Genomic DNA, 57,671 nt, shown 5'->3' on the forward strand with positions numbered 1-57,671 from the left:
TCGTTTCGAAGTTTCTTGCCGAGGGAAAAGATTCCGGCGATGAGGTGACCGCTGCTTGTTTCGGCGTGCCTGGTCCGGTGCAGGATGGGCGCCTGCGGCTCACCAACCTTCCCTGGGATCTCGATAGCAGGGAACTCGCACGATCGCTGAAGATCGAGCATATCTTTCTGATCAACGACCTTGAAGCGAACGGCTATGGAATCCCGGAGCTGAGTTCCGAGCAGATTTCCGTGTTGAGCGGAGGCGATCCCACGGCTAGGGGCCATCGCGGTCTGGTTTCTGCAGGAACCGGATTAGGCGAGGCTGTCCTGGTCTGGACTGGCGGCCACCACTTGCCACTGGCTTCAGAAGGCGGCCACACGGATTTCGCCCCGCGCAACGAGGTCGAGATTGAATTGCTCCGCTATCTCTGGAAGCGTCTCGGCGGCAGAGTGAGCTACGAACGCGTGGTCTCCGGCATCGGGTTGAAAAATGTCTACGCCTTCCTGCGCGACGAACGAGGTTTGGAAGAGCCGGCATGGTTGAAGGAGCGGATGGCGACTGAGGATCCGAATGCAGTAATCGGGGAGGTCGGAGAACAGGGCGGAAACGAATTGTGTACGCAGACCCTCGAGATCTTTACTTCAGCATACGGAGCAGAGGCCGGCAATCTCGCCCTGAAGATCCTTGCCAACGGAGGCATCTATCTGGGCGGCGGGATCGCGCCGAAGATCCTCAAGACTATGCAGAGCGGGGTCTTCATGAAGGCTTTTACCGATAAGGGACGCATGCGGCATCTGCTCGAGAAGATGCCGGTGCGGATCATTCTGGAGAGCCGGGCTGCGTTGATGGGAGCGGCTGCCTATGCCGAAGAGCGTGCCGCGGAGATCAGCGGTCGATCGGTACGGGCGGCGTCGGTGCAGTTTTCTTAAGTCCTTTATGCTTCGAGCACTGTCTAATTCTCTATGAAGCTACCGCATAGAAGTTCCTTGTTTCAGGATGTGCTCCGGGCCTGCGTTATGACTGCGATAGCGGTCACCCTCATCACCATCCCTCGTGTCGCTTCAGCACATGCGGTGTTGATGCGCTCTTTGCCGGCAGCAAATTCAACTGTCCATGGCCCCGATGTGCCGGTGACGATCCAATTTAATTCCCGGGTCGATAGCGCGAGGTCGACGCTGCTTTTGAGTATGCCCGGTGGCGAAGCGAAGCCGCTTGTTCTGGAGAAGCAGACTGCGCCGGACACTTTGACAACGCATGCTACGCAGCTGACCCCGGGCAAGTATGCGATTCGCTGGCAGGTACTGGCCACGGATGGCCACATTACACGCGGGCAAATTTCTTTTGCTGTGCAATAGCATCTGTTTTCCTATCGCTCACTACTCTCCAAAACAGCTTCAGCGTCGTCTTCGGACCGAAGAAAAACCGCGCCGCAGGGAGTCGCCGGGCAAGGCCCCCATTGCGAATGACCTTTCGTTCATTTGTCCAGTATGCTTCCAGACTGAGGGACCTCATTGATTTGGCTTTTGCGCGACTTTGATCTGCTGTCAGTGCTGATCCGGGGTGTGGCGCTTTCTTTCGAAGTGCTGACGTTGGGCGGGATCGCTTTTCTGTTGATCGCGGGTTTGCGCGCAAATGCGAGCGAGCCGGTGCGACGGGGCTGCTGGCGCGGAATCCGCTGGGCTGCAACTGGGCTATTCCTGGCAGAAATTGCCTCGGTTGGAATTGACACTGCCATCCTGATGGGCGGTTCTGCGCTCCACTTTGCTGACGTTGTGGCGGCACCGTACTTCATCGCTGGCACAATTGCGGCCTTGGCCACTCTCGCTGTTGTAACCTGTGCGGCATTTAGAGGCCGTATCGCCACTTTGCTATTAGGGCCCTTGGCGATTCTGATTTTGCTGGCCGCGGTTGCGGGCAGTCACGCGGTTTCGCGCATGGATCATCGAGTCGCCTTAGTAGCATTGACTGCTGCTCATCACGTGGGCGCTGCCATATGGATTGGGGCGATTCCGTTTCTGTTGATTGGCATGCGACGGTCTGAAGACGTGGGCGAAGCCAAGCGTCTGCTGGTGAAGTTCTCTCCGATGGCGATTGCGGGAGCGGGGATGCTGCTGCTGGGCGGTATCGGTATGGGCTGGGTCTATTTGGGTGTTTCGGCCGACAAGTCGCTGAGTGGCCTGTATGGAACGGCCTACGGCGTGATGCTGCTGGCCAAGATCTACTTGTTGGTGCTGATTGTGACGCTGGGCGCGGGGAACTTCTTCCTTGTCCGAAGGATTGAAACTGCGCCGGAGAGTCTCCTGCGGCGGCTTCGGCGTTTCGGTGAAGCAGAGATCGGGTTGGCGTTCACCGCCATCCTGGCAGCGGCTTCGATGACTTCACAGCCGCCGGCCGTCGACTTACCCGCCGACCGGGCGACGCTTGCAGAGATTGGAGCGAGGTTTCGGCCGGAATGGCCGCGATTGACCAGCCCCTCATTCGCCGAACTGGCGCCATCGACGCCAATCCAAATTGCGGTGAAGGAGATGCAATTCAATGGAGCTTCAGCTCCGAGCGATAGCAACGACGAGGCGTGGTCGGAGTACAACCATCACTGGGCTGGCTTGATCGTCCTGGCGGCAGGAATCTTCGCGTTGCTAAGCCGGCTTCCCAGGACAAGATGGGCGCGAAACTGGCCGCTGGTGTTTGCCGGGTTGGCGGTATTTATCGTGCTCCGCGCCGATCCTGACTGCTGGCCTCTGGGTCCACGCTCATTCTGGGCGAGCTTTTACGCGCCAGACGTATTGCAACACCGCTTGTACGCATTGTTGATCTTGGCGTTCGCCGCATTTGAGTGGGGAGTACAGACGGAAAGGCTCCATTCCAAAAGTGCCACCATGGTGTTTCCGGTGCTTTGTGCGGTTGCTGGCGCGTTGCTGCTTACCCATAACCACTCGATCGGCAACGTGAAAGAGGAGTTGCTCGCCGAGATGAGCCACACGCCGATTGCCTTGCTGGGAGCCACGGCGGGCTGGAGTCGCTGGCTGGAGCTGCGATTGCCGGGTCAGAAGGAGTCGAGGCTCGCGTCCTTTGTTTGGCCGGCATCCCTAATATTGGTGGGCCTGGTGCTGCTGAATTACCGCGAGTCTTGAGCGCAAAACTGTCTCGAAGCGAAGACCGCTGACTGAGCGAGCAGGTGTCCAGTTTACTCCAGTCCTTTGACGTATTTCTGAAGAGAATTAGCCTGGCCCAAAGCATTGCGGAGCCTGCCTCCGTCGTGAGTTCAAGGAAGGGCACTGACGGCACCCGCAGGGTGCGCGATTCTATGTTTCCGGCTCCGGAAAAGAATGGACATGTGGCTCCACTTCGTCCCGCATTCTTGTTATATTTAGAGACTCACCAAGTTTTCATATTCAACACCCAACTGGGGCCCTGGTTTAGTCGATTTCGGCTTCTTCGAGAGCGCGGCAGCAGCCTCAGGGGAGTAGATCAGTCTCTCCAGCAATTCGCTACCGGTGTAGACCACAGGCGACGGTCGCCTGGCCATTTCCCTGAAGAAAGGCCAGCAAGGTCTTTTCCGGGAGTCACAGGTATTGCGAAGATGCTCAGCTGCACTCTCGCAAAGCACGGCAGAAGGACACGATGCAGAATTCATCTCAATCTCCAGGTCTCCCTCCGGCGCAGGGATTGTACGATCCGCGCAATGAGCACGACAACTGTGGCATGGGCTTTGTCGCGAACATGCGCGGCGAGAAGAGCCACCAGATGATCGAGATGGGTATTGAGGTGCTCATTCGCCTGACCCACCGCGGCGCATCGGGATGCGATCCGGAGACCGGAGATGGCGCCGGGATCCTGATTCAGATCCCGCATGAATTCTTTGCCGCCGAATGTCAAAGCTGCGGGTTTACGCTGCCCGAACCCGGAGCCTACGCGGTCGGCATGGTTTTCTTGCCGGTCGGCAAGCACCAGCGGTTGCAGTGTGAGGGGATTGTTGAGCGGATTATCCGCGAAGAGGGGCTGACCGTGCTGGGTTGGCGTGATATTCCGTGTGATGGCGATGCCATTGGACGTGAGGCGAGGTCGACGCAGCCGTATATTCAACAGGTTTTTCTAGGGCGTCCGGAAGATTGGGATGAGGGTCATTTCGAGCGCAAGTTGTATGTCACTCGCAAGCGTATCGAGCACGAGATCGCCAGCTCTGAAATAGAAGATCGGCACTTCTTTTACATTCCTTCGTTTTCTTCGCGAACCATCGTCTACAAGGGATTGTTGCTGGCGCCGCAGATTGCGAATTTCTACGGCGAACTAGCGGATCCGCGGGTAAAGAGCGCGTTGTGCGTGGTCCACCAGCGATTCTCCACCAACACCTTTCCAAGTTGGCCTTTGGCACACCCGTATCGCTACATAGCGCACAACGGGGAGATCAACACGCTGCGCGGCAACGTGAACTGGATGAAGGCGCGCGAGTCCCTGCTGGCGTCGCCGCTCTTCGGCGAGGATATGCAGAAGCTCTTCCCGATTGTCACGGAAGGGGGGAGCGATTCGGCCGCCTTTGATAGCGCGGTTGAACTGCTTTTTCAATCCGGGCGTTCCTTGCCCCATGTGATGGCCATGTTGATTCCTGAGGCGTGGTCGGGCAATCCGCATATGGACGCCGACCGGCAGGCGTTCTATGAATACCACGCCTCACTGATGGAGCCGTGGGATGGCCCGGCGGCGATGGCCTTTACTGATGGCCGGCTGGTCGGCGCCATGCTCGATCGGAATGGCCTGAGGCCCGGCCGCTATGTAGTGACGAACGACGATATCGTAGTGCTGGCTTCGGAAGCGGGGGTGGTCGATATTCCTGCAGAGAAGGTTCGCCAGAAGGGAAGATTGCAACCGGGCAAGATGTTCCTGGTTGACACTGTGGCCGGCCGGATCATTCCGGACGAGGAGCTCAAGGAAAAGCTGACCTCGCGTCAGCCCTACGCAGAGTGGATCAGGGAAAATCAGATTACGCTCGAGCAGATGGCCGAGCCGGGCCGCGTCCATGCGCTCGAACCGGGGACCCTGCAATCGCGGCAGCGCGCCTTTGGCTATACCGAAGAAGACCTGAAGATGATCCTGGCGCCGATGGCGGCGAAGGGCGAAGAGCCGGTCGGCTCCATGGGGACGGATACTCCGCTTGCCTGCCTTTCCGACCGGCCGCAGCTGCTCTTCAACTACTTCAAGCAATTGTTTGCGCAAGTAACGAATCCGCCCATCGACCCGATCCGCGAAGAGATGGTGATGTCGCTGATCAGCTATATCGGCACCGAACGGAACATTCTCGAAGAGACCCCGCGGAACTGCCATACGCTCAAAATGCCGCAGCCGGTACTGACGAACCGTGAGCTGGAACAACTGCGCCGGGTCTCGACTGGCGATCTGCTGGCGACAACGCTGGTCGGCTTGTTCCGTTCCCAGGATGGGGAAGCGGGGCTTAAGCGGGGTCTCGAAGAGCTCTGCCAGCGCGCCTCCCTGATGGTCCGCAACGGCTATACGCTTTTGATCATCAGCGATCGCGGCGTCGATAAGCAGTCCGCGCCCATCCCGAGCTTGTTGGCTTTGGCAGCGGTCCACAACCTGCTGGTTCGTGAAGGTACCCGGACTCAAGTGGCACTGATTATCGAGTCGGGAGAGCCTCGCGAGGTCATGCATTTTGCTCTGCTGATCGGGTACGGCGCGAGTGCAGTGAATCCTTATCTGGCCATTGAATCGATCGAGAGCCTGGCGAACCAGGGACGCCTTCCAGGGACCACTCCGGCTAAGGCGGTCGCCAACTTTATTAAGGGCATTAATAAAGGGCTGCTGAAGACTTTTTCAAAGATGGGCGTGTCGACGCTTCAGAGTTATCGCGGCGCTCAGATCTTCGAAGCGATCGGCTTGAGCCGGGAGTTGATCGATAGCTATTTCGCCGGGACGGTGTCGCGGATAGAAGGCGTGGGACTGGGTGTGCTGGCGCAGGAAGCGCGGATGCGCCACGAGTACGCGTTTCAACCGGTTTCGAAATCGGAGACCGAGCTTTCCGTTGGCGGGGCGTATCAATTCCGCGTCGATGGCGAATATCACTCGTTAAATCCGCTGACTATCAGCAAGCTGCAGCATGCCGTCCGGGCCTCCAATCCTCAGACCTTTAAGGAGTACACCGACCTCATCGACGAGCAGAACAAGACGCTCTGCACGCTGCGCGGACTGATGAAGATCAAGCTGGCGAAGACGCCGCTTCCACTGGAGGAGATCGAGCCGGCTACGGAGATCGTCAAGCGCTTCATGACCGGCGCGATGTCGTTTGGCTCGATCAGCAAGGAAGCGCATGAGACGCTGGCCATTGCCATGAACCGCATCGGCGGAAAATCGAACACTGGCGAGGGCGGAGAAGACGAAGAGCGCTTCACTCCGGACGCCAACGGCGATTTGCGGCGCAGCGCGGTCAAACAGATCGCCTCCGGACGGTTTGGTGTCACCACGAACTATCTGGTGCATGCCGATGAGTTGCAGATCAAGATGGCGCAGGGTGCAAAGCCGGGAGAGGGTGGTCAGCTGCCCGGGCACAAGGTCGATGAGGTGATCGCCCGGCTGCGGCATTCGACGCCGGGAGTGACGTTGATCTCGCCTCCGCCGCATCACGATATTTATTCGATCGAAGATCTCTCGCAGTTGATCTTCGACTTGAAAAACGTGAACCCGTCTGCACGCATCGCGGTCAAGCTGGTTGCCGAGGTGGGTGTGGGGACCGTAGCCGCGGGCGTTTCGAAGGCCCATGCTGACGTCGTGCTGGTCAGCGGCGATACCGGCGGGACGGGCGCGGCGCCGCTCAGCTCGCTCAAGCATGCCGGTATTCCGTGGGAGCTAGGGCTGGCTGAGACGCAGCAGGTGCTGCTGTTGAATGACCTTCGCAGCCGGATTCGGGTCCAGACCGACGGCAAGCTTCAGACCGGCCGGGACGTGGTGATCGCGACGTTGCTCGGGGCCGAGGAATTCGGCTTCGCAACAGCTCCGCTGATCGCGATGGGTTGCATCATGATGCGCAAATGCCACTTGAACACCTGTCCTGTCGGCATTGCGACTCAGGACCCGGTGCTGCGGCAACACTTCGCGGGGCAGCCGGAACATGTCATTAATTTCTTCTTCTATATCGCCGAGCAGGTCAGGGAACTGATGGCGCAGATCGGCTTTCGCACTATGGACGAGATGGTTGGCCGTGTGGACCGGTTAGAGACCCGGCCCGCGATTGCCCACTGGAAGGCCAGCGGTCTCGATCTCTCGCAAATCCTGTACAACCCACCTCTACCCGAGCGGGTGAAGCGCCACTGCGTACACAAGCAAGACCATGGTCTCGATTCGGTACTCGATCTGCAGCTGATTGAGATGGCCAAGGACGCGCTTGAGAACGGAGCGCCGGTTGAGGCCAAGCTGACAATTCGGAATGTTCATCGTTCAGTAGGGGCAATGTTAGGCGGCGAGATCGCGCGCAGGTATGGGTCAGAGGGTCTGCCAGACGAGACGGTTCGCTTCTGGTTCCGTGGCTCGGCGGGACAGAGTTTCGCAGCCTTCCTGCCACGGGGTGTCACGCTGACGCTCGAAGGCGAGGCCAACGATTATGTTGGCAAGGGGCTGTCCGGCGGCCGGGTGGTCATCTATCCGCCAAAGAATTCGGGCTTCCTGCCGGAAGAGAGCATTCTGGCCGGGAACGTGGTGCTCTACGGGGCTACCAGCGGCGAAGTCTTCTTGAACGGGGTTGCTGGCGAGCGTTTTGCAGTCCGTAACTCCGGGGCATCGGCGGTGGTGGAGGGTGTTGGCGATCACGGCTGTGAGTACATGACCAACGGGCTGGTGGTGGTGCTCGGCGCCTGCGGACGAAACTTTGCCGCTGGGATGAGCGGCGGGGTGGCCTATGTGCTGGATGAGTCGGGCGAGTTCGCCCGTACGCAGTGCAATCAGGCCTCAGTCGATTTGGAAGCAATCACCGAAGCGGATGATATCGGGACGCTCAGAAATTGGATCGAGCGGCACCTGGGACTCACCGGGAGCCCGCGAGCTGCGTGGATTCTGGATAATTGGAGTTCCACCCTGCCTAAGTTTGTCAAGGTCTTCCCTCATGAACTAAGGCGGGTGTTGAGCGCTGCCCGCGAAAAACAGTCCTCAACCCTCGAGCCGCAACATGCCGGAGTGCTGGTCGCATCCGCAGCCGGAACAGAGCAGGTGCAGCATGGCTAATCCCACTGGATTCATGGAATTTCCGCGCGAGTTGCCAGAGCGCCGTCCCATCGCCGAGCGGATCAATGACTGGTTCGAGATCTACCGCGACCTGCCAGATGAGAAGTTGCAGCAGCAGGGTGAGCGTTGTATGGATTGCGGCGTGCCCTTCTGTCACACCGGTTGTCCACTCAACAACCTGATTCCAGACTGGAATGAGCTCGTCTCCGAGGACCGTTGGGAGGAGGCGATTCGCCAACTTCACGCGACCAATAACTTCCCCGAGGTTACGGGGCGTGTCTGCCCGGCGCCGTGTGAATCGGCCTGTGTGCTGGGAATTAACCAGCCTCCGGTGACCATCAAGCAGATAGAGAAGGCCATCAGCGATCGCGCCTTTGACGAAGGTTGGATCACCCCGGAGCCTCCCGCATTTGAGACGGGCAAGCGAGTCGCCATTGTCGGTTCTGGTCCGGCGGGCCTTGCGGCGGCCCAGCAGCTGCGCCGCGCCGGTCATTCGGTAACGGTTTACGAGAAGGCTGATCGTATAGGAGGTTTGCTCATCTATGGCATTCCCCATTTCAAGATGGAGAAGGACCTCTTCGAGCGCCGTTTGGATCAGTTGCGCACGGAAGGAGTGCTATTCGTGACCGGAGTTCACGTCGGCGGAGAGGGCGTGGACGCCATTTCGGTTGAAGAGCTGCGAAGGAATGCGGATGCCGTGCTGCTGGCATGTGGGGCGGAACAGCCCAGAGCCTTGCGACTGCCGGGCAGCGATCTTCGCGGGATCCATTTTGCAATGGACTACCTTATTCAGGCAAACCGCCGCCGTCTGGGCGATCAACTGGATCCGGACCTCGATATTCTTGCCAATGGTAAGCACGTCATCATTATCGGAGGCGGAGATACGGGCGCTGATTGTCTGGGTACCAGCCACCGTCAGGGTGCGAAGAGCGTCCGCCAGTTTCAGATTCATGCGATGCCACCGGAGACCCGTGCGGAGAGCACTCCATGGCCGTTGTGGCCGTTGCAGCTGCGCATTGAAGGCGCGCATGAGGAAGGGGGCATCCGCGAGTGGAGTGTGCGCACGACGGGTTTCTCGGGAGACTCCGAAGGAAACGTTCGGAAGCTTCATGGTGTGCGGCTGGGGCCCGGACCCGATTTCACCGCAATAGAAGGCGGAGAGTTCACGCTGGATGCCGATTTGGTGTTAATCGCGATCGGCTTCGCGGGCCCGGTGCATGCTGGGCCGATCGAGCAACTCTCTTTGGTGCTGGATCAGCGCGGGATTGTGGCTACCGATGACAGCTACATGACCTCGGCGGACGGTGTTTTTGCCGCAGGAGATATGCGGCGCGGGCAGTCGCTGGTAGTCTGGGCGATTGCTGAAGGCCGGAAAGCGGCCGCTGCTATCGACTCCTACCTGGCACATACAGGAGCTATGGAGCGGGTGGCTGGCATGGTCGCGGCTATGTAGGTCCAAGGAGGCTCGCCGCATCTGTGCTGCGGGCAAGGACACCCGGGCCGTCGTGCTAAACTGTGACAACTGAATACGGAGAGATGGCCGAGTGGCTGAAGGCGGCGGTTTGCTAAACCGTTGTAGGGTCAAAAGCTCTACCGGGGGTTCGAATCCCCCTCTCTCCGCCACTTCCTCTCGATCAAGCTTTCTTAGGGTGGACTTCCCTGGGATGGGTTGGACGAGGCCTTCTTCACCGTACCCGCCTGAACTCCCAGATCAATGGCCGCGTGCCGACACTAACTCCGTCCATTGGGACCGGCCTGTCCGGAATGCGCCAGCCTCGATTGCACATGCAACGAAAAATAGGCAGCCGGGTGAGCTGCCTATCCTCCATCTCAGGCAATTTTTATTTCAAGATTACTGTGTTGGTAGTTTTTGAGTGTTTGGACGAACCATTCGTGACCCCGATCGCTTCGTCCGCAACGGAGGTAGTTGCTTTCTGAGCGTCGTCCTGCTTCCCGCGGTCCTCGCCGGGAAGTTTACCGTTGATGTCATCGACCGATAAACCCTTCCCGCCGTTCAACTCGGAATCGACTGGATGCAGCCCGAACGAGGTGTTCCACGGGCCACGCATATCTGTTTCCCCTTCACTTCCATCCCCGGTTGATGCATTGAAGTATTCGTCAACAATTCCGGGCGTCGGCTTAAGGAATCCGACGGAAAAGGGCTTCTTTTCGATACTGTCAAGGGCTCCCTGGAAAGCCTTCATATGAGTAATTTCACGAGTCATCAGGAACTGGAGGGTGTCAATCGTCCCTGGATCCTGAGTGTGGTCGATCAGACGCTCATAGACGATTTTAGCTCTGGCTTCCGCCGCAATGTTGCTTCGGAGATCTACATCAAGTTCCCCGGTAATCTTCAGATATGTTGACGTCCAGGCATTGCCCATGGAGTCGAAAAGACCTACGCCGCCGCCGCCGGCTATGGTAACCAAGGGATCTGCCTCAGCTGCCTCTCGCTCTGTCTTCAACGGTTTCAAATGCATGCGGATAAGAGCTCCAACCACCTCAAGGTGACTGAGTTCCTCAGTTCCGATATCGAGCAACAGGTCACGGCGCCCAAGATCATCCACACAATTCCAGCCTTGAATGGTGTATTGCATTGCAGCAGCTAACTCGCCGTTGGCGCCACCGAACTGTTCTAACAGCATATTTCCGAACTTAACGTCTGGTGTGCCAATATTTACGGTGTACATCAGCTTCTTCACGTGGTGGTACATCAATCACCTCATCAATAATATATGCGTACCTTTCTTTCGATGCCGATTACGAATGTGAGGGCAAGATCGACATTCGCATTCTCAGATCGACATTCGCATTCTCAAAAGGCTGCAAGCAGACCCCCAGGGAAGGGCTAATAACTCAATCCTTCTGACATACAAGTGATGCTTTCTCCTACCCACTGGCCGTTATTCTTCGCTTGAGCATCAAACGTTTTTGGAGGTAAAGAGTTCATGGTGGAAGAGAAGGCTGAACAGCCTAATGAAAGTTCTAAGTACGCTCCTGAAGACAGAAGCGCAGAAGCGGGAGAGATGTCGAAGGACAATATTGAATCCGGGGCGTTTAGCGATGCGGATAAACTCAAGAAGGGTCAATCGCGCGAGAACAAATAACGGCTTTACGACTCCGGATGACAGTGCAGGCAAGCAGCGGCCGATAGCCCTAGATATGTCTACCATGCTTATTGATGAATCCAGCGTACCTATCGAACTAGCCTCTGATCCTCCCGACGGGATGAATCTCAAGCAACGCATCGAAGAACTCGGCCCCTGGTTTCACAATATCCGGATCAACGGCATTGAAACTGCTCCATCTCACTTTCTCGGCAACTATCCAGAGGTAAAATATCGACACTTCAAGGATGCTTTGCCAAGAGACCTGAGCGGATGGTCAGTGCTGGATATAGGTTGCAGTTCCGGCTTCTATTCGCTGGAGATGAAGAAGCGGGGCGCCGCTCAAGTCATTGCCATCGATACGAACGAGCGATATTTAGATCAAGCTCAATTCGCTGCTCAGGTTGCGGGGCTCGAGATTGACTTTCGACACATGGCGATATGGGAGATAGCGAAGCTGGGTCAGAAGTTCGACTTAGTAATCTTTATGGGCGTGCTCTATCATCTACGCCACCCGCTTTTAGCCCTCGACCTCATTCATGAGCACGCGGCAAAGAATCTGCTGCTTTTTCAAACGATGCAGCGCGGCAGTAGGGTCATCGAGGCCGTCGCCGAAGATTACGACTTTACCGATGGAAGGGCTCCCTTCGACAAGCCGGGCTTCCCCAAGATTCACTTCGTGGAGCAACGATATTCCGGCGATCCAACCAACTGGTGGATACCGAATCGGGCATGCTCCGAGGCCATGCTTCGTTCTTCTGGATTCCGAATTGAGTCTCAACCTGAGGAGGAGGTCTATCTCTGTCGCTGGCAGTCGCTGGCTCTTCCTCCCGACGGTTCCCATTGCGTTTACCCGAGCCAGGATACTCCTGAAAAGGGCTAAGGAATGAATGAATCAACGAGTCGACATAGACGCGCTGAGCTGCTTTCATGAAGCCGAGGAGTGTCTTGCTGAACGATCATTAGTAAAGGCAGTACGCGGCTTCAACCAGGCCGAGCAAATGGGAGCAGACCCCGATGAATGCGCCGGCAAGCGCTGGCTTTGCTCAATGCTGATGGGCGAATTTGATTTGGCATGGATGGAAAGTGATGCAATTCGAACGCGCGGACATGCCGATCCTCACCACTTCTGGAACGGCGAAGAACTCAAAGACAAAACAGTGGTGGTGCGCTGCCTGCACGGTTTAGGCGATGCCATTCAGTTCTTGAGGTATTCGAAGCTGCTCGGAAAGATGGTAGGCAAACTGATCGTTGAAGTTCCTCCCGCGCTCTATCCACTTGCTCCCTTTGTCGCCGATTTAGGAGAACCTCCGACCCAACTTATTACCTGGGGGCCAAATGCACCTTCAGTGCAGCCCAAGTGGGATGTGCAGCTCGAAGTAACGGAACTGCCATACGTCTTCCGGACACTGCTAGGAGACCTGCCTCTATCGACCAGCTACCTTGTGTTACCGGATAAGATGGTCAAACATGTCGCTCAAGTTATGGGTCAGTCAGAGCGGCGACGTGTGGGCGTTGTATGGGCGGCCGGTCAATGGAACCAAAGTCGATCTGTCCAACTTACCATGCTTTCGTCTTTGCTTGATAACTGCAGAGTTGATTGGTGGAGTTTACAAGGCGGAACCGCGGCGCAAGAGTGGGGGCGATATCGCACCACTCATAGAAGGTACGATGCCTCATCTTGTGGCGAAGGATTGTTACCGCTGGCGGCCGCTATCGCAAATCTTGACCTGGTGATAACCGTCGATACGCTAGCCGCCCACCTTGCCGGATCCATGGGTAAGCCGGCATGGGTGATGCTGCAATATGCAGCCGACTGGCGATGGATGATTGATCGCGCCGACTCTCCCTGGTATCCAAGTCTCAGGTTGTTTCGCCAGCCGTCTCCCGGTGACTGGTCGTCGGTAGTCGAGTGTTTAAGGCAAGAGCTGGACTGCTTTGACGCTAATCGTAAGTGAGCGACATAAGGTTGTTGCCGAATGCAAGCGCTGCCGTTAATACTAGATCACGATCATTAATGACACTATAAGTCCCGACATGCGCCAGGCTGTCATCGGCAAGCCGAGACAATGCTCTCGAACTCTAATGCGCGGTGGGTTGAAGTATGCTCGGATAGAACGCGATCGCGCGCGCGCCTACCGATAGCCCTATATTCCCTCTCAGGCATATCGCGTAGGATCGATGCAGTCTCGGCAGAGTCGCCCGGCAGGAGGATTTCTTCGCCTGGGGTCAAGAGTTCGCCAAGACCTGCCCACGAATCGGAGATGATCGGTACACCGCAGGCAGATGCCTCGAAAAGTCTCACTGATGGCGAATAGCCAGCAGTGACCATATCGCTGCGAGTCAGATTGAGCGTGAAGCGGGAGGAAGAGTAGAAGGATGGATGTTCGGATGGAGGCACATGGTGAATGCGACGCACGTTAGCATGCCAAGATATATCTTCAGGGTATTGGGGACCCGCGACGACAAATTGCTGCTTGGGCAGATCGGCGGCAGTCTTATCAAGCATCGCCATCAACTTCGACTGACGGTCCGACGCGTAGGTTCCGAGGTAGCTCAAATCGCACTGATAAACAGGATCAGTGCTCGTCTCACGATAGATATCCTCATCGACGGAGCAGAAGAACGGCACAGCCTTAGGTGATCCAAAATTCTGCTCAAGTTCGCGCAGAGTCGGGCCGCCGGTGAAGCTTAGATATGCGCTGTATTCGGGGATGAGCGCTGCCGTCAGGTACTCCGCGCATCCGGTCTGGCGGAGGCGAGCTAATGTTATTGGAGTATCAATGTCATAGAAGAGCAAAGGAGATTCCGAGGCATCAAGCAATGCCTTTGTCGCCGCGATGGCGTCTGGATAGTAGGACCCTACTACGACCACATCCGCGTCCTTGCACAGGTTCAGCAAAGACGGAGCACATTCCAGCCAGCTCTCGTAGAGTATGACGTCGCAGTAGGCTGGATTGGCGAGATCGCGGTTGTTTCTATACCACTCAACGTCTTTCTCGACAAAGTGAATATGGTGTCCTCGACGAGCGAGCGCTTTACACAGCGAGCGGTAGGTCGTCGCATGGCCATTTCCCCAAGAGGATGTGATGGTTAATCCGAAAAACACAATCTTCATGAGTGCGCCAGTGTTGGGGAACGTGCCGCAATGCATTCCTGAAATGCGATCTCCGCCTGTGCCGCTCGCTGCGCATAAGTGTGATCGCGAAGGGCACGCCTCTGAAAGGCCGCGCCGATCTTTCGGCGGCCAGCGTCGTCGTACTTGGTAAGCGCTGCTATCACATCCTCTGCTGTTTTCACAACCAGAAGCTCCTCGTCTGGTTCAAAGCAGTCTGCGATGCCAGGCCAGTCATCGCAGAGGAGACAACTGCCGGTGCCTGCAACCTCAAAGATCCGAGTGGGCGGCGAGAAACCAGAGTCGGCCATGGAAGCGCGATTTATATTCATGACCATACCCGCGGAGCAGTTAACGCGGTTATGATCGCCAGTGGGTACATGGCCAATCCACCGAACGTTTGAAGGTAGGCGCTTATCGGCCCAACCTTCCCCTCCTAGAAGGAATGTGCCTTCTGGGTATAACTCGGCGGCCCGCAAAAAAAGCTCGTCGACCCTAGCCTCCCGGTCGGGTAGGCGATTCCCAAGAAAAGCTACATCGCAAGCGAGGGAAGGGTCCGGCGGGACACGGTAGTGAGTGTCTGGGTCAAGCCCGTTATACATCGTGTAATAGGCTTTTGCCCCTAAGCGCAAATACTGCTCCTTTACCCAAGGGCCTCCGCCGTAGGTGAATACAGCATCGTAGTGTGGCAACACCGAACGGAAGAGATCGTGGGGATTCAAATGCATGCGGGCTATAGTTGCTGGTGCGTCAACATCCCAAAATACGATCGCTGACCCGGCAGCCAATTCAAGCACGCGACGCTCAAGTGCCTCGTCGTCTACACCCAGACCGCTATGCTTTATAACTACATCAGCAGAGGATGCTTGCTCCAGCATGCTGTCCAAACCTTCACCCGGCTGATACACCAGTGATTCGACATATGAAAAATCTTCTGAATCGCGATGCTGTTGCCGTCCGTAGGCGTCCGGCTCCGCAAAGATGATTTCATGCCCGAGCCGTGCTAGGTACTTGTAACAGCCGCGGTAGTAGGTTGCGGCTCCATTCCAGTAGGAAGAGACGATGCTCGAGCCGAACGAAAATATCCTCATGCGAGTACCTCTTCACAGATTTCAGTCAGCTGACTAGCTCGGTGTCGACATGTGTGACGCTCTAATACGGTCTTCAGGCCGCGTTCGGCCATTAGCCGCCGGCTCTCGGGATCATGGAGCATAGCATTTAGAGCATCGGTCATCTCATCACCATTTTTGACTGAGCAGAAGTCATGAGATCGAAAAAGGCCCTCCGTGTCATCCCAAGGAGCTGAAATAAGAGGAATGCCGCAAGCGAGCGCTTCAAAAACGCGGATCGTCGGGATACCCGTCATTGCTTTCACATAGTGCTGCCTGGGAATGTGGACCGTGAGCAACGACCTTGCATAGACAAGCGGGGCAGAGAGATTTGGAAGATATCCAGAATATTCCACGTGTGCATTCTGTAAAGCTCTTAGACCTGACTCGGGATAGCGGACTCCATAAACGCGAAACCGCTTTGAGCCAAGCCTAGATGCGGGTTGTAGAAGAAACTCAGAGATTTCAGTGGAACGCTCTCCGTCGCCCCAATTACCGACCCATACAACATCCAGACACTTATCAGGCATAGCATGCGGATAGAAAACTCTTGTGTCTGCAGCTTCGTGAAGTGTCCACACGCGCGAGAGTCCGAAGGCCTGCATATAGATAGAACGCAGAGCCTCGCCGAACGCAATGACCCCGTCGAAACGGTCAATTTGGAACAGCTTTACTTGCTCAGGCGAGGAGGAGGCGCGATGATGAGTGTCGTGGAAGAGAAGACGGAAGCCGAGCCTGTCTCTGAGTTCAAGCAGAGAATGCGCCAGGGCAGGAGGGTTCCATTCATGAAGAACAACTATGTCGCAAGCACTGAGAGTAGTCTCCCGTGTAGCATCGCTTGTCCCAGATGGATATGTGCAAATGTTGAGCTCGGGGTAGGTCAAGGCGAAGTGAGTCAGTGATTCGGCGCCTAGCTGCTCGAGGGCCAGGTTGTCGATTGACCATTCATGCTCCGGCTCGAACACCGTGATTTCGTGTCCTAGCGAGCTCATCTCACGAAGTAGTCCTCGCAAAAAATGAGCATTACCATTGTTCCAATCTGAACGCAAAGAATGAGCAAAGTATGCGATGCGGAGCTTAGGCAACACAGAGGTCCCCTTCGGCGATCCGGCTAATCGAAGATGCTGAGGAACCACGTGCAAGGAGGCTTCGGTAAATGCTCATGTACCCCGATGTCATTCGCTGAGCAGTCCAATGTTGAGCGCGGCGAAGGGATTGCTTTTGGCACCGGCGCAGTTCTTCTGGGTTCGAAATGAGCTCTTCTAACAAGAAGCTGAGAGTAGGTGCATCCGCAAAATAGCGTGCTGCATCGCCCCAGACCTCTCGCAGCGAGGGAATGTCATTCGCCAAGACGGCGCAGCCACAGAGCGCAGCCTCCAGAGGCGCCAGGCCAAATGGCTCATAGATGGACGTGCAAAGATAGATTGAACTGGATCGAAATAGGGATAAGACTGCCTCCTCGGAGAGGGGACCGAGTGATGTGAACGTTTCGACCAGGCCTGGAATGCCAGCTTCTCCGTAGCGCTGTTCGCCGGCGACAAAGATAGGCACCGAGGCCGGCAAGCTGGAAAGCAAGGAGAGGTTCTTTGCGGGGTCCCAGAGTCGGCCGACTGATACCGCCTGCATAGAACGAGCGGTGCTTCGCCGCCTTGACGAGATGGTGCGGCCATTCCCGACCACAAGGATGCGGCGTGGAACTTGGAAAGTCGAGGTCAGAGCGTCAAGCATCCAGCGAGTCGGAGCTACTAAGGTGTCAGCTGCAAGTAGCCCCTCTTGAACTAGTGTCTTATAGGTGGTTATCCATCGGCCGGGCTCAAGGGCTTCCGAGGTGCACGCCTTCGACCAACTGATCACATCACTGTGAGCGGTGACTAGCCTCGGTATACCGTGGGGAAATCTCCCAAAACAATATTGGTTGCTGTGTAGAAGGTCAGCCCGAAACTCCCTGGCGACGCGCTGTAGTAAGGGGACGCCTAGCTCGTAAACGCATTCATTGTCCGACATCCACTCGAGAGGAGTGTCTGAAAAATGGTATTCAAACAAAGCTGGGTGGCGGCCCGCAACGGTGTGGCACCATGCGAGCTGATCTTCAGAGGGCAGCCTGCCGAAGCTCACCAGCGCGACCGCAACCGATGCACGCAGCAGTCCCTCGGTTAGCTCCCGAGTGTAGGTCCATACCCCACCGATGGTGTCAGTGGTTAGCAGGACACGCATTCAAGCTCCCTAAGAGGCTTAGGCTGTTGTTCCTGTATGTCACTAAAGGACCTGTTGAAGAGGTTGAGGTAGTAGTCATGTGCTCGCTCCCACGCCTGATCGTCGGGTTGAGCACCGAAAGTGGATACATACTCCGGGCTTCCGGGGAAAGGAAACATGGGAACTGGTTCACTCACCCAGACGCCTTCGGCTTTGAGCCGGGCCTGCCACGTGGCCACCGTCGTTGGATCGTCCTCAGGTGTTTTGATAAGGTTCGCCTGTACCCATGGAATTCGTTGCCGCGCATAAATCAACAATTCTCCAATTCGATCGGTAGAGAGGCGGCAATTCTTATTCATGGCATCACGGCCGGCTTCGGTGAGAGATTCCACTCCGCACTCAAAGGAGACGCAGTGTGCTTTAGCAAGGAGATCGAGTGACTGCTCATCCCATAGATCGACCCGCGATTGAAAGCCGATGGAGACCGGACGTTGGGAGATCTCTTCCAGTAGTGTCCTCACTTGTTTTCCTACACCGAATATCTCATCAATAAAGTAGATGTAATCGACTCCTCGACCGATAAGTTGATCTATCTCGGAGAGAACGGAACTCAGGCTGCGTTCGCGGTACTTATTGCGAAATAGGGTCTTGTTACAGAAAGTACAGGAGTATGGACAGCCCCGGGCGAACTCCACCTCGGCACCACGTGTGAGATGATCAGCCCCATTTCCCGGGAAAATATGGTGTTTGTGGAGGTGTCTCTCAACTGGATAATCCGAGTAGTCAAGCGTTTGTAAGGCACTCATATCCACAGTACCTAAACCCGGAGAGATGCGAAAAGAGCCGCTGGGATCTCGCCAGCAGCAGCCCGGAATGAGCTCCCACGGCATGTTCGCCAGTTGTGGCAGAGTCTCATCCGGTTCGCCGCGCAGGACGATGTCGCAACCGGTCTTGTCCATGGTGGCACGGGGTGTGACAGAGCCGTGTGGACCGATAACAACTGTTTGTGACGGTCGATCTAGTCCTAAGATCCATTCGCGGACCAGTCTTAGTTCTGGCTGCGGACAACGCCAGAAGAGATAGGAAGGCGCCGAGGGTATCACAAGAAAGTCTTCTTGAAATGCATCTAGAGCGGCTTTACACTCCTCGATAGAGATCTCTAACATCCATGCATCTAGTAGTAAGACCTCGTGTCCGGCTTTGCGTAGAAAGTTTCTCGCGGACAGTAGCTCAAGAGGGAAGTGAGGTTCACGGCAACCAAAGTAAGTCGAACCTTCGAAGCTCCAAAGAGGATTGATAAGGGCATACTTCATGCGACTTCCTCATGCAGTAATGAGACCTGTTCAGTGCTGAAACGATGAGACTCCAGCATGGGGCGGTTATCTAACCAAAAGTTGTGGAGCGACTCGACTGTCCTTTCAAGCGAGTACCTTGCACTCCAGCCAGTGTGGAGAGACAGCTTGCCCGTATCGGAGATATAAAGTGGTTGATCCCCAGGACGGACATTGGAATAGCGAACCTGGGGAGTCATACCGGTTTGCTTCTCTATCAATTGCAGAAGCTCCAGTATAGATGTCGAACGACCTGGTCCGCCGCCGAGGTTATAAACCCCACCTGCAACGCGCTCGCGGCAGGCATGGACAGATAACATTGCATCGACAAGATCGTAGACGTGGAGGACATCCCGAACCTGTCGTCCATCACCATAGATAGTTATAGCTCTTCCCTCTAAGGCAGAGTAGAGAAAGTGGGCCACCCAGCCCTGGTCCTCGGTCCCGAATTGACGTGGTCCAGCGATGCACGACATTCTAAATACCACTGTCGGGATCTGATAGATCCGCGCGTAGTCGCGCACATATTGATCGGCCGCACCTTTCGAGCAGCCGTAGGGAGAGTGGAAATCGAGGAGTTCGGTTTCTTGAACTCCAGCAAACGCAGGATCCGCGGCGTGATAGCGCAGAGCTGAGGCCGCTACCGGAACTCCCTCAAGCGAACCATAGACTTTATTTGTAGAAGTGAAGAGAACGAACGGGCGCCGACCCGACTGCCGAGCTGCCTCAAGGACATTGAAGGTGCCAATGGCATTTACTTCGAAGTCTTCCCGTGGTGCGGCTACGGATGTAGTTACTGCGACCTGGGCGGCAAAGTGGTAGATTTCATCGGCATGCTGGGCCGCCTCCCAGACTGCCCGGGCATCTCGCACGTCATTCTCAATGAACTCAAGTTGTTTATTACCTGGCAAAGAGTAGAGCCAGCGAAGATTATCGTGTGCCCCTTGTCGCGACAAGTTGTCATAGACACATACTTGCGTATCGGCCCGTTGAAGTAGGCGCTCCACTAGATTGGAGCCGATGAAACCTGCGCCGCCGATGACGAGTATCTTCCGGCCGTTGGTTGTGCTCATTGCTAGTTGTCCTTTCCAGTCAACCCGGCGGTCACCTGGCTCCTTAGGCCGTGAGTCCGTATGCACTCAGCTCGCGCAACATGGTGTCAGCCTTGTCAACTGCGTTTTGCTCGGCCAGCCATGTGGCCAATTCGACAAAGCCTTCTTGATGAGATATGCGAGGCTCATAGCTCAGGAGACTACGTGCTTTGGAGATGTCAGCATAACAATGACGGATGTCGCCTGCACGGTATTTGTGTGTAATTACAGGCTCCATAGTCTTGCCGAGGGCAGCGGACAGGATTTCAGCAATGCGGCGTATGGTGATGGGGTGGCCGCTGCCGATGTTGATCACTTCGCCGTTCGACTGGGGGCTGTCCATTGCCAGCATATTGGCCTGAACAATGTCATGGACGCTAACGAAATCGCGCATCTGCTCGCCGTCCTCGAAGACCAACGGCGCCTGGTTGTTTATCAGACGTGATGAAAATATAGCGGCTACGCCAGTGTAGGGATTGGAAAGCGCCTGGCGAGTTCCGTAGATATTGAAAAAGCGAAGTGCGGTTACCGGTAGACCATAAGTGCGACCATAAATGAGGCAAAGCTCTTCTTGATCTCGTTTCGAGAGCGCGTAAATAGAATTGATTTCAGACGGCTTAGTCTCGGCAGTGGGAAGCGGCCTCAATATTCCGTTGCATAGTGCGCACTGAAGGTCCCAATGTGCTGCCTTCAGTTGGGCGAGTGGCCGCACTTGAGGGTTAGCGTTGTGACCGCACTGTGAGCACTGATAGCGGCCTTCTCCATAGATAGACATCGAGGAGGCTACAACGAGCTTGTCGGGCGCCAGGCGGGCGTCGAGTATCGCCTGGAGTAACTCCGCCGTACCCTGAGTATTGATGCTCATGTATCGGCTAATTTCGTACATCGATTGACCCACGCCTACGGTGGCGGCAAAGTGAAAAATGACGTCTACGCCCTTTAATGCAGTTCTCAACAGGTTAGGATCACGGATATCACCGACGATTAGTTCGACTTCCTTCGACAGATAAGAGGGTGGGTGGTCTCCATGGACCTGAGGTGTGATGTCATCAAGAACTCTTACGCGATGACCGGAACGTAACAGACCGTCGGCCAAATGCGACCCCACAAATCCTGCGCCTCCAGTAATCAGTACTTGTTTCACGATATCTCCTGTTGTTCTCGGTTCATAGTGAGGAGGCTCCGACTTCCTGCATCACTCCAGCATCGCTACTCGCAGTTTGTGCGTAGCGCGAGACTACCCAAGCTGCAAAATCAGCGAACTGCTGATTGTCTTTCGGCGGACTGGTATGGTGTTCCTCCAAGCCGAGATGGGCGGGCGTGAAGCAGACTGTAACTGCCACTTGGAAGGGCCGCAGCGCTTCCATCTGCCGGTCGAACCATTCGACTGCATTCGGCCGGAAGGAATCAGCCCAGCTGATGCCTGTCCGGAGATAGCGGACTCCATGGTTTGACATCCACGAGGTCGCCTCATCGAGGCGAGGATCTTCGAAGTGGAACCACTGGCAGAGGCCCACGCTGCCGTCGCCGGGAAATAGATCCACCGCGGGTTTGGGTGTGCCGTCGGCGCGGATGAGTCCGAGGTAATAGTGGCGATAGTAAGAGGAGCCTTCCGCTTCCTTGTGGCGAGTTTCGGCGGCCCAGGTTGGTGGAAGATCGAAGAGGCTGTACCAATGCAGTCGATCCGCTGATTCTCCTATTAGCTCAATGGTTCGTTGAAAGCCGAATGCCTGCACCTCCTCGGCGCCGAAAGAAGAGGCCCCAACTTCTGTGACCCATATTGGTTTGCCGGTGATCCGCCGTGCCTCCGCAATTCTTGATGGCCATTCGGTCAGTTGCCAATGATTCCAATCGAGGGGGAAACCGTGGACACCGACGGCGTCAACGTACTCAATAACGCCATACGATGTCATCAATCGAAGGAAGTCGCAATCACATGCCGACACGCCACCGAGGACGATCGGGAGTGACGGGCGAATTGCGCGGATGGCGGATGCCGTGGCCTTCACCATATCGGAGAAGCGCAACCAACCGGGATCCAAGTGATAGTTCCAGTGAGATAGGTTGTTCGGCTCATTCCATAGAACGACCGCTTCAATCATCAACAAGTCCTCGAGGGATGTGATCCAGTAATGAAGTGCAACGCGCGAATATGCAATCAAGCATTAACGGGATAATGATGATCCCGTTCATTTTAGCCATAGGAAGGTACAAAGAAGCTGTTGGTTGCTTGCACATCTTTATTACATTGCAAGAAAGAGTTGAAGAAGATCAACTGCTACGAATTGGTTTCATGGCATTCATGTTAAAGATGCTTCAAGGAGACAGGCGGTTGGATGCAGTAGCAGCTGGACATAGTAAATGATGGGTAAAGAGCTGAGGGGCGTTGATGCTTCAAGTTGATCTTTGTATGAAGGTAAAGCGGACCTTTCGAGTGCCGCTTTTGTCGAACCTCGCTACTATGTTTTGTCCGTCGAGATCTAGTACTTCTCCGTTTCCGAAACGGCGATGTCGAATCCGGTCACCCTTCGCAAGCCCGACGGGAGTGGTGCTTGGTAGAGTTTCGGGGGCGGTGGTAAGGATAGTGCCGTGAATGGTTTCAATGCGAGTGACTTGATCTGGTCTGTCGGCATGCTTAGGTGAAGCGCCCCGAGTAGCGAGGGCAATGCAGTTATCGCAGTTGCCGCACGGCTTACCTTCGTCCTCACCAAAGTATTTTCTTAGCAGTTGCTTCCTACATTGCGGCGACTCTGCATAATGCATCATTTCTGCTAGCCGGCCGAGGTCTGTTTGGCTTCGGCTCTCATAGGCGACTACGAGCTGCTCTAGCTGCGCATCTATCTCCTGCTTAGGAAGGGCGCCGGATTCTTCTCCCAGAGACTCTCGTCCTTGATCGAGAGTGGCCCTGTTGCCGCCGCGAGCGTAGCCGCGAGTGCCTCGAATGATCAAGCCTGCTTCGCGCAGCATGTGCAGGATGACCTGGGTCCTTCTTCGGGAGAGAGAAGATCGGGCTGCGAGTTCGGCAACCGATGCTGGAGTGGAAAGCTCCGCGTAGAGTCGACGGACCTCATCCAAGCGAGGATAACGGCCAAGGAGGAAAAAGCGCTGGATACGCTTATCCTCCAGGCGATAAAGCAATACCGCCCGTGCCGGCTTACCGTCTCGTCCTGCACGACCTGCTTCCTGATAATACGTTTCGAGGGAATCTGGAAATTCGTAATGGTAGACAAAGCGGATGTCCGGCTTGTCGATACCCATGCCAAAAGCTTTGGTGGCTATGAGGACTTTGTAGTCACCGTGCATGAACTTGGTTTGCATCTTTTCGCGGTCTTTTACTTTGAGCCTGCCATGGTAGCGTCCGACAGAGACTCCACTGGCCTTGAGCCACTCATAGATCTCGACGGCGCTGCGCACACTTGCGGTGTAGATGATGCCGCTACCCTGTTCTTTGGCAATCATCTCAGTAAGCCGCTTTTGCTTGGCGACGGTGTTCACCGTATGGTGCACGGAGAGCAAAAGATTTTCGCGTTCGACGCCGGTGTTGACGACGACCGCATCCTGAGCGTCGAGCTGCGTGAGGATGTCGGCCACGACGGCTTCGCTGGCAGTCGCGGTGAGCGCCAGAACGGGAGGATCGCCGAGCGCCTTCCTTGCGTCTCTCAGGCTCAAATAGGCTGGGCGGAAGTCGTGCCCCCACTGAGATATACAGTGGGCCTCGTCAACGGCCATCAGGCTCACTCCCGAAGCGGCGAGCATTTCAAGAAAGTCGGGTTTCTCAAGGCGCTCCGGAGTTACATAGAGTAGCTGGGGAATGCCGGCCTGTATGGATTCCTGTACCTCAGTCGCTTCACTCGTGTTCAGCGTGGAATCAAGTTTTTCTACGGCGATGTGGGCATCTTCCGCTTTTTCCTGTTGGTCGCGCATCAAGGCAATCAATGGCGAGACCACGACTACTGGCCTGGGCAAGAAAAGAGCAGGCAACTGATAGCACAGGGACTTTCCTGACCCCGTCGGCATCAATGCCAATGCATTGCGGCCGGCGAAGACGGCTTCAAGCACCTCGCGTTGTCCCGGTCTGAAGTGCTTAATTCCAAACCGCTCCTTCGCTTCCGCGTGTAGACCGCTCCACGGGACTGCTCGCACCTGGATCGCGTGGTGACGCGCGACCTTCTTCTTTGTAGCCATTCGATCCTCAGGAGTTTTGGATGCGACGTACAAGCGCCAAGGGCAGTGACTTTTCGAGTGGAGCTACTTCCAAAGCAACAAGAAAAGCTCTCACAGCTGTGTCATGAAAGTCATCGCCCTGATGCGATTCGACCACGCTCGTTGAACTCATAGCTTGCTGCTTCTCCAAGCCCGGTCAAGGGCTGGATCTCCTGCTGACGGACGGAGTACCCGGGTGCCGGAGAATCACTTATCCCGTTCACCGGAGCGGGCAGCAGCGACGCATTGATCCTGCTCAGTAGCCATGCTGTGCTGGCCGGGGCCAACGGTGCCAGCTTTGATGCAAGCACCGCCTGCGGAGTAATGATTAATTCTGTTCTTCCGCTTACGGTAGCGTGAATGACTGCGCGGGCCGCGCGGCGTGCGCTAGTTGACACTCCAGGTAGACTTGCCCCCAAACTAAACCACCGGTATTCGTGCTGGCGATTGCCGGTAAATTCTGCGTGGAGGTGCGAACCCGTGCGCATGAGGCCTGGACAGACGGTCGTGACCCGGATGCCTTTCGTTCGCAACTCTGCAGTCAGACCCTGGGAAAAACCAACGAGAGCGAATTTGCTGGCTGTGTAGGGAAGCAGGTGGGGAATGGCAATCTTTCCGCCAATCGACGCGATGTTAACGATGCTGCCGCTGCCACGCTCCAGCATTTGAGGAAGCACTGCAAGAGTAGTGTGCAGAGCGCAGTAGTAATTGCTCTCAATGGCATCCTTGTACGCGCTCAAAGGCTGATTTTCGACGGGTCCGGCAGCGATTTTGCCGGCGTTGTTCACGAGCACGTCTATGCGGCCAAATCGTTCAGTCACGAGCGCAATCATGGACTTGCTTTGTTCGGGATCGGTGAGGTCACAGGGAATCGTGGCAACATCGCTTTCGTCTGCCACAATGCCCATATTCAGAAGGCTTTTGCGCGCCCTGTCGAGCTCTGCGGGATCGCGGGCGGTCAACACTACCCGGGCTCCGGCACGAGCGAACTCCGCCGCCAGTGCCAGTCCGAAACCGCGCGATCCACCGGTAATCACCGCTACTTTACCGGCAAGACGTGCAGATGATCGACGGTGTTTTGCAGTGGCAATCAGGGCTGCAGTCACAGCCCCGGCAGCCATGAGCATGGTTGTTCGTTTCAAAGTACAACACCCCAATCTTCACAGATTTCGCGGTAGCTGTAGATGGTGTAGATACAGAATCAAATGGAAACGACTACGTGGAGGGTGTGAGCCGCTCCACGAGCCCCTTCTTTCCTTCTACGCAGCGAGTCTCCACGGATCGATGACCACCTTCACGCACTGCTCTGCTTTATCACGGAAGGTCTTGTAGGCTGCGGGAACTTCCTCGATCCCCACCCTATGAGTAATCAGGAAGCTGGGATCGATCTGGCCTTGTTCGACGCGATCCAGCAGCGGACGCAGATAGCGCTGCATGTGGGTCTGCCCCATCTTCATGATGATGCCTTTTCCGAACGCGGCGCCAAAGTTGACCTTGTCGAGAACGCCCCCATATACGCCGGGGATCGAGACCGTACCGCCCTTTCTCACCGCCTGAATGACCTCACGAAGAGCAGTGGGACGATCGGTCTCCATCATCAAAGCCTGCTTGACCTTGTCATAAACTCCGGTTGTTTCCCCGTGCGCTTCCATACCGACCGCATCGATGCAAGAGTCCGGTCCGTTGCCGCCGGTGAGATCCTTGAGCGCCTCGATTACGTTAAGGTCTGGCTCCGAATAGTCCAGAGCGAACGCCCCACACGCTTCTGCGAGCTTCAGCCGTTCTGGAAAGCGATCGATGGAGATGACCTTTCCGGCGCCCAGCATGTAAGCGCTGGCTGCAGCGAACAGTCCCACTGGACCTGCACCCCAGACGGCGACTGTATCCCCAGGTTGGATGTTGGCGTTCTCAGCCGCCATATACCCGGTTGGATAAATGTCAGAGAGAAACAAGATTTTCTCATCGGGCAGATCATTTTCAATTTTGATCGGACCTACATCCGCGAAAGGCACGCGAGCGAACTGCGCCTGTCCGCCGGCATAACCGCCCATCATGTGGGAATAGCCGTAGAGCGCCGATCCGCTATACCCATAAGCCGCTTCGGCAATGTGGGCGTTGGGATTGGAGTTATCACATGCGGAATACAGGTGGCTTTTGCAGAAAAAACAGTTGCCGCAAGCGATCGTGAAAGGGACCACGACACGATCTCCGCGCTTCAGTTTCTTCACGCCAGAGCCGACTTCTTCGACAACACCCATGAACTCGTGTCCCAGGATATCGCCCGACTCCATGGTCGGAATGTAGCCGTCGTATAAATGCAGGTCTGATCCGCAGATGGCAGTGCGGGTGATTCGAATGATAGCGTCACTCGGGTTCAGAATTGCAGGGTCAGGCACAGTGTGTACCTCGATGCTTTGCTTACCCATCCAACAAACTGCTCTCATGATCTCTCCTTTGGTGAACGCACCGATGTGCGGTGCGCGGGGTTGGGCGCTCGGATGTGAAATCTCGAAGTCTCTCGCGGGTCGATGGCTTAGGCAATGGAGCGTGTACCCGGGGGAGTTGGATTGGTTTCTCCATAAAGCGCTTCTTTGGTTGATCCGGTCAGGCCGCGCGGCCCATGTGGCTGACCCTGGATCGTAGCAATCTCTCCGGTCTCAGCGAGCTGCTTGAAGTGCCGCAGGTTCTCAATCACCATCTGCCGAGGGCTGCGGCCGAAGACCCCTGCTGCCGCATTCGTCACACCCGAGATTTTAAATTCCTGCACCAGGCGTACGATCGTCCCACGTCCGGCGGGATGCGCCGTAAAGGTCACTTCTCCGGTCTGTTCGATGTCGCCGCCGATCGAGCGCCAGACGAGCTTGCTTCCAGGGATGTCTTCAAGGATTGCGGAATCCCATTCCACGGTCACGTTCATTGGCATCTTAAGGACCCAATGTGAGGTTAACGGACCGGTTGCAGTGACGGATTGGACCCGCTCCTGCCAGTAGGGCGCGGTCTCCGGATTGCGCCACAACGTATATAGGGAGTCGGCGTCACGGTCGATGGTGACAGTCGAATGGGCCCGCACCACTCCGGAATCGTCGTCATTGGCACCATGATATTTACCGGTGAGTTGGGTGCCGGGCGGGGTAACCCACGATAGCGGCCCGGTGGTCGGCGTTGGCCGCAGCGGCGTCTCTTTGAAATCGATCACTTCACTCATAAGCTTCTCCTCAGTCAAGGGTGTTCAATTACCACTTTCCCAGAACGCAGTGTTCTTCTCCAAGTCAAGAAGTAGATCTTTATTTAGCCACATGCGTTGGTTAGGGAGCGGGTTTCATTACGCTCTCTATTGTTGAGATGCGAAAGCAAGAAGCGTGCGCAAACCCGGCGCAATTTGACTTCGATCAGACTGCGGCTTCGATGGCGCTGTTTACGATTCGGCAGAACGGGTAAGCCCCGGGTTAGAATGCCAGTGTGTTGTATCTCAAGCCGGTTTCTGCATTCCAACACGAAAACCGCTGAACGACCGAAGAACCTGTCGGTGCACGAGAACTATTCTCTGAGTAAGAGGTTGACTGTACGCCGTCGACAGAGTTGATTGAAGACCATGTCAGAAGCAGACGACGAACCGGGTGTCAGGGATCAGGAAGCCGATGAAGTCAGCGGCGCTCTGATTGAGGCGGATGACCATCTGCCGGAGAATGAGGATATGTGTCCTACTGTCGGGATTGGCGCCTCCGCGGGAGGACTGGATGCCTTTACGCAGATGTTGGAACATCTTCCTTCTGATACCGGGATGGCTTATATCCTGGTCCAGCATCTCGACCCGAGTCACGAAAGTATGCTGGTCGAACTCTTGGCGAGCCACACTCCCATGCCAGTGAGTCAGGCGGCCCAAGGCACGCGGGTCGAGCCCAATCACGTCTACATCATTCCCCCAAACAGCCGGATGGCCGTACGTAAGGGAACCTTGGAGTTGACCCCGCGGGCAGAAGACCGGACACAGAATATGCCTATTGACTTCTTCCTCTCGTCGCTGGCGGCGGATCAAAGAAGCCGCGCCATCGGGGTCATTCTTTCCGGCGCTGCTTCCGACGGGACCCTGGGGTTAGAGGCAATCAAAGCAGTGGGCGGAATCACGTTTGCCCAGGACGAGTCCGCAAGATTTTCGAGCATGCCCCGCAGCGCTGTGACCGCTGCAGTGGTCGACTTTGTGCTGCCCCCGGATGCCATCGCCCGGGAGCTAGCCGGCATCACCGATCACTCCTATTTCGGCTTGGGAAAGAAGGTGCCCTCGCTTGATGATGGGCCCGCGCTGGAAGAGATTCTTGCGATGCTGCAGACGCGTAGCGGAGTGAACTTCACCCACTATAAGAAACCGACAATCGGCCGCAGGTTGTCCCGGAGAATGGCGCTGAACCATATCGAGAGCCCGCAGGCGTATGTTGGATTGCTGGGAAAAAATCCCGCTGAGCTCGATGCTCTTTTCGACGATTTGCTGATCACCGTGACGGAGTTCTTTCGCGATCCTGAGACCTTCTCGATTTTGGCCGAAAAGGCGTTTCCGGCAATGCTCGAGAAGCGCAAACCAGATGAACCGATTCGAGTTTGGGTTTCCGGATGTTCGACGGGGAAAGAAGTCTACTCTCTGGCCATTTGCCTGATTGAATACCTGGAGAAAACCAATCAGTCCTACCCGATTCAAATCTTCGGAACGGATGTGAGCGAGAAGTCGATTCAGATCGCTCGATGGGGCAAGTATCCGGAGAGTATCGCGGCCTCGATCTCTCCCTCCCGGCTGAAAAAGTTCTTTGTCAAGGTTGAAGATGGGTACCAGATAACCCGGGCTGTGCGAGAGCTATGTGTCTTTTCCCGCCAAGACATCACCAAGGATCCACCATTGGCGAAGATGGACCTCATCAGCTGCCGCAACCTTCTCATCTATCTGGGACAAGTGCTGCAGCGGCGGGTTCTCTCCATTTTCATTTACGCGCTGCAGCCGACAGGGTGCCTTCTGCTAGGAAATTCAGAAAGCTTAGGACCTTTGGCCGATTACTTTCTCGTCATCGACGCGAAGCACAAGATTTACAGGCGTAATCTGGCGCTCACTCGTCCGCAGTTCGAGGTGCCGGCGCGCGGTGCGGCTCCGCAGACTTCCAGCGAACCCGGGACTTTCCCCCGGGCAGACGATGCGACAATCCTCGACCGGCGCGCGGACAGAATGTTGCTGGATGAATATGCGCCTAGCGGATTTCTCATCGATGAACTCTTTCATTTCGTCAAATTTCGCGGGGACGTAGGGCCATATCTATCGCCGCCGCCTGGCGATCCGGAACTCGACGTCTTTCGGCTGGTGCGGGAGGATATTGCGGTTTCTCTCCGGTCGGCGATCGAAGAGGCCAGACTCTCAGATACAAGCGCCCGACGGGACAACATTCAGATTCGTAGGAACGACGGCTTTCAGGAGGTCAATCTGATCGTCAGGCCACTGTCTGACCCTCTCGGTCCAAGACACTTTCTCGTCTTGTTTGAAGAGCAGTCGCATCGGCATCGATCGGCCGTGCCGTTCGATGCGGGGCGGGTTCCCGTGGAGCCTGAGGAGCAGCATCAGAACCTGCTGCGCGAACTGTCCGCTACCCGGGCCTATATGCAGCGGCTTGTCGAGGAGTTGAGGAGCGCCAACGAAGAGGCGCAGTCCAGTAACGAGGAGCTGCAAAGCACGAATGAAGAATTGCAAACGGCGAAGGAGGAACTGCAGTCCTCGAATGAAGAATTGACAACCACGAACGAGGAGATGCAGAGCCGTAACCGCGAGCTGGCCCAGCTGAATAACGATCTAGTCAATCTACTGAGCAGCATGCAGATGCCAATTGTGATGCTGGATAGTGATCTTCGAATCCGGCGGTTTACTCCAAATGCTGAGCAAGTCCTGAACCTCATTCCGACAGATGTCGGACGTCCGATCTCGGACCTGAAGCCTCGTATTAACGTCCCCGATATAGGCGAGCTGCTGGAACATGTGATTGAGTCGCTCCAGCCTGTGGAGCGCGAAGTCCAGCATGAGGACGGTCGCTGGTACTCGATGCGCATTCAGCCCTACAAGACCGCAGACAATCGGATCGAAGGGGCGGTCCTGCAATTGCTGGACATTCATCAGCTGAAGCTGGCAATGGAAGAAGTGAAGCAAGCCCGCGATTATGCGAACGCTATCATCGAGACGGTACGTGAGCCGCTGCTCGTCCTCGATGAGAAGCTTTGTGTTCAGACCGCCAACCACGCTTTCTTCGAAGTTTTTGACACCACCGCAGAGGAGACCTTAAAGAAGTCGATCTATACCTTGGACCATGGCCAGTGGGGGCTTCCGAGAGTGGCGCAGATGTTCCAGAGTCTTTTACTCGACGGGAATACGTTGCTTCAGGATGTCGAACTGGAACACGAATTCATGCGAATCGGCTGGCGAACATTTCAGTTGAACGCCCGGTATTTGTATCGTAGCCGGGAGACCGGGTTCATCCTGCTAGCCATTGAGGACATCAGCGACCGCAAACGTGCGGCGGAAGCCAAGTACCGGCGTCTGTTTGAGGCTGCCAAGGACGGCATCGTCATCATCAATGCGGACAATGGCGAAATCACCGATGTGAATCCGTATTTACTCGAACTGCTCAGTGTGGAGCGTGGCGCTCTTATTGGGAAGACAATCTGGAATGCAGAAGCGCTTCAAGATCTCCACATCGGCTGGGAGGCCCTCGAGCGGCTGCAAACGGAGAAGCTCGTCCGCTACCCGGAGGTACATCTAATGACGCGCGGAGACCGGGACCTGGTCGTTGAAGTGGTGTCGAATGTGTATGAGGAAGGGCAGCGACGAGCTGCTCAGTTCAACATACGCGACATCACCGAGCGTAAACAGTTTGATCAGCAGTTCCAGCAGACAGCTCGGCTGGAAAGCCTGGGCATTCTGGCGGGTGGAATCGCTCACGACTTTAATAACCTGCTCGCGGGGATATTGGGCAACGCCGGCCTGGCGCTCGGCGAAGCGCCTCCAGGAACACCGTACCAGCGCGCCCTGAAAGACGTCGTCTACGCCAGCCAGCGCGCCGCCGATCTTACGCGACAGATGCTGGCCTACGCTGGCAAGGGACGCATCAATGTTGGTCCGCTGGATTTCTCCGCACTGGTGCGAGATATCAGCAAGCTGGTGCAGAGTTCGATATCCAAATCAGTAGAACTTAAGCTGGAACTTCCCGAGCACCTTCCACCAGTCGAAGCGGATGCCGGGCAAATGCAACAAGTGGTCATGAACCTGGTGATCAATGGAGCGGAGGCGATTGGCGAAGGCAAACGCGGCCTGGTGAAAGTAAGTACCCAGCTGGTGGAACTCAATGCCGAGGACCTGCGTCTCAACTTCGCGTCGGCGGAGCTGAGTCCCGGCAAGTATGTTGTGCTGGAGGTTGTCGACAATGGCTCCGGCATGGACGAGGCCACCCGGGCCCGCATCTTCGATCCATTCTTTACAACCAAATTTACAGGCCGCGGGTTGGGTTTGGCCGCCGTTCAGGGGATCATTCGCGGACATCGCGGAGGCATTCGGGTCTCGAGTTCACCGGGTAAGGGTACGCTCTTTCAGATCGTGTTGCCCGCGATAGCCGAGGCAATGCCAGCTCCAGCTCTGAAGCCCAAGTTTGATGACCTTCACGGAACCGGATTAGTTTTAGTCATCGATGACGAACAGATTGTTCTCGAGACCACTCGGGTAATTTTGGAGCGTCACGGATACCGTGTGCTCACTGCCGGTGACGGAGAGACGGGCGTAGCAATGGTTAGGGAGCATGCTGCTGAGCTTGGGCTTGTCATACTGGACCTCACCATGCCCATCATGGGAGGCGAAGAGGCGCTTGGGCACATCAAGACCATTGCTCCGGAGGTACCGGTAATTCTCTCGAGCGGCTACGATTCATCGCAAGCAGTAGGGCGGTTCGGCGAAAAGGCACTCGCCGGATTCCTGCATAAGCCGTCGACGGTGACTAATCTGCTGGAAACAGTCAAACTGTCCCTTCGGAGTTAGTTGTCCGCTGAGCAATTAGTCTTCTGTTTGTATAGGGAATTATCCAGCGCCTGCTGGTTCATATGGGTGCCTGCGGTTTTTCGATTTCTCTGGATAGAAGATTGTCCTGCCAGAAAATGCTTACGGCCGCAGAACATATCGAAAACGCATATCTTCCCCGTACCACATGATGTAATTCGTGCCCCAAGCGTTGTTGTACAGGTTCGAGTGAATGCCGCTGCTGAGTTGCGGTTGGCTGTTGGAGAAGCCTAACGGAGTTCTCGCGCCCAGAGCGATCAAGGGTGCATCCAGCGTTTCGACCACAAAGGAATTCTGGCCATGTCGATAGTGGAAACCATTGCTGACGGCGTGCATATGGCGATTTCCGGAGGTAACCACTTCGAAAGGTGAGATGGACTCCCCGGACTTATCTAGTCTCCATCCCTCTGTTGTTTCAACGATCGGGTTAAAGGTGAGCCACATAGCTTCGGGGAGCCGCGTGGCAGGTTTTTGGAACCAGTAGAGATTGAGATGAATGATCGGTTCATCACTGGGTAGAAGGAGTTCCAGGTAGAGCTGTCGGGGAAAGGCGGCGCGGCCGGATCGAAGCGCTTCCGTGTCGTCGATCTCGAGAGTCGCCAGGACGCGGTGGCCACGCGGTAGTTCTTCCAGCAGCAGTTCGGTCACATGGGGATGCCAATCCTGAGTCTTAGCGTCAAACTTCTCGATGTTGGGTTTGCCGAAGTCCTTGAAAGCCCAGTCCGCCTTACTCACGATGTAATCGGCAATAAATCGGTCGTAGTCCTGCTTGGATAGCGTCTGATAGGTGAAGAGGCCGAGCGGATTTGCTTTGCTCGCCCACTCCCGCCCGTCCTGCTTGTTGCGAAGCTGGGTGATCGCCCCGGTCTGCGCCTCGATTGCCAGGGTGAAGTGGGTAGTTTCAATCGGTCCTTCGACCAAGTGGGGAATGGCGCTCGCAGTCGGGAGCGGCAGTTTTGGAGTCAAACTATCGATCGCTTGCTTCGCCTGATCGCGAAGCGATTCCGGCAGGGTCGCTATGCCCTCCAGCAGATCCTTGCGTTTCTCTTCCCAACTAAACTGGACAACTTTGTAGTCCTTGGTTTCGAGCATTTTGCGGAGATCGTTCGGCGTGTAGTTCTCGAAGTCCAACCAGGTCTTGGTATCGGTACCCCAGGTGTGTTCCACCTCGAGCAGCAGATGGCGGAGCAGGGCCAGATCGGTGTCATCGCCGATCCGCATTTGCTTTTTCGCGATCCAGGACCCACGCAGCCGGGCGACCTCGCGATAGCGGGAGACCTTGAGGGGGTCGCTTGCTACTCCGTGGATCCAGGTGTCGCCAATCTCTCCGGTAAACATAGGCAGAGACGCGCCATGCGGCTGAACGGCGTTGGCAATCTCCGAGAGGCTGGCGGCGGTGATTTCGGCTTTGGGATAGCTGTAAGCGAGTCGTTCATATACTTCGGCGATCTCCTTCGGCGGGTGAGGACCGCTGTTGTCTCCCCGAACCTCAATAGCGACGGCAAGATCGGAGCCGGGGATGCGGCTTGTCCCTCCATAGCCGAGGTGGTACATGACCGGCAGCGAAGCGCCCGATGGGTCCTTCCAGAGAAAAATAGCCGGGACCTGGGCTGGAGTGCTGGCGTCATTGACTCCGATATCGAGAAAGTTGATGCCGTGCTTGGCCAATGCCGGAACGATCGCACGGGTGTGGCCAGGCACGTCGGTCATCTTGGCCCCGGTCGTCGTGCGGCCGAAGCGGGCGTCCAGGGCACGTGAGATGGCAAGGCTCCCCTCCATCATCGACGGATCGAGCATCTCCGTCTGCCAGGTAAAGGGCAGCGCATGCCACGCAATGTCATTTCTGGCGATGGCAAGCTCCATCTTCTTTCGGTCTTCGTCTGATGCTTGCTCGAGATATTCATAGAGGAGCCAGGAGCCGGTTGTCCAGGTATAGCGGCGACGACCGGAGGAGTTCTCGGCGCCCGCGATCTCGATTGCCTCTGGAAAGTAGTTGTCGAAGTACTTGCGAACGACGTTCGCCTGGGTGTCGATGAAGCCGGCGTCGAAGTGACACTTGAACATCACGAGGACGCGCTTCACCGAAGCGTCGGGGGCAGGGGCGATGCGAGGTTTATCTTGGGCAACGGAGATGCCGGGCTTTAGCAGCGCTTGGGTTCCGATGACGGTGAGGGATTTTACGAAATCTCGACGATGCATTCGGCCCTGGCGGTGGATAAATTCTGTGACGACGCCAGTGTAGCGCCCATCCCCTCCTTCAAGCGATTTAGTCTGCTTCGGGATTAGTCCGCTTCGGCCAGACCGACGGACATCTCATCCAAAATCGCTCGCGCCGCCGCCGCGGGATCCGCTGCCTGCGTGATCGGACGTCCGACCACGAGATAGTCGGCACCGGCGGCGAGTGCATTGGCAGGAGTGGCAATTCGAGCCTGGTCTCCTTTTGCAGCGCCGCTGGGGCGAATGCCGGGACTCACGATCGTGTTCTGAGGAAAACGAGCGCGAAGTTGAGCCGCTTCCTGCGGACTGCAGACAAAGCCGGGTATGCCGCAAGCTTGCGCGACAGTCGCCAACCGTAACACTTGATTTGCTGGAGTTTCCGTGATGCCGATCGATTCCAGCTGGAAATTATCCATACTTGTGAGGACGGTGACAGCCAACAGGGTGAGTGGGTTCGGCGACGAGGCTGCTGCATCGCTGGCCGCGGTGAGCATCGCGGGTCCACCGAAGGCATGAACGGTCAGCATCGTGATTCCCAGTGGAGCGACTGAGCGGATTGCCCCGCCGACGGTATTCGGAATGTCGTGGAGCTTCAGGTCGAGAAAGACGGAGTGGCCACGGCTCAAGATGGTCTCGACGATGCCATTGCCGGCGTTCAGGTAAAGTTCCAGCCCAACCTTGAACCACTCGCAGGACCCTTCGAGCCGATCGAGCAGAGCTAGCGCTGCAGGGGCAGTGGGGAAATCGAGAGCCACAATGAGCTTCTTCCGCGCCTCCCGTGATTTCGGAAGGGTATGCGAGGTCGCGACAGTTCGCAGAGGCGCGGAAGGCTCTTGATCGTGCATGGTGTCTAAATTGTAGCGGCAGAATAATTCAGTGAATCAAGATATCGGCGCCAGGGTTCAGCAGCAGCGCTCCAGGACCACGTGTTCGTTAGTGCTAGGTTACTGTCCATCCGGCAGAGGCCAATGCAGCTGAGCGACGGCGGGAAGAAGGTCGAGGCGCACCTTGGCTATCCCTTGAACACCAAGTACATTCGCAGCGGCGTACGAGAGGTCGACGATCCGATCTTCGGGGACGGGTCCACGGTCGTTCACTCGAACCACAACTGTCCTGTGATTGCTCATATTGGTGACCCGGATCAGCGAGCCAAGCGGAAGACTTCGATGCGCGCAAGTCAGATCATACATGTTATAGCTCTCACCGCTCGCGGTCGTATGTCCCTGAAAATATCTGCCATACCAGGATGCATGACCCAGTTGGTACCAGTGATGGAGTGGCTTTTGAGGGAGGGGCGACGGCGAGGAAGCAGTGGTGGGAGCCGGAGCTTGACTCTTAGCGGATGGGGCCGGTTGAGCGGCTATCGTCGCTGAAATTCCGAGTGTCAAGCCCGCAACGATACCAGCCAAAGTCGAGATGCGAAAAGCTGAGGATTTGTGAATTGCGATAGCGGTCATAGTCCTCCTACTTGAATTGTATGCAGTCTTCGAGATAAGTCAAAGCGCTGCTATAGGTTACGGAGGGATGCATTTGCAATTTCCAGGGTCCTGTGCTACCTCCATTCACCGAATTGTTACAAAAGATAAGATGCCCTTGTGAGGTCAAGGTCTGCCTCGTTCCGGCTACGATTATGAGGCTGTACAGCGCGCTTCATTCCTTGGCGGCATTCAAGCTGTTGAATCTACACGACTAACGGACGTAAGGCAATGAAAAATTTAGCGGATGGCCAACCTCGCCCGGTGGCGTTGTCGATCGCGGGCTTCGATCCCTCTTCTGGAGCAGGGATGACCGCTGATCTCAAGGTTTTCGCCGCCTTCGATCTTTACGGCATGTCGTGCATCACCGCTCTGACCGTGCAATCCACGCAAGGGGTGCGGAGCATTGAGCCAGTGTCGCCCGCTACCGTATCGGCCACGCTGAACATGCTCAGCGAAGATGTAACTTTCTCCGGAATCAAGTTGGGTATGCTGGCTGATCGAAATATTTGCGAGGCAGTTGCCAAGTTCCTTGAAGCGAGCCCAGAGACTCTGGTGGTGCTCGATCCGGTATTCCGTTCGAGCTCCGGACGCGAGCTGCTGGAGCCGGCAGGAGTAAGCTTTCTTCGCGAGAGGCTGCTGAGGCAAGTCGATTGGGTGACTCCCAATTTGGAGGAACTCTCCGTTCTGTCCGGAATTTCTGTTTCGAAGGCCGAAGATGTTCCGCCAGCCGCAGCGCGATTGCAGGATCTCGCCTCCAACTCCCGTCGTGAGCGGCTGAATGTTCTGGTGACTGGCGGCCACCTGGATCGACCGAACGATTTTCTGTTGACCGGCGATGGGGAAGCTGAATGGATTAGCGGGGATCGGGTTCAGACGAATTCCACCCATGGAACCGGATGTGCGCTGTCAAGCGCATTACTCTGCCGGCTCATCCTTGGTGACGCCCCCTTTACTGCTGCGAGCCGTGCGAAGGACTATGTGACGGCGGCACTCCAATCCGCATATCCCGTTGGTAAGGGGAAGGGGCCGATGAATCATCTCTTCAACTGCAATTTTCGAGACAGCGCGCCCCGATCCTGACGAACTGATATATCCTGTTTGTTCCCGTTCAAGCAAGGGTTCTTTCATCTCTCCCTTAGGGCTCAGTTCAATTGTTGAGCCCATGGAGGGCAACTCGTTGCCATCTGCTTTTCTATCAACGAACTCCCTTAAACTACGCTCAGTGATTGAACGAGGGAGTCCAGAGGACGCCTTCACAGGTGCGAGTTACGACAGGGGAGAAAACAGGCCAAATGGGGGAAAAGTCCGAAGCCATAGTTGAGAGTGTGTTGGCCGTCGATCCGGCAGCCGTCGAGAGCCTGATCGAACAACGCCAGTTGGGCGACAAGATCAAGCGGCTGCGCCTTCGAAAATCAATGGGTCTGGTCGAGTTGGGCGAGAAAACCGGCCTTTCCGCAAGCTTCCTCTCGCAGCTGGAGACCGGACGAGTGGTTCCGACGATTCGCAATCTCGCTCGTGTGGCCATGGTATTCGGCAAGGACATCTCCTATTTCTTCCAAGCCGACCGCGAGGCCTTATTTCGCATTTCCAGGCGAAAAGACCGGGTCAGGCTGCCACAGGGCGAAGGTGCTAATCCAACCTACATCGCCGAAAGCTTCGGGATTCTGGTTCCGGATAACGCGATGAAGCCGTGCATAGCCGAGTTCCTACCGGCGAGCCGTACTGCTGGTTTTCATCCGACCATGTTCCAAGGATACGAGATCGTGTTTGCGATCGTGGGACCATTAGCGATCAAGTTCGGCGATAAGTGTGAAGTGCTGGAAACCGGCGATTCGGTTTACCTCGATGCTGGAACCTCGCGGACCTATGGCGCCGCGGCCGATGCAGTGGCCAAGGCAATGGTGATCAGTTTACCGGCAAGAGACGCTCAAGGAGTAGCACCCGCCAGTCGCCGCCCCGTTCCAGATAGCGCCAGCCGCAGGCAGCCCTCTAACTTCTGAGACAACCACAGAGGTCATTCCCCGATGCGGGGAGAGCAGTGAGCGAGCCTTGCTCCCTTTGCGCCCAACCGGCATCCAAGGCGCAGCGGTGATTTGCCGCTTGAGGAGAACCTTGTGTCCGATAGAACGTCTGTAAACGTCACCCCCGAAGAGTTAGAAAAGACTAAGCACGCTCCGGCAACGGAGGGCATCCCTGAGTTGATCCTGAAGCGATGGAGTCCTCGTGCTTTTGCCGACCGCCTCATTCCGGCCGAGGATCTGAAACGGCTGTTTGTGGCCGCGAGCTGGGCTGCTTCCTCCTATAACGAACAGCCGTGGAGGTTTTTTCTCGGGCGAAGGGGCGATGAGACTTATAAGAAGATCTTTAATTCGCTTGTCGAGTTCAACCAATCATGGGCGAAAAGCGCCCCGGTGCTGGTGCTCTCGATCGGTAAGAAGACCTTTACCCAGAACGGCGGCCCCAACGCCTATGCGTTGCATGACACGGGAGCGGCAACCGCGTATCTCTCCCTGCAAGCGGCCGCTGAGGGACTGCACACCCACTCGATGGCCGGCTACGACAAGGAACTGGCGCGAGCGTCTTTTGGCATACCATCCGACTTCGATATGGGCGCGGTGACGGCAATCGGGTATTTGGGTGATCCCGCAAGTTTGCCAAGTGATCTGCAGAAAACGGAACTGGAGCCTCGCAAGCGCAAGCCGGTTTCGGAGTTTGTTTTCGCCGACTGGGAGAAACCGGCATCGTTCTAGAGCCATGAGACGGAAGTTGATCCGGCCCTCCTTACACGGGTGAGTGCCGAGCCGCGAGACGCCGCTTCTCCTGCTGTTCCTAGCAAAATTATTCCCCATTGCCAAAACCTTTGCCGGGGTCCCAGACTAGATGGCGACCCGGCAAAGCGTTCTGCAACTAAATATTGAGGTTAAGTTGCAAATTGCGGGATGAGTTCGTGTGCTTCAGCTTCAGAGAAATTCATAGACAATTAATTGAGGCGGGATCTGAGCCGCGACTTATTCGGTAGGCTGCTGATAACTGTGTCGTTTTTGCGGGGTCTTGGATGCCGAGAATAGGATCGGCAATCGGGATTTTTGCCAGGAGGACGTCTGCGGCTCTTTCTGTTTGTTCTCGGCCTTCTGCTGTCGGTGGCAAGGCCTTTGCTAGCGCAAGAGACTCTGCCGGTGGCAACCCATAGTCGAACAAAGCCTGATGCGGCGATCTTCGACCCCCCTGCGGCTGCGCCGATCAATTGGCAGGTAGCCGCGCAAGAGACTGTCGCCGCCGCCACGACGGGTACCTCACAGTCCGCCGAGGCGGAAGCTGAACAGCCTTCCCTGGTCTTGCCGATGACCACGATGTTTCCTCATTCGGAGACCTGGCCACTCTGGATTTCAGGTCAAACCAATATCATTTTCCAAGCTCATCCTTCCTTCCATTCGCCTTATCAGGGGAGGAACAGTTTTCAGGGAGCAGGCGAATACAAGACGTCGTTGCTTGGAACGCTCTACACCGGTTTACAGGTTCCTGGCACCCATAAGCTGCTGGAGGTCCTCTTTGATGAAGAAGCCGCGGGAGGACGTGGTCTCAGCGAGGCGCTTGGGCTGGCCGGTTTCACCAACTTGGATGTAGTGCGGAACCCGAACCTCGGTTCGGTGCCCTATGTAGCTCGCTGGGTGGTTCAGGGTACGATTCCGCTCACCTCTGAGACGGTCGAAGTGGAGCGCGGACCGTTCTCCATGGCGACGACAGCTGCCGTGAGGCGATTGACGCTGCACGTCGGCAAGATGAGCATTCCCGATCTATTCGACCAGAACGCGGTGGGGAGTGACAGCCATCTCCAGTTTACAAACTGGGCGATCGACAATAACGGCGCCTACGACTATGCCGCCGATACGCGAGGATATACGAAGGGCGCCGCGCTTGAGTATTTTGACCGGAGGTGGGCGGTACGCTATGGGATCTTCCAAATGCCCACAGTCGCGAATGGCATCAACCTCGACTGGGCGTTCTCGCGGGCGCGGGGTGAAAACCTGGAGGTGGAACTGGAACTCGGTTTGCTCCCCACGAAGTGGCCGGGAAAGATCCGCCTGCTCAGCTACTGGAACCATGCCCACATGGGCGTTTACCGTCAGGCCATCAACGCTTTTTTAGACGGAGAAGATGCGGTGCCGGACATTACCAGGCACGAGCACTTCGGAGCGGTGAAATATGGGTTTGGCTTCAACACCGAACAGCAGGTAACTCCTGATTTTCGCGCCTTTGCCCGATTTGGATGGAACGAGGGTCAACATGAGTCCTTCGCCTACACCGAGATCGATCAGACGGTGTTGTTTGGGGGAGATCTGGCTGGCCGGAGATGGGGACGGCCGGTGGATAAGATTGGAGTAGCTTTTGTAACTGACGGAATTTCAAAAGATCATTCCCAGTACCTCAAATTGGGCGGATACGGGTTTATTCTTGGAGACGGCACGCTGAAGTACGGACGAGAGAATATCCTGGAGACCTATTACAACCTTCATGCATGGCGTGGCCTCTTTTACGCACTCGGATTCAGCTTCATCAACGACCCGGGATATAACCGCGACCGCGGTCCGGCCTATGTTCCTTCGATCCGCGCCCACGTCGATTTCTGATGTGAGCGTGTGGCCACTGCTGGCAGCGAGAGCAAGTTTCTTATTGGCACTCCCTTTTCCCGGTTGGTACAGCCTGAGGAATTCGATCCGCCGGTCGTGCCGGCGCCTAATCAACAAGAGAAGTGCCCCAGACTCTCCTGTCTGGAACTGTGCAAAAGAGAACAGTTTTTCCCCGAATCAGTAGCCAAACTGGGCGAAATCTCCGGAGCACTGAACAGAAGTGATCGTTGAGGCAAAATTCGGCGGGAGCGGTAAACAATTTTGCTGAGAAGCCCTAGTAAATCTGGCCCGGTTTGGCTGCGCTCAACCTGGGCCTAACGTCACCGTCGTTTTACGAAGTGCATACGAAAGTGCGGTCTTATGAAGGTGCCGCTGGATGATCTACTCGAACAATGGTTTTGAGCCGGCAACTTTCCTTGCAAACGCCGGGTTGGGCCGTCGCATCGTGCAACTGAAGAGAAAAGAAGCGTTCTTTACCCAGGGACAGCCGGCAAACGCCGTTTATTACCTCCGTAAAGGAAGGGCCAAGCTTGCAGTCGTCTCTAAAAGCGGTAAAGAGGCGACCCTCACTCTGCTCGGACCGGGCGATTTCGTTGGCGAGGAGTCGGTGGCGGCCGTGGCTGGTCTGCACCTGGCGACGGCCACCGCTATTACCCAATGCACCGCGATCCGAGTCGAGAGGAAAGAGATGATCCGGGTCATCCATGAGGAGCCTGCTTTTGCAGACTTCTTCATGTCTTTCCTGCTGACCCGCAGCATGAGGATCCAGGCCGACCTGGTTGATCAACTGTTCAACTCGAGCGAGAAGCGGCTGGCGCGCATTCTCTTGTTGATGGCGGAGTTTTGCGCATCCGGTGAGCCGGAGATCTTCATCCCGAAGATCAGCCAGGAGATGTTGGCGGAGATGATCGGCACTACCCGCTCGCGGGTAAGCTTTTTCATGAATCGATTTCGCAAGCTTGGATTTATTGAATACAACGGCCGAATCCGGGTGCATAAGTCACTGCTCAACGTAATTTTGCACGACTGAAAGTCTGGCCTTTGGCGGTGGACAGATCACGCCCTGCCTTTCTGGAGTTTCCCGCCCGGCGCCGAATGGTTGCGACTTGCACGAGTTGCCTCGCCACGGCGTCTTAGGAGTGGTGCTCTCTTTTGCACCCTACTTTCCCGAGATCGAATTAGCAGGAGCAGGCGTGTGATACTGTCGCTTGCATGACGCTCGGAAGAGACCTCGGAAACCGGGAAGAGCAACGCATGGATGTCGAGAATGAGGACCCTTCCGAGAGTGGAAGATTGAATGACAAGGCGATCTCTTGTCAAAGACTAACGCGATGCTTCGGCACGTTTACGGCTGTGAACGACGTTTCCTTCAGCGTTGCGCGCGGCCAGTTCTTTGGATTTCTTGGGCCGAATGGGGCGGGGAAGTCGACCACCATTAAAATGCTGACAGGGCTCCTGGAGCCGACCTCCGGGCAGGTGCAGATTCTCGGGCGCGATTTCGGAGCGAGCGCCCTTGCGCTCAAACGACAGATCGGAGTTGTGCCAGAAGGCATGGCGCTGCTAGGGCGTCTGACGGCTCCGGAGTATCTCCGGTTTGTGGGCCGGATGTATGGACTGGATCAAGAGACGACCAGTCGCCGCACTGAGGAGCTCTTGGAGTTCATGAGCCTGGCCAACGAGTCCAAAAAGTTGATTACCGATTTTTCCCACGGGATGCAGAAGAAGCTGGCGCTCGCTGCGGCGGTCATTCATGGGCCCAAGGTGTTATTTCTGGATGAGCCTTTCGAAGGCGTGGACGCGCTGGCGTCAGGCACTTTGAAGGCAATGCTTCAGGGGATGATCCATCGCGGGGTCACGATCTTTTTGACTTCGCATGTACTCGAGATTGTGGAGCGGCTTTGCAGCCATGTAGCGATCATTCACAAAGGGCGGCTGGTGGCCCATGGATCGCTCGATGAGTTGCGTGCAGGCGTGTCGCCGCATTCGGCGGGGGGCGCAGCCTCAGGAAAGCTGACCCTCGAGGAGATGTTCCTGAGCATTGTGGGTGCTGGGCACGAGTCGGTCCCCCAGGAACTGTCATGGCTGGCTTAACTGACTTCGGCGGAAATTTTGAAGAGCGTTTTATTCTAGGTTCGATGGCGCGCTCGCAGTATGCGGCAGTGGTTCGGATGCGCGCGCAAATGCTGGTCAATTCACTGCGCTCGACGCGGGGAAGGTTTGAACTGGGAGCGCGCATCTTTGGAAGCGCCTTCCTGGCTCTAGTCTGGCTCGGGATCGGAGTAGGCTGTGGGGCGGTGGCGCATGAGATCGCCTCCGATCGTTCGCTGAATTATCTTCCGATGCTGTTATGGCCAGTGCTGATCATGTGGCAGACGCTCCCGTTGATGCTGGCTTCCACGCAGGAGAATGTGGATTTCAGTGTGCTGCGCCGCTTTCCAGTGAGCTTTGGATCGTATTCGTTACTCTATTTATCTTTTGGGATTTTCGATCCTTCCTCCTTGATGGGCGGCATCGCGCTGTTCGGTATCTGGATCGGCCTGGTAACAGCGCAGGGGAGTCTCGCGCTCCCTGCAGCGGTGGCGCTAGGCGTCTTTGGGTTGTTCAACTTCTTGCTGACCCGGATGATCTTTATCTGGATCGAACGCTGGCTGGCCAAGAGGCGATCGAAAGAAATCCTGGGCATGGTAATGCTGTTTCTCTTCCTGGGACTGCAGTTGCTGAATCCGGCGCTTCATCGAGGAAGTCAACACGCAGCTTCGATGAACCGGGCCGAGTTGATGACGGCCGCGAACATGGTTGGTCGTGTGCAGAGACTGTTCCCGCCTGGAATGACGGGCAGTGAAATCGATCTGGCTGCGAAGCGGCGGATGGTTCCGGCGGGGTCGTTGCTGGCGGGGGTCGTAGCGTATTCGACGGCGGTTGGTTTGCTGCTCGGGCTACGGCTGCGGGCGGAATATTGCGGTGAAAGTCTTGGCGAGGCTCCAGAGGCGGTGAAGAAGCAGAGAGCCCGCGGTGGATCGCTGATCGAGGCGGCTGGTACGAACGCGAGTTGGCTGGCGGGGCCGCTCGCGGCGATTCTGGTGAAGGAACTTCGTTACCTATCGCGGAGTGGGGTGATGCTCTTCAGTCTGGTTGCGCCGATGATCGTGTTGTTTGCAGCAAGCGGATCGTTGGGCGGCGAATCCAGCCTGCTGCTTCGATATATGTTTCCGATGGCGGTGGCTTATGGATTTCTGCCCTTGACGCGACTGGTCTGTAACAGTCTGGGCGGAGAGGGCGCGGGCATACAGCTTTACTTCCTAGCTCCCACACCCTTCCACACGGTGGTGCTGGCAAAGAACATTCTGCATGTGGGCTTGTTCGGCTTGCAATTGCTGTTGGTGGGAACGATGGTAGTCTTTCGTTTTGGCTTGCCCGCAGGACAGTTGGCGTTTGCCACGCTATGCTGGCTGCTCTTTGCTCTGCCGGCGAATCTCGCGGCAGGAAACATTTTGTCGATCACCATGGCCTACAGGATGACGTTGACGAGGATGTCGCGCGAACAGGGTTCCGTTGGAAACGGCTTAATGAGTCTGCTGATCCAGATGGCGATCTTTGCCGTGGGCGTCGCCGTGTACCTTCCCCTGGCGATCCTCGGACATGCCGGTTGGTCGATCCCGGTGCTGCTGGCGCTCGCGGTTCTGGCAGTCCTTTTCTGGCTTCGGGTGCTTGGCAATGTGGACCGGATGGTTCAGGTTCGGCGTGAGGCGTTGATGACTGCGTTAGTCAGAGCGGCTTGAACTCCAGCTCTGCTTACAAGTAGTGTGCTTGATTTTCAAGGGGAGGCCTTGCTGGTGATGGAAAGACGGTTTCGTTCTACATTGTTACTATCAGCGTTGCTGATCGCGGTCGAACTGTGGGCGCAAAGCCTTGATATCGTGGTGGAGCGGAACGTCGCCATGAAGACGCGCGATGGCGTGACCTTGCATGCGGACATTTATCATCCGGCAGGAAATGCGAAATATCCTGTACTACTCGAACGCACTCCTTATGACAAGAACAACGCCGCTGCCTTTGCCGAATCCGCCGCAAAGCGGGGCTATGTGGTGGTCGTGCAGGATGTCCGTGGTCGGTATACCTCCGAGGGCGAGTGGTACACCTTCAAGCATGAAGGGGAAGACGGCTTCGATGCTGTGGAGTGGGCGGCGGCTTTGCCCAATTCGAACGGCAAGGTGGGCATGTTCGGCGGCTCCTATGTCGGCGCGACTCAGATGCTGGCCGCGGTGAACCATCCCCCGCATCTTGCCGGCATTTGTCCAGTCGTCACAGCCAGCAACTATCACGAGAACTGGACCTACCAGGGAGGGGCCTTCGAGCAGTGGTTCAATCAATCTTGGACGACCGGTCTGGCGCAGGACACCTTGAACCGCAAGGTGAAAGCTGCCTCGAATGCCCGGGTCGGCAACATGGTGTTGCCCTTGAAGCAATATCCGTTGTTCAACCTGAAGATCTCCGATGCGGACCAAACGCCTGAGTTGGCGCCGTACTATCTTGATTGGCTCAGGCATCCTGAATACGACGACTACTGGAAGCAGTGGGCGATCGAGGAACAGTATGCGTCGATCCAGGTCCCGGCCTTGACCGTCGCCGCATGGTACGACATCTTCCAGGGCGGCTCACTGCGGAACTACAAGGGTCTCGAGGAGCACGCTGGCAACCAGGCGGCGCGCGACGGGCAGAGACTGCTGATTACCATTGGCGGACATGCCGGCATGGGTCGAAAGATCGGCGACGTGGACTTTGGACCTGAGGCGGCCCAGTTCGATGAGAACCAGGTAACGCTGGCGTGGTACGACTTTCTGTTCAAAGGCATACAAAACGAATTTGCGACCGGAAAGCGAGTGAAGATTTTCGTGATGGGAGAGAACAAGTGGCGGCTTGAGGATGACTGGCCGCTGCAGCGAGCACAAGCCACACGCTACTTCCTTCATTCGAGTGGCAAGGCAAATGGAGCTACCGGCGATGGGACTCTTTCGACTGTCAATGCCCGAACCGAACCAGGCGATGGTTATGTCTACGACCCGATGAATCCGACCCCCACGGTTGGAGGCCCTTTATGCTGCGATGGCGAGCATCTTGCTCCCGGACCGAAGGACCAGCGTGAGGTGGAGAGCCGGCCGGATGTGCTCGTCTATTCGACGCCCGCCCTAACGCAAGATACCGAGGTGACCGGGCCCATAACGCTTGATCTGTACGCGAAATCCTCTGCGGTCGACACCGACTTTACGGCCAAGCTGGTGGACGTGGGGCCGGACGGGTTCGCCCAGAACCTGACTGAAGGTATTTTGCGAGCGCGCTATCGTGAATCGACGACCAGCGCCAAGCCAATCGTTCCTGGAGAGATCTACGAGTACAAGATCGATCTGTGGTCGACGAGCAACGTATTCCTCAAGGGGCACAAGATTCGTCTGGAAGTGAGCAGCAGCAACTTCCCGCGCTTTGACAGAAATCTCAACACCGGCAAGTCCGGCAATGACAGCGAAGAGGGGTTGAAGGCAAACAATACCATCTATCACGATGCCAGCCACCCATCTGCGCTGGTGCTTCCCGTGACCCCGAGGTGACGCAGCCGAGGTACAGCACATAGCTGTTGAGGGCCGCGCCGCCGCAGGTGGGAAAGACAGGAGGCAGATTCCGGGAGACGATGCAGATAACTTCTGAGGACGTGTTAGTAGTGGTCGACGTGCAGAATGATTTCTGCCCGGGCGGCACACTTGCGGTGAAAGATGGGGATGCCGTCATTGAGGTGATCCATCGGATCGCGCCTTTGTTCGCGGACATCGTACTGACCCAGGACTGGCATCCTCCGCACCATCATTCGTTTGCGCATGTGCATGAGGGAAGATCCGCGTTCGAATCGATCAGTTTGGAACATGGGACGCAGACTCTTTGGCCTGATCATTGCGTGCAGGGAACCGCGGGCGCTGAACTGCATCCTGCTTTAGGTCTCACTCGAGCCGAGTTGGTGTTGCGTAAAGGCTTTCATCCGGACATCGATTCCTACTCCGCTTTTTTCGAGAATGACCATACCACCGCGACGGGGCTCGCAGGATACCTGCGCGAGCGCAAGTTGCGGCGAGTCTTTCTTGTGGGGCTTGCTTATGATTACTGCGTCGGCTACTCGGCCCTCGACGCGCGCCGTCTGGGATTACCTGCGGTAATTGTCCGTGACGCTTGCCGTGCCATCGACCTGGACGGATCTGTTCAGAGAATTGAAGCGGAGTTTACCGAAAGCGGTGTGGTATTGATAGAAAGCGCCGAGCTGCTGAAGTAGTGCTTCTCAAGCATCTGGGTTGACGAGTTCGACAATCGGTTATAAAAATCCGATGCACGGCCGAACTCGCAAGCGAACCTGGTTCCGATGCTAGATCTGTTTTTAATTGCTTCGCTCATGTTGCGGTTCTGTCGACAAAGGCAAGCCACAACACTTGCGCGGAAGCAGCTCCTATCAGTGGGAGCTTTGTCTTTCTTTGCGATGTGCCGCGCACTGATTCCTTAACTCTTTTGCCTTAGAATTAAGTCAAATCAATGGAGCAAAAGCGGATGGGGTATTTTCTGGCGGTGGACGCCGGCGGGACGAAGACTGAGTTTTTACTGGCGGATGAGCACCGCACACTAGCCACGGTCCGCACTGGATCAATTAAGCGTCTGCGCGAGGACGAGGCTACGACCAGCCACAATCTTCGCGAAGGCGTGAGCCGGCTTGCGGAAATGTCCGGGATCGCTCCGGAGGCGATCACGCGCACTTGCGTGGGTACATCGGGCGAAACCGTTCCGTTGGTCGCTGACTGGCTGCGAACGTCATTTGGAGCGTTGGTAGGCGGGGAGCTGCTGATCCTGGGCGATGTCGAGATAGCCCTCGATGCCGCTTTTCCGGGTGGACGCGGGGTGCTCGTACTGGCCGGTACCGGATCGAATGTTGCGGGTCGAACCCAGGGTGGCGTGATTGTCACAGCCGGTGGCTGGGGGCCGGCCCTGGCCGACCAGGGTTCGGGCATGTTCCTTGGACATGAGGGTCTCCGCAAGGGATTCTTGGCGATCGACCAACAGCGCAACACGACGCTGCTGGAGAAGATCATGGCGCACTGGAAGCTGACCTCGCTAGGAGAATTGATCGAGGCAGCCAATGCCAACCCGATGCCGAACTTCGCGCAACTCTCCCCCATCGTGGTGGAGTGTGCGGCGGCGGGCGATACGGTGGCGATAGAGGTCGTCGAGCAAGGCGGACAAGACCTGGCATACCTGGCCGGTTTGGTCATCGAGCGTATTCGTAGGCTTGAGGCCACTGCTTCCGGTGACCAGCAGGCAAGCACCAGCAGTGTGCCTAGCGTTGCGTTTGCAGGGAGCATTCTTCGCGAGGTGCTTCCGCTCCGCGAGGCAATGAGCAAGTCGTTGCGTGCTACCTATGCCGGTATCCAGATTCACGCCGAAGCGGCAGACCCGATTCAAGGGGCGCTGTGGCGGGCGCGGCAGGGCAATCGGTTGCCGAGTGAATAGCCAAGCTTCAGGAAGGCCCAAAGGATGAAGTGTATCTCGATAGCGTTGGCCGCAACTCTGGTCTTCGCCGGCATGTCCGCGCGGCTGGTGCTGGCGCAGAACTTTACCGATTTAAAGCCGACCCCGCAGCAGGTCGCGTGGCAGGATCTGGAGTTCGGGGTCATCCTGCATTTCTCCACGAATACGTTTCTCGACCGGGAATGGGGCGACGGCACGGCCAGTCCCTCCGTGTTCAATCCTACTCAATTCGATCCCGATCAATGGATGGATGCGATTCAGGCAAGCGGGGCGAAATACGTAGTGCTGGTCGCGAAACATCATGACGGGTTCTGCTTATGGCCAACGGCGCAGACCGACTACAGCATCAAGAGCAGCCCATGGAAGGGTGGCAAGGGTGACGTGGTTGGCGACGTGGCCCGTGCGGCGCGTAGACATGGTTTGAAGTTCGGGGTGTATCTCTCACCCTGGGACCGTCACGATCCGAGATACCAGGATGCTGCTGCTTATGACAAGTACTATCTCTCCGAGTTAGAAGAGCTGGCGCAGAACTACGGGGACCTTGTCGAGTTCTGGCTGGACGGAGCAGGAAGCGGAGGACACGTTTATAACTTCGCCAAGATCATCGAGACGCTCCGCACGTATCAGCCGAACACGATCGTCTTCGCCGATACCGGTCTCTTCGAATATGGAGATGCGCGTTGGGCCGGCACCGAATCGGGGCACGTCGCTTATGAGAACTGGAATGGTATCGACCGGCATGGCTATCTGCGATGGAGACCGATTGAAGCGGACACCCCGCTGCGGGACCTGCACTGGTTCTGGTATCCTCATGACGAAGCCTCGCTGAAGAGTGTCAAAGCTCTGACCGAGACCTATGAAGAGACGGTCGGACGAGGCGCGCAATTGATGCTCGGGGTCGCGCCTGACGATCGCGGTCTATTGCCGGATGTGGATGTGGCCCGGTTACGAGAGCTGGGATCGGCAATTGCCGGCCTGAAGGCGAACAATCTAGCGCTTCAGCATCAGCCGACGAGCGCTGAGGCCGGGGCTGCGCTGGATGGAGATCCAGACACTTTCTGGTCAGCTCCCGCGGGTTCTCATCATGCCCTGCTCGAGTTGAACCTGGCCAAGCCGGCCCGGGTGGATCGAGTTACGACGATGGAGTGGCTTAACGATGGGCAGAATGTCGAGAAGTACGCCATCGAGGCATGGACGGGGAAGGAGTGGAAGACGCTGGCCTTTGGGCAGGCGATCGGCCATGAGAAGATCGACCGCTTCGCTCCGGTCTGGACGAGTCGTTTACGGCTAAATATTCTTTCAAGCGCGCGCGAAGCACACATTCGCGAATTCCAGGTCTATAGCGACAGCGGAGCGGGCGGCTCTCGTTGAAGTATTAGGTCACGCTCGAGGCGCCAGTAAAGGGAAGCGCCAGAAGGCTTGTTCCCCCAGCGATTGCGCCTGCAATTAACCGGCGAACGAGCTGCTTGTTCAAACCACCATCACCTGGACGCCGAGGCGGGTGAACGCCGCGAGCGCTTCTTCCGAAGCGCCGTCATCGGTGATGAGCATATGGATCGCACCGGCAGAGCAGATGACGGCCGGGCTGGCCATCCCGACTTTGCTGGAATCGGCGACCACGACCACTTGCTTCGCCTGTCGGGTCATCACGCGGAAGACGGCCGCCTCATCCGGTTCAATGGCGGTCGCCCCGCGCATGGCATCGACGCCGCAGACACCGAGGAAGAGGCGATCCATAACCAGGTTGTTCAACGACTCGATGGCGGCCGGGCCAATGAGCGAAAATGCTCCGGCCCAACGCATCGTGCCGCCGGTCAGGTGAGTGGTCAGCCCTGCGCTGCTGCTCAGTTCCATGCCAATATTGACGGCGTTGGTGACGATGCGAAGGTTGGAGCGCTGACGCAGGCAGCGGGCGATCTGGGTTGCCGTAGTGCCAGCATTGAGGCCTATTGTCTCTCCTTCCTGAACGATTCCGGCGGCGGCCTGGGCGATCCGTTGCTTCTCCTGAGCAAAGCGGTCTTCGCGGACCTGAAAGGAAGCGTCGAAGCGGAACGGCTCGTACACCGCTTGCTCGGCAAGCATCGCTCCGCCGTGGGTGCGATGCACTAAACCGCGCTCCTCAAGGCGGACCAGGTCGCGCCGGACGCTGGCGGAGGAAGTGCCGAAGGTACCGCTCAGCTCTTCGATCGATGTTTTTCCCTGCTGGAGGAGGAGTCGCAGAATCTCTTTCGCGCGCTGATCGGTCTTAGAGGACATGGGTGCTTATCTTTCGATGAAAGAGGAGAGATCAGTTGCAGAGGAGACACCTGCCTCTAGCCGATCCATTACGGTGCGCATCGCACGCACGTCTTCTGAGGAAACAACATAACGGCTCCACTCGTCGATCCCTGGTGTGCCTAAATTCAAGATAGGCATCTGTCCGGTCAGGAGCTTGACTCGCGGGGAGGAGTGGAATTCCGTGGCGTCGGTTGCCCGCGCTATCTGTTCCACATTACCCTTGCGAATGCCTCCGCAGACCATGACCGCAATCTTTCCCTTAGCCTGTGCCACGAGCCGCGTGAGACAACCGAGCGCTGCGACCGCAGACTTTTTTCCGCCGGAGGTGAGGACGCGGTCAACTCCACTGGCGATGACTTGCTGAAGCGCTTCCTCTATTTCAGCCACAAGGTCGATGGCGCGATGAAAGGTGACCTGCATAGGCCGGGCGAGGGCAACGAGTTCGCCAGTGCGCTCGACGTCGATTGTGCCATCGGCTTTCAGTAGACCCAGTACAACACCGTCAGCGCCGTACTCCTTGGCCACGGCTATGTCCTTACGCATGATTTTGAACTCGTCGGCGCTGTACTGGAAATCGCCAGCCCGGGGACGCACCATGACGAAGAGCGGGATGTCGAGCGCGGCGCGCACGCCGTCGATCAAGCCGGCGCTTGGACTAATGCCCCCTTCGGCGAGGTCAGAGCATAACTCGACACGCTGCGCGCCGCCGTGCTCGGCCGCTCGCGCCGAATCGACGGAGTCCACACAAATTTCCAGAATCATCTATCGACTACACCCGATGCGCATAAGGGGCCTCCGCAAAAATAAAGTATTCAGGTTCGAGCATTTTACTTCCAATGCCTCAAACTCGTTCAGACCAGAAGTGGAAATGCTTCAATCAAGGGTGATAGTCGATTAACTTTCGCTCACTCTCGCGACGTTATCCGGATTTCTCAACGATGGTGAGAAATCCGGACTTGGTTCTGCTCTAGAACGAGTAGCGCGCGGAGAATTGCAGATGCCGTTCGACCGAGCGCACGGGTGTGCCCAGGCTAGCGATTTGCCCGAAGTTTGTGTCCGTTACACCAATATCGGGATTGCCATAGCTGGCGATGTTGAAGACGTTGAAGGCATCGAAGCGGAAGCCCAGCGACTGTTCGCCGACGATGTGGAAGTCTTTGAATGCTGAGCTATCGACGTTGAGGTAGCCCGGTCCGCGAACTGCCCCGTTGCTTGAAGAGCCAAAGGTATTGGGTGCGGGAACACCGAAAGCGCAGACACCGTTGTCGACGCCGGCTGCAGTGCAGGGAGTCGCTGAAGGATCGGTGCCGAACCAGTTATTGACCGTCCGGTTCACGATTTTCAGTTTGCGATATTGATTGGCGCGGGAGCTTCCGTAGCTGTTGGAGTTGTTGCCGGGAGCGGTGACGGTTTGAGGAAAGCCGGAGTAGGCGACGCCGGCTACAGCAATCTTCCAGCCGCCGATCGCTTCGTCGACCCAGCGGTTCACTCCTGAGAGGTAGGTTTTGCCACGGCCAACGGGAAGAGCATAGACACCGGTTCCGGAGACGTTGTGGCGAACGTCATAGCCCGCCGGACCCCAATCGGCATGACTGTCGTAGTAGTTCTGGAAAGCGCCGCTATAGCCGTTCACGTTCAGGGAGTAGTTGCCGAGGCTGTTGGTGAGGGCTTTGCCATAAGTGTAGTTGAGGGTGAACTCGAGGCCGTTGTTCAGCCGTTGGCGGAGCGTCGACTCGAGGGCGTTGAAATTCATCGCGGCGCGAGACTCTGTGATCAACAGGGTCTGGGAGCCGATGCCAAGGTTCGTGTTGTTGAAGAACGGCGCAGTGGTCGGGTCACCGTTCACCAAATACTGGTTGACGTTGCCGTAGTCCTCGATGTGCTGGCCTTGTTCACCGAGATAGCCAACTTGGAGCGAGGTGGTGCGGGTGATGGCGTATTCGGCGGTGAGGCTCCACTCCTGGACGTAGGCCGGCTTGATGTTCTGGGGGTAGACGTTGTATGAGGAGCCGTTGAAATTGATATCGGCAGGATCGGAGAAGCTAAAGCCCTGCTCAACGGTGCGGGGTGCGCCTGGGCTGGTCGTGGTCGGAGTCAGCGGCTTGATGTCGACCGCCTGGACGAAGGGAGTGATTGAGGTCAGGCGCTGATTGGCGGCGTTGCCCTCGAAGAAGCTGGTGGCGCCATAGCCGCCGCGCAGCACGAAGCGATCATTCGCCTGATAAGCGAATCCTAGACGTGGCATGAACTGGTTGTAGGTGGGTTGATAGCAAGCGCGGTTGCTGCATACTCCCGAGCCTGGAGGTGCGCCGGCCGGCACATGGCCCGCATACACGACCTGCCCAGTCCCGAGAAGTATGTTGCCGGTCTTGTTGTTGGCTTCGATCCACGGCTGGTCGTATTCGTAACGGAGTCCGATGTTCAGGGTGAGATTAGGGAGGATCTTCCAATCGTCCTGGACGAAGCCGGCAACCCGCCATTGGCGCTGGCCGACCAGAATTCCTTGCGAGGTGATGGCGGCTTCGCTGACGCGGTCCAGCACGAAGTCCGCCGGCCCGTAGCCGCCGGCATTGGTTAAGGCCGGATTGCTGGTATAGTCGCCGTTGTAATTGAAAGTGCCAAGAAAACCCTGGTTGTTGTCGGTCGTGTAGTCGTTCTGATACCGGAGCGCCTGAACGCCCATGCTGAGCAGGTGCAAGCCGCGCTGCCATGTCAAGTTATCGATGTAACTGAAGGTATTGTCGATGATGCTCTGGTTATCCGCCGTGGTGCCGACGTCGCTGAGGCCGCCGCCGAGGCCCTGGTTAGAGAAGCCGACGTAGGATTGAACGCCGAACGGAATGCCTACCTTGCTATTGCCTGCGAGTCCAAAGAGCCCACTAGGATCGGTAGGAACTGCCTTGTTCCAGGTGGTGCGGGTGAATCCGATACGGGCCGAGTTGATCAGGCCGGGAGAGAAGATGTGGACCCAGTTCAGTCCGCCGAGCTTGGTCGGGTAGAGGTTGGTGCTGGGGAAGGCAATCGCGAGCAGCGCGGTCGATCCGTCATAGGCAGTCGACATGGAATAGAAACCGGTGATCTTGTCGGAAGCCCTGGGATCGTATTCGATTTTGACGTCGCCCTGGTTGTTGGTGCTGAACTTTCGCGATGAGCCTTGCAGGTTGTTCGCGGCGATTCCGTCCGATGGAGTGGCGTTGGGCAGTGGATATAAGGACGGATTCGCAAAGAGGAACTTGGCGACTGGATTGACGACCGGAATCTGGTTGTTGACGTAGGGAGCGAAGTTGTTCTGTGAATCGTAGAGCTGGATTGCCTGGTTGCCGTTAGCGCCGCTCAGCAACACAGAATAATCGCCATTGCGCATGGCCGCTGTGAGCACACTGGCGGTAGTTGTGCCGCCCTGGTGGAAACGCGCGCCGAGGTAATCCACGAAGAAGAACAATTTGTCGCGCTTAATAGGCCCGCCAAAGGTGCCGCCGAACTGCGACTGCGAGAAAGGGTTGATCGGCAGTTTGGGGTTTTGATGATTGTTGAACCAGGTGTTGGCGTTGAAGTTCGCATTTTGGGTGTAGCCGTACGCCGACCCATGAAACTGGTTGGAACCGCTCTTCAGCACGCTGACCACCCCGCCGCCGTTTACGTTGCCGTAGTCTGCGGGGGAGTTCGCGGTCAAGACTCTGACCTCGGCAAGCGCATCGGGAGCGGGGCTGTACGAAATCAGATTGTTCTGGGTCTCGTTCATGTCGATGCCGTCGAGCGTGTAGTTGTTGGCCTGGGCGCGGTTGCCGTTCAAATTCGGGCTATCGGTGTAGTAGGTGCTGCGCTCAATGCTGGTGGTGCCCGAGGTGCCGGCAGTGCTGACCGATCCTGGCACGTACAGAGTCAGGGCTGAGAAATCGAGGCCATTCAGCGGGAAGTTCTGGATGGTGTTCGAGGTGAACGTCGTGCCCAGGGTGGGATCGTTGGTGTTCAGGATGGGCGCGGCCGCCGAAACGCTCACCGTGGTCGAAGAGGATCCAACTTCCAGCTTGACGTTGAAGGTGGGCGTCTGCAGGACCTCGAGCGAAAAGGGCGGAAGCGTCTGGGTGTTAAATCCGTTAGCACTCACGATCACCTGATAATGGCCGATCGGGAGAAATTCGATGCGGTAGAAGCCTGAGGCATTCGTGGTGGTAGGAGAATCCACGCCCGTGTCGAGGTTGTGGGCGACCACCTGGGCTCCGGGAAGGACGGCGCCCGAGGCATCAGTGACGGAGCCAACGATCGAGCCGGTAACGGTCTGCGAAATCAGGGGAAGTGTTCCAAACAAGATCGCGAATAAACAGCCGACTATATGTTTTGAAAAACGCATGGATGAGGCCTCGCTTGGCAGGTTGCCGACGCCAGGGCGTCGTGGTCTGTCTTTTATCAATTTGCGCCCTGGAAAAATCCTGGCGGGAGGCCGGGATCCTACAGCAACGACGTGAATAAAAAATAAGTGAAAATGATCTTAATTGCCACAAAAATGTTCAAACTTGCAAACAAAGTGTCTAGATTGATCAATCTGAACAATCATGGGGACCCCTGGCGGTTTCAAGACATCCGGGCTGGCGACTTGAGAAGAAGGCTTAGAAGAGCCGCGAGTTGTGACGGCGGAATAAAAAGCCGTGCGCCGCCCAGAAGGATCATCTTCACAGCCTCATCGCCGTGACGCGAAGTCGACGCTGGGAGGGATTTCCCTTGTGGGCTGTACAAAGGCCTGAGAGGCTCGCCAATGAGTCATTTTTTTGGCTTGGCTTGGACATTTTTGGTTGGAAATCAGGTAAGCGAAGCTGGAGAGTCAAAAAAGAGGGGACGCGGGGAGCGCCCCCAAGGTGCGTTGCAATAGGAGCGCTGTGCGACCCGTAGGGTCCCGACTCCATCGATTTGACCACCTTAGCGTTGATTCCAAAGCGAGATCTGAGCAATATTGCACAAGTTCGAATAAACAGCGGACATTATTCCTGAACTGGGATCTCCTTGTTTATATGGGATTTCCTTGTTTATAGAGCCAGTTCGCGCCGCCGAAGGTCTCGAGAGCGTCAGCGGACCAGCAATCCGACGATGGAGGCGGACATCAGATTGGCCATGGTGCCGGCGATCATGGCCCGGAGACCAAGACGGGCGAGCTCATTGCGGCGGTCAGGGATAAGGGCGCCGATGCCGCCGATCTGGATGCCGATGGAACTGAGATTAGCGAATCCGCACAGGGCGAAGGTAGCGATGGTGAAAGAGCGGGGCGCCAGCATCGCTTTCTGCTGGCCGAGCAGAGAGTAGGCAACCACTTCGTTGATCATGGTTCGAGTGCCGAGCAGGTTACCAACCAGAGGCGCATCATGCCAGGGGATGCCGATCAGCCACGCTACCGGCGAAAAGAGGATGCCGAGAACGACTCCCAACTGCGACGGGAACGGAATGTGGTAACGGCCTAGCCAGTTGTGAAGGTCGCCAAAGATTCCGTTGAGCAAGGTAATGAGCGCGAGAAAGGAGATCAGCATGATGGCAACATTGAAGGCGAGCCGGCCTCCGTCGATAGTGCCGCGGGCGATTGCTCCCAGCAGATTCTCTTCGTTGTGCTCCTCACTGGCGGTCATGTGAACAGTGCCCTCGGTCTCGGGTACCTGGGTTTCGGGCACAAGCATCTTGGCGATGAGGATAGTGCCAGGCGCGGTCATGATGACGGCGGCGAGCAGGTCCTTCGCGAGGATGCCTGAGAGGATATAGGCGGCCATAATGCCGCCGGAGACGTGGGCCATTCCGCTGGTCATCACGGTCATGAGTTCAGAGCGGGTAAGGCCCGGCAGGAACGGTCGAATGGTGAGAGGCGCTTCAGTCTGGCCCATGAAGATACTGGCGGCGACGTTGAGGCTTTCCGCTCCGCTGATCTTCATGGTGCGCTGCATGGCCCAGGCGAAGGCCTTGATGACGATCTGCATGATCCCGAGGTGATAGAGAACGGCGAAGAGAGCAGAGATGAAAATGATTGTCGGCAGGACTTGAAAGGCGATGATCGGGCCGAAGGTGGAATGCTGTTTGCCTAGTTCGCCGAAGACCAGTTGCGAGCCGGCGAAGGCGTTGTTGAGCATCCCGGTAACCAAGTCTCCGGCAGCTGCGAGGATCCGTTGGCCAACGGTGAAGCGGAGTACGAGGATGGCGAAGACGAATTGCAATCCGAGTCCCCAAAGAACGGTTCTCCACCGGATGGCGCGGCGGTTGCTTGAGAAGAGCCACGCAAGAAGGAGCATGGTGAGAAGTCCGAGGATTCCGGTGAACCTGGCCATGATGCGCTCCTTCGCAAGGTAGGGATCAAGATTAAGAAACAAGAACCAAATCGCGACTTGAACAAGGGCGGTTTGCCGGTCGCGACCAACCTTCATTCAGGGTATGGAGAATCGATCAGCGTTCTCGACAGTCACACATTCGTAAATCAGGCGCGGGACTGTGCTCGGTTCATCGGCAATGGCTATTGCTTCATACAAGAGCGCTTCGGGCTCGGCAAGCCGTTCGGGATCGGCGGCGAACATGGTGATAAGTGGCTGGCCGGGTTCAATGTGGTCACCGAGCTTAACATGCATCTCGATGCCAGCGTAGGCGTCTACCGGTTCAGCCGCTTTCTCTCGGCCAGCACCAAGACGCTGGACTGCCCAGCCGACTTTCTCCGTATCGATGGCCGAAAGATACCCGCTGCTGCGAGCGAAGATTGTCTTGGTGGCGGCCGGCGTGTGGAAGGCGCCCGGGTCATCGAAGACGCCAGCATCTCCCCCCTGGGCTGCAATCATCTGCTTGAATTTTGTGAGTGCGGCGCCCGAGGTAAGCAAGTCTTGCGCAAGATCGTAACCGGCCGCAGGAGTTGGCGCCTTGTCGCCGAGGTGGAGCATCCATCCGGCAAGGGTGAGGGAGATCTGGAGGATGTCTTCGCAGAGTGGGTGGCGTTTGCCGCTAAGCACATCGACGGCCTCCCAGATTTCGACCCAGTTACCGGCGAAACGGCCGAGTGGCTGATTCATATCCGTAAGAACTGCGACCGTCCGGGTTCCTGAGGCTTCCCCGGTCCGGACCATGAGAGAAGCGAGATAGAGT

41 protein-coding genes and 1 tRNA gene (2 of these 42 running past the window's edge) are annotated in these 57,671 nt (G+C 56.6%); 21 read left to right on the forward strand and 21 right to left on the reverse strand.

Annotation, left to right across the window (positions count from 1 at the left end; all coding sequences use genetic code 11):
- The 6 genes from glk to ACPOL_RS24300 form a co-directional block, all read left to right on the forward strand.
- On the forward strand, positions 1-911 hold the 3' portion of the coding sequence (gene glk / locus ACPOL_RS24275; protein WP_114209341.1) for a glucokinase. The gene continues 127 nt to the left of window position 1, outside the view; 911 of the gene's 1,038 nt are visible here — the last part of the coding sequence; its start codon lies beyond the left edge, outside the window; it ends in the stop codon at positions 909-911.
- 33 nt (positions 912-944) lie between these two features.
- A complete protein-coding gene (locus ACPOL_RS24280) occupies positions 945-1,337 on the forward strand; it encodes a copper resistance CopC family protein (protein WP_114209342.1) in 393 nt (130 codons plus the stop codon).
- Positions 1,338-1,493: 156 nt separating this feature from the next.
- Positions 1,494-3,113 carry a copper resistance D family protein gene (locus ACPOL_RS24285; protein WP_114209343.1) on the forward strand — a complete coding sequence of 540 codons (1,620 nt, stop codon included), beginning with the start codon at positions 1,494-1,496 and terminating at the stop codon, positions 3,111-3,113.
- A gap of 490 nt (positions 3,114-3,603) precedes the next feature.
- A complete protein-coding gene (gltB, locus tag ACPOL_RS24290) occupies positions 3,604-8,205 on the forward strand; it encodes a glutamate synthase large subunit (protein ID WP_114209344.1) in 4,602 nt (1,533 codons plus the stop codon).
- Complete coding sequence (locus ACPOL_RS24295) at positions 8,198-9,658, forward strand: glutamate synthase subunit beta (protein WP_114209345.1); 1,461 nt, start codon at positions 8,198-8,200, stop codon at positions 9,656-9,658. The genes gltB and ACPOL_RS24295 overlap by 8 nt, the downstream gene beginning before the upstream one ends.
- A 77-nt stretch (positions 9,659-9,735) precedes the next feature.
- Positions 9,736-9,828: transfer RNA gene (locus ACPOL_RS24300), tRNA-Ser, on the forward strand.
- Positions 9,829-10,046: 218 nt separating this feature from the next.
- Here the strand turns inward: ACPOL_RS24300 and ACPOL_RS24305 are convergent.
- Entirely contained in the window at positions 10,047-10,919 is an 873-nt protein-coding gene (locus tag ACPOL_RS24305) for a manganese catalase family protein (protein ID WP_114209346.1), read from the reverse strand.
- A 234-nt stretch (positions 10,920-11,153) separates the two neighbouring features.
- Here ACPOL_RS24305 and ACPOL_RS33720 point away from each other — a divergent pair, with 234 nt between their 5' ends.
- Genes ACPOL_RS33720 through ACPOL_RS24315 form a run of 3 tightly spaced genes read left to right on the forward strand, consistent with a single transcriptional unit; the run spans position 11,154 to position 13,270 of the window.
- Positions 11,154-11,312, forward strand: coding sequence for a hypothetical protein (locus tag ACPOL_RS33720; protein ID WP_161557549.1), 159 nt, complete (start codon positions 11,154-11,156; stop codon positions 11,310-11,312).
- A gap of 55 nt (positions 11,313-11,367) precedes the next feature.
- Positions 11,368-12,195: a TIGR04290 family methyltransferase gene (locus ACPOL_RS24310; protein WP_201758955.1), complete on the forward strand. Its 828-nt coding sequence runs from the start codon at positions 11,368-11,370 to the stop codon at positions 12,193-12,195.
- 7 nt (positions 12,196-12,202) lie between these two features.
- Positions 12,203-13,270, forward strand: a complete 1,068-nt coding sequence (locus ACPOL_RS24315; protein ID WP_114209347.1) for a glycosyltransferase family 9 protein — start codon at positions 12,203-12,205, stop codon at positions 13,268-13,270.
- 92 nt (positions 13,271-13,362) lie between these two features.
- Here the strand turns inward: ACPOL_RS24315 and ACPOL_RS24320 are convergent, their stop codons facing one another.
- The 12 genes from ACPOL_RS24320 to ACPOL_RS24380 form a co-directional block, all read right to left on the reverse strand.
- Positions 13,363-14,430: a CgeB family protein gene (locus ACPOL_RS24320; RefSeq protein ID WP_114209348.1), complete on the reverse strand. Its 1,068-nt coding sequence runs from the start codon at positions 14,428-14,430 to the stop codon at positions 13,363-13,365.
- On the reverse strand, positions 14,427-15,518 hold the full coding sequence (locus ACPOL_RS24325) for a CgeB family protein (protein ID WP_114209349.1): 1,092 nt from the start codon (positions 15,516-15,518) through the stop codon (positions 14,427-14,429). Before ACPOL_RS24325 ends, ACPOL_RS24320 begins: the two co-directional genes overlap by 4 nt.
- Entirely contained in the window at positions 15,515-16,528 is a 1,014-nt protein-coding gene (locus tag ACPOL_RS24330; protein WP_114211025.1) for a CgeB family protein, read from the reverse strand. The genes ACPOL_RS24325 and ACPOL_RS24330 overlap by 4 nt, the downstream gene beginning before the upstream one ends.
- Before the next feature lie 85 nt (positions 16,529-16,613).
- Complete coding sequence (locus ACPOL_RS24335; protein WP_114209350.1) at positions 16,614-17,750, reverse strand: glycosyltransferase family 4 protein; 1,137 nt, start codon at positions 17,748-17,750, stop codon at positions 16,614-16,616.
- The gene (locus ACPOL_RS24340; protein WP_114209351.1) at positions 17,735-19,042 is read right to left on the reverse strand and encodes a TIGR04295 family B12-binding domain-containing radical SAM protein; all 1,308 of its coding nucleotides are present in this window, start codon (positions 19,040-19,042) and stop codon (positions 17,735-17,737) included. Before ACPOL_RS24340 ends, ACPOL_RS24335 begins: the two co-directional genes overlap by 16 nt.
- Positions 19,039-20,133 (reverse strand): GDP-mannose 4,6-dehydratase, encoded by a 1,095-nt coding sequence (locus ACPOL_RS24345; RefSeq protein WP_114209352.1) that lies wholly within the window; start codon positions 20,131-20,133, stop codon positions 19,039-19,041. Before ACPOL_RS24345 ends, ACPOL_RS24340 begins: the two co-directional genes overlap by 4 nt.
- Positions 20,134-20,176: 43 nt before the next feature.
- Entirely contained in the window at positions 20,177-21,295 is a 1,119-nt protein-coding gene (locus tag ACPOL_RS24350; RefSeq protein ID WP_236656997.1) for an NAD-dependent epimerase/dehydratase family protein, read from the reverse strand.
- Positions 21,296-21,317: 22 nt separating this feature from the next.
- The gene (locus ACPOL_RS24355) at positions 21,318-22,253 is read right to left on the reverse strand and encodes a glycoside hydrolase 5 family protein (RefSeq protein WP_114211026.1); all 936 of its coding nucleotides are present in this window, start codon (positions 22,251-22,253) and stop codon (positions 21,318-21,320) included.
- Between the two features lie 292 nt (positions 22,254-22,545).
- On the reverse strand, positions 22,546-24,336 hold the full coding sequence (locus ACPOL_RS24365) for a RecQ family ATP-dependent DNA helicase (protein ID WP_236656998.1): 1,791 nt from the start codon (positions 24,334-24,336) through the stop codon (positions 22,546-22,548).
- Between the two features lie 110 nt (positions 24,337-24,446).
- Positions 24,447-25,496: an SDR family NAD(P)-dependent oxidoreductase gene (locus tag ACPOL_RS24370; RefSeq protein WP_150133122.1), complete on the reverse strand. Its 1,050-nt coding sequence runs from the start codon at positions 25,494-25,496 to the stop codon at positions 24,447-24,449.
- 117 nt (positions 25,497-25,613) lie between these two features.
- On the reverse strand, positions 25,614-26,798 hold the full coding sequence (locus ACPOL_RS24375; RefSeq protein WP_114209356.1) for a zinc-dependent alcohol dehydrogenase: 1,185 nt from the start codon (positions 26,796-26,798) through the stop codon (positions 25,614-25,616).
- Positions 26,799-26,887: 89 nt separating this feature from the next.
- Positions 26,888-27,559 (reverse strand): SRPBCC family protein, encoded by a 672-nt coding sequence (locus ACPOL_RS24380; RefSeq protein ID WP_114209357.1) that lies wholly within the window; start codon positions 27,557-27,559, stop codon positions 26,888-26,890.
- A gap of 387 nt (positions 27,560-27,946) precedes the next feature.
- Here ACPOL_RS24380 and ACPOL_RS24385 point away from each other — a divergent pair, with 387 nt between their 5' ends.
- Positions 27,947-32,401 (forward strand): chemotaxis protein CheB, encoded by a 4,455-nt coding sequence (locus ACPOL_RS24385; RefSeq protein WP_114209358.1) that lies wholly within the window; start codon positions 27,947-27,949, stop codon positions 32,399-32,401.
- Between the two features lie 120 nt (positions 32,402-32,521).
- On the opposite strand, the gene ACPOL_RS24390 is transcribed toward ACPOL_RS24385, so the two are convergent.
- From ACPOL_RS24390 to ACPOL_RS24400, 3 genes are all read right to left on the reverse strand, one after another.
- Positions 32,522-34,618: a DUF5054 domain-containing protein gene (locus ACPOL_RS24390; protein ID WP_114209359.1), complete on the reverse strand. Its 2,097-nt coding sequence runs from the start codon at positions 34,616-34,618 to the stop codon at positions 32,522-32,524.
- A gap of 83 nt (positions 34,619-34,701) precedes the next feature.
- Positions 34,702-35,481 (reverse strand): orotidine-5'-phosphate decarboxylase, encoded by a 780-nt coding sequence (gene pyrF / locus ACPOL_RS24395; protein ID WP_114209360.1) that lies wholly within the window; start codon positions 35,479-35,481, stop codon positions 34,702-34,704.
- A gap of 99 nt (positions 35,482-35,580) precedes the next feature.
- The gene (locus ACPOL_RS24400) at positions 35,581-36,093 is read right to left on the reverse strand and encodes a septal ring lytic transglycosylase RlpA family protein (RefSeq protein ID WP_114209361.1); all 513 of its coding nucleotides are present in this window, start codon (positions 36,091-36,093) and stop codon (positions 35,581-35,583) included.
- Positions 36,094-36,342: 249 nt separating this feature from the next.
- Between ACPOL_RS24400 and thiD the strand changes: the two genes are divergently transcribed.
- The 11 genes from thiD to ACPOL_RS24455 all read left to right on the forward strand — a co-directional run bounded on the left by thiD (position 36,343) and on the right by ACPOL_RS24455 (position 49,667).
- On the forward strand, positions 36,343-37,194 hold the full coding sequence (gene thiD, locus ACPOL_RS24405; RefSeq protein WP_114209362.1) for a bifunctional hydroxymethylpyrimidine kinase/phosphomethylpyrimidine kinase: 852 nt from the start codon (positions 36,343-36,345) through the stop codon (positions 37,192-37,194).
- Between the two features lie 212 nt (positions 37,195-37,406).
- Complete coding sequence (locus ACPOL_RS24410) at positions 37,407-38,114, forward strand: XRE family transcriptional regulator (protein WP_114209363.1); 708 nt, start codon at positions 37,407-37,409, stop codon at positions 38,112-38,114.
- A gap of 114 nt (positions 38,115-38,228) precedes the next feature.
- Complete coding sequence (locus ACPOL_RS24415) at positions 38,229-38,864, forward strand: nitroreductase family protein (protein WP_114209364.1); 636 nt, start codon at positions 38,229-38,231, stop codon at positions 38,862-38,864.
- A 426-nt stretch (positions 38,865-39,290) separates the two neighbouring features.
- Positions 39,291-40,742 carry a carbohydrate porin gene (locus ACPOL_RS24420; protein ID WP_236656999.1) on the forward strand — a complete coding sequence of 484 codons (1,452 nt, stop codon included), beginning with the start codon at positions 39,291-39,293 and terminating at the stop codon, positions 40,740-40,742.
- A gap of 376 nt (positions 40,743-41,118) precedes the next feature.
- Positions 41,119-41,772 carry a Crp/Fnr family transcriptional regulator gene (locus ACPOL_RS24425; RefSeq protein ID WP_114209365.1) on the forward strand — a complete coding sequence of 218 codons (654 nt, stop codon included), beginning with the start codon at positions 41,119-41,121 and terminating at the stop codon, positions 41,770-41,772.
- 224 nt (positions 41,773-41,996) lie between these two features.
- Complete coding sequence (locus tag ACPOL_RS24430; protein ID WP_114211029.1) at positions 41,997-42,833, forward strand: ABC transporter ATP-binding protein; 837 nt, start codon at positions 41,997-41,999, stop codon at positions 42,831-42,833.
- On the forward strand, positions 42,821-44,521 hold the full coding sequence (locus tag ACPOL_RS24435; RefSeq protein WP_114209366.1) for a hypothetical protein: 1,701 nt from the start codon (positions 42,821-42,823) through the stop codon (positions 44,519-44,521). The genes ACPOL_RS24430 and ACPOL_RS24435 overlap by 13 nt, the downstream gene beginning before the upstream one ends.
- Before the next feature lie 57 nt (positions 44,522-44,578).
- On the forward strand, positions 44,579-46,345 hold the full coding sequence (locus ACPOL_RS24440) for a CocE/NonD family hydrolase (RefSeq protein ID WP_114209367.1): 1,767 nt from the start codon (positions 44,579-44,581) through the stop codon (positions 46,343-46,345).
- An 80-nt stretch (positions 46,346-46,425) separates the two neighbouring features.
- Positions 46,426-47,055 carry a bifunctional nicotinamidase/pyrazinamidase gene (gene pncA / locus ACPOL_RS24445; protein WP_114209368.1) on the forward strand — a complete coding sequence of 210 codons (630 nt, stop codon included), beginning with the start codon at positions 46,426-46,428 and terminating at the stop codon, positions 47,053-47,055.
- A 269-nt stretch (positions 47,056-47,324) separates the two neighbouring features.
- Complete coding sequence (locus ACPOL_RS24450) at positions 47,325-48,278, forward strand: N-acetylglucosamine kinase (RefSeq protein ID WP_114209369.1); 954 nt, start codon at positions 47,325-47,327, stop codon at positions 48,276-48,278.
- 24 nt (positions 48,279-48,302) lie between these two features.
- Positions 48,303-49,667 (forward strand): alpha-L-fucosidase, encoded by a 1,365-nt coding sequence (locus ACPOL_RS24455; RefSeq protein WP_114209370.1) that lies wholly within the window; start codon positions 48,303-48,305, stop codon positions 49,665-49,667.
- A 99-nt stretch (positions 49,668-49,766) separates the two neighbouring features.
- Here the strand turns inward: ACPOL_RS24455 and ACPOL_RS24460 are convergent, their stop codons facing one another.
- From ACPOL_RS24460 to ACPOL_RS24480, 5 genes are all read right to left on the reverse strand, one after another.
- Positions 49,767-50,552 carry a DeoR/GlpR family DNA-binding transcription regulator gene (locus tag ACPOL_RS24460; protein WP_114209371.1) on the reverse strand — a complete coding sequence of 262 codons (786 nt, stop codon included), beginning with the start codon at positions 50,550-50,552 and terminating at the stop codon, positions 49,767-49,769.
- Between the two features lie 6 nt (positions 50,553-50,558).
- Positions 50,559-51,335 (reverse strand): copper homeostasis protein CutC, encoded by a 777-nt coding sequence (locus tag ACPOL_RS24465; protein WP_114209372.1) that lies wholly within the window; start codon positions 51,333-51,335, stop codon positions 50,559-50,561.
- A gap of 205 nt (positions 51,336-51,540) precedes the next feature.
- The gene (locus tag ACPOL_RS24470; protein WP_114209373.1) at positions 51,541-54,924 is read right to left on the reverse strand and encodes a TonB-dependent receptor; all 3,384 of its coding nucleotides are present in this window, start codon (positions 54,922-54,924) and stop codon (positions 51,541-51,543) included.
- Positions 54,925-55,633: 709 nt separating this feature from the next.
- Positions 55,634-56,872, reverse strand: a complete 1,239-nt coding sequence (locus ACPOL_RS24475; RefSeq protein WP_114211030.1) for a NupC/NupG family nucleoside CNT transporter — start codon at positions 56,870-56,872, stop codon at positions 55,634-55,636.
- Between the two features lie 96 nt (positions 56,873-56,968).
- A protein-coding gene (locus ACPOL_RS24480) for a thymidine phosphorylase (protein ID WP_114209374.1) crosses the window boundary here: on the reverse strand, positions 56,969-57,671 show its 3' portion. The gene runs 689 nt beyond the window's last position; the window shows 703 of its 1,392 coding nt (coding positions 690-1,392); the start codon falls outside the window, past its right edge — the gene reads right to left on this strand; it ends in the stop codon at positions 56,969-56,971.

The sequence above is a fragment of the Acidisarcina polymorpha genome (assembly GCF_003330725.1).
Classification (GTDB): Bacteria; Acidobacteriota; Terriglobia; order Terriglobales; family Acidobacteriaceae; genus Acidisarcina; species Acidisarcina polymorpha.

What these genes read in the sequence shown, in the direction of transcription:
- ACPOL_RS24325 (WP_114209349.1), bottom strand. Translation starts at nt 15,518, where the DNA reads ATGAGGATATTTTCGTTCGGCTCGAGCATCGTCTCTTCCTACTGGAAT.
- ACPOL_RS24345 (WP_114209352.1), bottom strand. Translation starts at nt 20,133, where the DNA reads ATGAGCACAACCAACGGCCGGAAGATACTCGTCATCGGCGGCGCAGGT.
- ACPOL_RS24320 (WP_114209348.1), bottom strand. Translation starts at nt 14,430, where the DNA reads ATGAAGATTGTGTTTTTCGGATTAACCATCACATCCTCTTGGGGAAAT.
- ACPOL_RS24295 (WP_114209345.1), top strand. Translation starts at nt 8,198, where the DNA reads ATGGCTAATCCCACTGGATTCATGGAATTTCCGCGCGAGTTGCCAGAG.
- pyrF (WP_114209360.1), bottom strand. Translation starts at nt 35,481, where the DNA reads ATGCACGATCAAGAGCCTTCCGCGCCTCTGCGAACTGTCGCGACCTCG.
- ACPOL_RS24390 (WP_114209359.1), bottom strand. Translation starts at nt 34,618, where the DNA reads ATGCATCGTCGAGATTTCGTAAAATCCCTCACCGTCATCGGAACCCAA.
- ACPOL_RS24435 (WP_114209366.1), top strand. Translation starts at nt 42,821, where the DNA reads ATGGCTGGCTTAACTGACTTCGGCGGAAATTTTGAAGAGCGTTTTATT.
- ACPOL_RS24460 (WP_114209371.1), bottom strand. Translation starts at nt 50,552, where the DNA reads ATGTCCTCTAAGACCGATCAGCGCGCGAAAGAGATTCTGCGACTCCTC.
- thiD (WP_114209362.1), top strand. Translation starts at nt 36,343, where the DNA reads ATGAAAAATTTAGCGGATGGCCAACCTCGCCCGGTGGCGTTGTCGATC.
- ACPOL_RS24355 (WP_114211026.1), bottom strand. Translation starts at nt 22,253, where the DNA reads ATGATTGAAGCGGTCGTTCTATGGAATGAGCCGAACAACCTATCTCAC.
- ACPOL_RS24400 (WP_114209361.1), bottom strand. Translation starts at nt 36,093, where the DNA reads ATGACCGCTATCGCAATTCACAAATCCTCAGCTTTTCGCATCTCGACT.
- ACPOL_RS24425 (WP_114209365.1), top strand. Translation starts at nt 41,119, where the DNA reads ATGATCTACTCGAACAATGGTTTTGAGCCGGCAACTTTCCTTGCAAAC.
- ACPOL_RS24310 (WP_201758955.1), top strand. Translation starts at nt 11,368, where the DNA reads ATGTCTACCATGCTTATTGATGAATCCAGCGTACCTATCGAACTAGCC.
- ACPOL_RS24335 (WP_114209350.1), bottom strand. Translation starts at nt 17,750, where the DNA reads ATGCGTGTCCTGCTAACCACTGACACCATCGGTGGGGTATGGACCTAC.
- ACPOL_RS24375 (WP_114209356.1), bottom strand. Translation starts at nt 26,798, where the DNA reads ATGAGAGCAGTTTGTTGGATGGGTAAGCAAAGCATCGAGGTACACACT.
- ACPOL_RS24330 (WP_114211025.1), bottom strand. Translation starts at nt 16,528, where the DNA reads ATGAGCTCGCTAGGACACGAAATCACGGTGTTCGAGCCGGAGCATGAA.
- ACPOL_RS24385 (WP_114209358.1), top strand. Translation starts at nt 27,947, where the DNA reads ATGTCAGAAGCAGACGACGAACCGGGTGTCAGGGATCAGGAAGCCGAT.
- ACPOL_RS24430 (WP_114211029.1), top strand. Translation starts at nt 41,997, where the DNA reads ATGGATGTCGAGAATGAGGACCCTTCCGAGAGTGGAAGATTGAATGAC.
- ACPOL_RS24440 (WP_114209367.1), top strand. Translation starts at nt 44,579, where the DNA reads ATGGAAAGACGGTTTCGTTCTACATTGTTACTATCAGCGTTGCTGATC.
- ACPOL_RS24365 (WP_236656998.1), bottom strand. Translation starts at nt 24,336, where the DNA reads ATGGCTACAAAGAAGAAGGTCGCGCGTCACCACGCGATCCAGGTGCGA.
- ACPOL_RS24475 (WP_114211030.1), bottom strand. Translation starts at nt 56,872, where the DNA reads ATGGCCAGGTTCACCGGAATCCTCGGACTTCTCACCATGCTCCTTCTT.
- ACPOL_RS24305 (WP_114209346.1), bottom strand. Translation starts at nt 10,919, where the DNA reads ATGTACCACCACGTGAAGAAGCTGATGTACACCGTAAATATTGGCACA.
- ACPOL_RS24450 (WP_114209369.1), top strand. Translation starts at nt 47,325, where the DNA reads ATGGGGTATTTTCTGGCGGTGGACGCCGGCGGGACGAAGACTGAGTTT.
- ACPOL_RS24410 (WP_114209363.1), top strand. Translation starts at nt 37,407, where the DNA reads ATGGGGGAAAAGTCCGAAGCCATAGTTGAGAGTGTGTTGGCCGTCGAT.
- ACPOL_RS24465 (WP_114209372.1), bottom strand. Translation starts at nt 51,335, where the DNA reads ATGATTCTGGAAATTTGTGTGGACTCCGTCGATTCGGCGCGAGCGGCC.
- ACPOL_RS33720 (WP_161557549.1), top strand. Translation starts at nt 11,154, where the DNA reads ATGGTGGAAGAGAAGGCTGAACAGCCTAATGAAAGTTCTAAGTACGCT.
- gltB (WP_114209344.1), top strand. Translation starts at nt 3,604, where the DNA reads ATGCAGAATTCATCTCAATCTCCAGGTCTCCCTCCGGCGCAGGGATTG.
- ACPOL_RS24340 (WP_114209351.1), bottom strand. Translation starts at nt 19,042, where the DNA reads ATGAAGTATGCCCTTATCAATCCTCTTTGGAGCTTCGAAGGTTCGACT.
- pncA (WP_114209368.1), top strand. Translation starts at nt 46,426, where the DNA reads ATGCAGATAACTTCTGAGGACGTGTTAGTAGTGGTCGACGTGCAGAAT.
- ACPOL_RS24380 (WP_114209357.1), bottom strand. Translation starts at nt 27,559, where the DNA reads ATGAGTGAAGTGATCGATTTCAAAGAGACGCCGCTGCGGCCAACGCCG.
- ACPOL_RS24280 (WP_114209342.1), top strand. Translation starts at nt 945, where the DNA reads ATGAAGCTACCGCATAGAAGTTCCTTGTTTCAGGATGTGCTCCGGGCC.
- ACPOL_RS24470 (WP_114209373.1), bottom strand. Translation starts at nt 54,924, where the DNA reads ATGCGTTTTTCAAAACATATAGTCGGCTGTTTATTCGCGATCTTGTTT.
- ACPOL_RS24455 (WP_114209370.1), top strand. Translation starts at nt 48,303, where the DNA reads ATGAAGTGTATCTCGATAGCGTTGGCCGCAACTCTGGTCTTCGCCGGC.
- ACPOL_RS24315 (WP_114209347.1), top strand. Translation starts at nt 12,203, where the DNA reads ATGAATCAACGAGTCGACATAGACGCGCTGAGCTGCTTTCATGAAGCC.